A 54,207-nucleotide genomic window follows, 5' to 3' on the forward strand; every position below is an offset into this window, starting at 1 on the left:
CGCGGTCTCGACGCCGGCGTGGTGCTGCGTCCGCTCGGCGATGTGCTGTACTGGATGCCGCCGTATTGCATCGACGAAGACGAACTGCAACACCTCGCCCGCGGCACCGCCGCCGCCATCGAAGAGGCCACGCACTGATGCGCACTCTCCGCAGTTTCGTCGAGCATCCGCTCGCAGTCGGGCAACGTTTCGCATTGCCGGAAGCGGCGAGCGCGCATCTGGTGAAAGTGCTGCGCCTGCAGGCGGGCGCGGCCTGCGTGCTGTTCAACGGCGACGGCTTCGACTACGACGCGCAGTTGTTTTCAGTGGAGAAACGCGGCGCGCAGGTCGATGTCATCGCTCGCCATGCCGTCGTCAACGAATCGCCGCTGCAAATCACTCTCGTGCAGGGCATCGCGCGTGGCGAGAAGATGGACTGGATCCTGCAGAAAGCCACCGAACTCGGCGTCACGCGGATCGCGCCGGTGATCACCGACCGCACCGAGGTCAAGCTCGATGGCGAACGCAGCGAGAAACGCATGGCGCATTGGCGCGGCATCCTCGCCGCCGCCTGCGAACAATGCGGCCGCGCGACGTTGCCGGTGTTGCTGGAACCGCAGCCGCTAGCGAAATATGCCGCCGGCGACGGCAACGCGCATCGTCTCGTGCTCAATCCCGAAGGCGGACAAACGCTTTCCGAATTGGCGATGGCAGGCAACGAAGCGATCACGCTGGTGATCGGCCCGGAAGGCGGCCTGTCGGATCGTGATCTCGCCGTGCTGCGCGCCGCCGGTTTCACCGGCCTCAAACTCGGCCCACGCATCCTGCGCACGGAAACCGCCGGCGTCGCGACGATTGCGGCGCTGAATGCGCTTTATGGTGATTGGCGGTAACGGATTGACACGGGTCGCCAGCAAGCTGGCTCCTACGTTCATCGTTGTGTAGGAGCCAGCTTGCTGGCGACCCACAAAACCCGCGTCACGCCGCCTGATTCAATGCCTTGTCGATCAGCAGCTCGAGGCTGAGCAGATCCGGCACCACGGCGCCGTCGTCGTTGAGCGTGACGCGCGAGTGGATGCCCAGCGGCAGTTCCTTGATGTCGTGCGCTTCGGCGAGGCCGCTGCGCGAGACGGTAACCAGGCGCGGGAATCCCTGCGACAACACCGCGAAATACGGCAACTTGGGATTGCCGCCCAGTGCCTTGAGCACGGCAACTTTGGCGCCGAGCTGACCATCTTCTTTTGACCAGCCGGCGAAGCGCGAGAACGACAGCAGCGGCAGACGCCAGCCGCGCCAGCGGATGCGGCCGAGCAACCAGTCCGGTGCGTTTTCGACCGGCTCGGGATCGGAATAGGTGATGACCTCGGCCACCGAGGCGTTCGGCAGCAGCAGCCGGCCTTCGTTGACGGTGATCATGACGCCGCGGATATCTCGCTGTGTATCGCTCATCGGAAAATCCTCGGTTCGCTTACGGCCAACGCGCGGCGATTTTCTGCGCCAGGCCCAGGGCCGGAAAAGTGGGCGCGCCCTGGCGCACCATGATGTGCGCTGCCGCGGGATCGAAGCAGCTGTCGGGGTCCTGCGCCATCGCGATGCCACCAGCGGCCAGCAACTTCATCACGCCTGGTACCAGCCCGGCATCGGCGCCGCTGAGCATCACCACGGCGCTGTCGGCCGGCGTGAGTGCGGAGATGAGTTCGGCCAGCGAACCGGTGGCAAAGCGCAGAGCGGAATGTTCGCTGATCGCGGTGAGCCCGGCGGGCAACACCGAGATGCGGCCCGGCAAGGCGATCTGCCCTTCCTCGGCCAGCACCACCGGCAACTTGCTGATCTTGCCGAGCTGCTCGGCGAGGCGTTCGTGCTTGCCCACTTCCAGATGCTGGTAAAGCAGCACCGGCACCGGCATTTTTTCCGGGAGGCTGGCCAACAGTTGTCGCACGGCATCGGGTCCGCCGAGGCCGGCGATGATCACCACCGCGCCACGCACGAATTCCTGGTAGCCGGCTTCGTCATCGATGGGTGCGAGCGAAAGACTGGCGAGCGAACTGCTTTCCGCAGCGGCTTCCTTCGCGGCGACCGGCGGTGGCGGCGCATGCGCGGCCTCGTCTTCCATGTCGGTCAGCGAGAGCTTGCTGAAATCCATGCTCGACGCCATCGCGGCGGCGTTGGGCGGCGCGCGTTCGGCCGGACGGGCACCGGAACTGGGCGCTGGCGATTTCGCTGGCGGATCGTTGTCCTGCGCGAGCAGGAAATCGGGATCGCGCACTTCCTGGCGCGTATCGGTTTTCTCGAACGCCTCGAGCTGCGCGGCGAGCGCGGCGACATCATCGTCCATGCCGCCGACCGCGATCGTGGAATGGTCTTCCTCGAAGGTGGAAAAACGCACCGGCCCGGAAGACTCCAGATCGACGTCGGCGAGCAGCGGTGCTTCGTCGCCGTCATCGAACGCGGATTTCGCTGGCGGCGCGGCCTCGATGAATTCGTCGGTGGGCAGCGACGCAAGCGCATCGGCGGAGTCGGTATCGAATTCGAAAGTGAAATCTTCGTCCGACGTCGCCATCTCGAGCGGCGCCGCCTCTTCGGCGGCAGCAGGCGCGACTGCTTCAACCGAAGCCTGCGCATCCATGTTCGAGAGCGCGCTTTCGATGTCGCCGATATCGAGGTCGAGGGAAATTTCTTCGTCGTCGGGGAGCGCTTCGGTGTGCGTGTGGGTTTCATTTTCCGGCGCGACTTCCGCATCGGTCAACGAGGGATTGGTCGGCACCCAGTCGGCGAGATCGGGCGCGTCCTGCGCGTAGTCTTCAAGCTTCTCGTCGTCCATCAGCTGCGCCGGGGTCGGCGGCAGGCCAGGCAACGGACTCATGTCGAATTCCGGCACGAGGTCGGCGCCGCCCGGTGCGGGCGGCAACACGTCGCTGCCCATCAACTTGGCGGCGAGATGGCGGGCCCAGCGATTGAGATCCCAGCCGTCGAGTTCGCGGGTGGTTTCGGCATCGTCGTACATCACTTCCACGCCGGGCGTGGCAAGCAAGGCGTCGAAGCGATCCAGCGCCGGTTCGATCGCCGGCTCCAGACTCACCAGCACCATGCTCGGCGACAATGCGCTGACGGCGGCCGGATCGAGTTCAGCGGGGTCGCCTTCTGCCACCAGCGACGCGCCGAGTTCAGTAAGCGCCTTGCGCAGCTGGTCGCGGGCATTGCCCGGTCGCGCGAGCAGGGCGACGCGGACGGCCGACTCAACCATTCACCGGCTCCAGGCCGAGCATCTCGTAGACGTTCCGCATCAGCTCCGGCTCCTGGTAGGGCTTGCCGAGATAGCGGTTTACGCCGATGTCCATCGCCCGCTGACGATGTTTGTCGCCGGTACGCGAGGTGATCATGATGATCGGCACGTCTTTCAGGCGCGGATCCGAGCGCATGTTCTGCGCGACTTCGTAACCGTCCATGCGTGGCATCTCGATGTCGAGCAGCACGAGATCAGGCACGCGTTCGGCCATCTTCTCGACGGCGTCGACGCCGTCCTTCGCAGTCAACACTTCCATGTTGTGGCGTTCGAGCACGCGGCCGGTGACCTTGCGCATGGTGATCGAGTCGTCGACCACCATCACCACCGGCACGCGGTGCGCAGCGACCGGCGCGACGGCGACAACCGGTGTGGAGTCGCGGACGATTGCGGCCTGGCGACGCACCAGTGGCGCGACGTCGAGGATCACCACGACGCGGCCGTCGCCCATGATCGTGGCGCCGAAGATGCCGGGCACCGAGTTGACCTGCGGGCCGACCGGCTTCACGACGATTTCGCGGCTGCCCAGCACCTGGTCGATGCTGATGGCGGCGCGCAGATCGCCGGAGCGGGCCAGCAACAGCGGCATCTGCAGGCTTTCCTGCGCCTTCGCGGGCGCATGGCCGATCAGATGGCCGAGATCGTGGATCGCATAATCTTCGCCGGCGTAACGGAATACCGGTTTGTCGGTCGCGAGCTGGGCTTCGAGATCGGCGCGCGAGATGCGGCCCACGCCCTGCACCGAGGCGATCGGCACGGCGAAACTGGTTTCGCCGATCTTGACGAACACAGCCTGCGTCACCGCGAGGGTGAACGGCAGGCGGATGATGAATTCGCTGCCTTTGCCTTCGGTCGACTTGATCTGCAGCGTGCCGCCGAGCTGGCGGATTTCGCTGTAGACCACGTCCATGCCGACACCGCGGCCGGACAGGCGCGTCACCGTTTCCGCGGTGGAGAACCCGCCTTCGAGAATCAATGCGAACGTCGCGTCTTCGCTGAGCACGGCGTCGGCGGCGATCAGGCCTTTCTCGATCGCCTTGCGACGGATCGCGTCCTTGTTCAGGCCACGACCATCGTCGGTGACCTTGAGCACGACTTCGGAACCTTCACGCTGCACCGCGATGCGAACCACACCTTCCTCGGGCTTTTTGGCCTTGCGCCGTTCTTCCGGCAGCTCCAGGCCATGCGCCATGGAGTTGCGCAGCATGTGTTCCAGCGGCGCGGTCATGCGCTCGAGCACGTTGCGATCCATTTCACCGGAGGCACCGTCGACTTTCAGCTGCACCTGCTTGCCGGTATCGCTGGCAGCCTGGCGCAACACGCGACGCAGACGCGGCACCAGCGCATCGAAGGGCACCATGCGCGTGCGCATCAGGCCTTCCTGCAGATCCGAGCTCACGCGCGACTGCTGCAACAGCAGGGTTTCGTACTGGCGGGTCAGGTCGTCGAGCACACCCTGCAGGTTGACCAGATCGTTGGCGGACTCGGCCAGACCACGCGAGAGCTGCTGCTGGTTGGTGAAGCGATCGAGCTCGAGCGGATCGAAATGTTCTTCCTTCTCGTCCTGCTCGCGGGCGTAACGCGCGGAGATCTGCGCTTCGGTTTCGATATCGAGACGGCGCAGCTGTTCGCGCAGACGCGTGGTGGTCTGGTTGAGTTCGCCAAGGTTGGATCGGAACGCGCCCAACTGCTGTTCAAGGCGGGCGCGATAAATCGCCACTTCGCCGGCGTAGTTCACCAGGCGGTCGAGCAAGTCGGCGCGGATGCGCACCTGTTCCTGCGGCGCGCGCACGCTGGCGCCTTCCTCGTCCTCGCCCAAGCCCTGTACGGGCGCGGACAGCGGCTTGAGCGCCGAGACGGCGGAGAACGCGACAGGTGCGAATTCGGAAACCGCGGCGGCCTCCGGCACTTCGGCTTCCAGCGGCTGCGGTGCCGTGGATACCGGCGCCGCGACCACGCCGGCGGCGCGCGCCTGCACGTCGAGCTTGGTTTCGACCGCAGGGCTGGGCGCGGCGGCTTCAGTGAGCGTATCGAGCGACTGGCCGCGCGCGAGCGCTTCGACCTGTGCGATCAATCCGGCCGGCAGCGCGATCATCTTGCGATCACCGATGCGCATGACCATGCCATGCAGGCGGTCGAAACCGCGCTCGAGCACGACCACGCCGCGATCGTCGAGTTGCTGACGACCTTCGGCGACGGCCTCGAGCAGCGATTCCATCGCGTGACCGAGATCGCCGACGGCGTAGATGCCGGCCATGCGCGCGCCGCCCTTGAGCGTATGCAGATCGCGCTGCAGACCGACAACCAGTTCGCGGTCGCGGGTGTTCTCGCGCAATCCGGCGAGCATGCCGTCGGAGTGATCGAGGATGTCGTTGCTTTCCTCGAGGAAAATGTCGAGCAGTTCGACATCGAGGTCGGAGGTGTCGAGATCGTCTTCCGGATCCGCAGGATCGTGGGCGACCGGGACCTGCGGACGCGAAACCGTCGTAACTTCGGCGACGGGTGCCGGCGCCGGCGCAGCGACTTCGGGCTCGGGCTCGTCGGCGAAGAAGATTTCGGGTTCTTCATCGTGCCCGGCGTGTTCCGCGTGCTCGATATGTTCGACGTGGTCGGCGGCAGCTGCCTCGCGATCCGGTGTGGTGTCGAGCGCCGCGACTTCGTGTTCGTGCGCAAATTCGGCGTCGGAGGCGGGCGCGGGTTCTTCGTGCGTGGCGTGGGCCGACGCGTCATCGCCGTGCGCGGCGCTTCCTTCGGCAGCATGCGTGGCGGACTCGGGCGAGGTAAGCGCTTCGAGTTCTTCCAGACTCATGCCGTAGTAGGCGTCGGCTCCAGCGGCGGCAGGCGCGGCATGTACAGCCGCGTGATCGGCCGCTTCATGATCGACCAGATCGGTATGCGCGAAATCGACGTGTTCCGCCGCAGCGTCGTGATCGACCATTTCGATGTGTTCGAAATCGTGATGCTCGAGATCATGATCGCCATGCAATTCGGCAACCGGCAGAACCTCGGCCGCGTGATCGATGCTTTCGACCGGCACATCGACGCTGATTTCCGCCGCGGCGGGCGCGGTCGAGGCGAGCACCGGCGCTTCCGCGGAGTAGGCCGCGATCATCGCCGCAAGCGCATCGTCGGCAGGCGCACCCGTCGGAACGGCCAGCGCCGGCTCCGGTTCGGCGGCAGCTTCCGGTGTCGGCGCGTCAGCGTGGGCCGCCGGTGTTTCGTGTGCGAAGGCGAAGTCGCCATCCGCATGCGGCGCGGCTTCCGCTTCCGGCGCGGTTTCGTGCAACGCGAACGCCGACTCGCCAGCTTCGGCGGTCAGGAAATCGTCGAGCGACAGCAGCTCGGGTTCCGGTGCGTCGGCAGCGGCATGTACGTGCTGCTCGGCCTGCTCTTCCGCATGCTCTGCGGCAGGCATTTCCGCGTGTCCTTCGCCATGCGCGGCGAGCTCGGGCTCGGGCGTCGCTTCGACGAATTCGAACGCTTCCGCCGGATGCTCTTCCAGCGCCAACTCGTGCGCCGTCGCGGGTTCGCCATGAAGATCTTCGAGGTGCAGCGCGTCGACACCGGCATCTTCTGCATGCACCGGCTCGAGGTGCGCATCGTCCAGCGTCAGTTCCTCGAAATGCATCGGCGCGGCATGCGTCTCTTCGACATGCGTTTCTTCGACGTGCGGCGTTTCCGCGTGCGCTTCCTCGATCTGCATTTCTTCGAAATGCGTGGCCTCGGCGTGTTCGTGTTCAGCCTGCGCATGTTCGACCGGCACAGCATCGAGGTGAGCGGCTTCTGCGTGTACTTCCTCGACGTGAGTCGGTGCGGCGGCGGCGAAATCCGGAATACCCGAGACATCGGGCGCTTCCATGACCACGGCCGTCGGCATCGTCGTCGTGCCGTAATCGGCATCCGAATGGAAGCCGACGCTCGGCAGCATCGAATCGGGCAGCTGGTCGCGCAGGGCCTGCGCGCGCGCAGCGAGTTCCGGGAAGTCCGGCAAGGCGGCGCGTGGACGTTCGAGCGCGATGATGGTCTGGCGGATCGCCTGCGCGGTGTCGGTCACCAGCGCGACGCCATCGGCACCGGGGACGCGGTGCTGCGCGAGCGAGCGCTTGAGGAAGCCTTCCAGTGGCGCAGTGACGTCGGTGATCACCGACACCTCGGTCATCGCGAACGCACCATTCATCGTGTGCACGGAACGCAGCAACGGATCGGTAACCGGCTGCGGACCGCGTGCGGCGCATTCGGCGAGCCAGGCGTCGATCGTTTCCAGGTGGCCGTCGACTTCCGGCTTGAGGATTTCAAACAGCACCGGATCGATCGCGAACGCCGGCGTTTCCGTGGCGTCGGAGACCGTGTCTGCGCTCGCAATGGCAGCGCGGTCGAAGTGAGCGGGTTCGGCAACGGCTGCCGGATGCGGCTCAGAAACGGCTGCGACGGGCGCGTGTTCTGCGACGGGCGCGACATCGGCGAGGCCACCGACCGGAATGTCGGCGGACACCGCGGCCAGCGGCGAAGGACTGTAGAAGGCTTCCTCGCCGGCGGAAATGCGCTCGGCGACGGCTTCGATGCCGGCGAGATCGGCGTGCACGGTTTCGCCCTGCAGCGCGGCGCGCAGCAGCGGCAGATTGGTGAACGCCTGCTCGATCAGGGACACGACCGCAGGTGTGGCGGGACGCGAGTTGTCGAGCACCTTGTTGAGCATGCTCTCCACTTTCCAGCTGAACTCGCCCAGGGTTTTCGCACCGACCAGGCGACCACTGCCCTTGAGCGTGTGGAAAACGCGGCGAATCGGCCGCAGCAGTTCGGCGCTGTCGGGCTTGTTGCGCCAGGGCGGCAGCAGCTGATCGAGATTGCCGATTTCCTCTTCGAATTCTTCGAGGAAGACTTCGCGGATTTCGTCGTCGATTTCCTCGTTGCTGGCGCCATCGAAACCGGGAATGCGCGGCAGACCGCCGGTCGGGACCATGCCCGACACCGGTGCGGCAGCGATGGGCGCAGCCGCGAGCGCGGCGGCCACGGGCACAGCGGCGACGGCAGCAGCGATCGGCAGGACCGGCGCTTCGAACGCCGGTGTTTCGACGCTGGGCGCTTCGGTTATTTCCGACAGCGCAGCGACGACCGGAGCTTCGATCTCCGGCGCAGGCGTCGCAGGTGCGACGTCGACTGCGGCAGGTTCGAGCGCCTTCGGTGTGGTGGGCGCAGCGGCAGAGGGTGCAGCTTCGACCGGCGGCTTCGCCGCGACCAGGGCATCGGCAGCGTCCTGTTCCGGCAACGGCCAGTAACCCAGCGACTCCAGGCTTTGCCGGGCGACATCGAGGATCTGTTCGCGGTTCGGACGACGATCGCGCAGCGCTTCAAGGAAATACTCGAGGCTGGCCAGTGCATCGGCGAGACGATCCATCTGCTGGCCGTTGGGCACGCGATGGCGACGCAGCAGCTCGCTTTCGGTGAAGCGGCGCACGGCCGTCAGGTATTCGGAAGGCGCCTGCAGGTCGAGAATGCGCAGCGCGCCGGAAACTTCCTCGAGTAGACGCGGCACGTCGGTAAGTTGGGCGTGGTCCCAATGGGTTTCCACGAATGCGACGAAACACTGACGCGCCTGCGCGAAGTTGGTGATCGCTTCCTTCACCAGCACTTCGAGCAGCTTGCGCGACTCGGTGCCCGGCATCGGCATCGCCGAGGTCGGCGTGGCTGCGGATTCGGCCTCGCCCTGGCCGAGGCGCTCGACCTGGTCATCGAGGCTGGCTTCGACATAGAGCAGTGCGCCGGCGATGTCGAGCAGGGTCGCTTCGTCGTTCTTGCGCTGGCCGGTGGTGACGTCATGGATCGCGGTGCGCTGTTCCTGCACGACGCGACGCGGCACGCCGAGACCGAGCATGCCGAGCGTATCGGCGACACGATCGAGCGCCTCGACCTGGGCGATGAGTTCGGCCGGCGAGGAGCCGGGCGTGCGCAGATGCAGATCGAGCGCGTCTTTCACGCGCAACAGGTCTTCCTTGATCGCGCCGGCGACGGTTTCGAGCAGGGCGCGGTTGTGACCGGTCAGGCTGCCACGCGCGTGCGCGAGTTCGGCTTCGCTGGGCACGTTGTCGGTGAGGCCGAAGACCTCGCGGATTTCGCCGATGCGGCCGTCGTCACTGCCTTCATGGGCGACGAAATACAACAGATTCTTGGTGAGTTCGATGGGTGGATCGGTGCGGAACGCGGCATCGCCACCTTCGGCGAGACGCTTGATCTCGCGCTCGACCTTGGCCAGCGCCTGCTTGAGCGGTTTGCTGACCGGGAACGCATTCTTGGCCAGCGCGTCCAGCGTGCCGGCGGCAACCCAGAACAGACGGCGCGCGGGTTCGGCCGAGGTGATCGGCACGAGTTGTTCGCAGACGTCGGTGAGGTCACGGATGGTGTTGGCGCTGTTGTCGTCCTTGAGCCAGGCGAGCAGCGCGCCCTGGAACAGGCCGCGCAGGGCTTCGGCGCGACGACGCAGCTGATCGACCGGCAAGGGCTCGGCCGGACCCTGTGCCGATGCAGGCAAGGGCCGCGACAGATCCGGCGAGAACAGCACGCTTTCCGCAAGGCCTTTTTCGCCACGCGCGGCGCGCAACTGGTTGAGCACGGGCAACAGCACGATTGGAATATCGCGGTGGCCGCTCTGCAGGCGCTCGAGATAATCGGGCAGCTGCACGATGCCCTGCATCAACACGCCGTAGGCCTCGTCGCGATTGGCGACGGTGTCGCCGACCAGCGCCTTGGACAGTTGCTCCATTTCCTCGGCAACCATCGCCGCGCCGTACAGCTCGACCATGCGCAGCGTGCCCTGCACCTGATGCAGGAGACTGGCGCAGGAGCGCAGCTGGGCGGGATCCTGGCCGTCCTCGACGTAAGCCTGCAACGCATCGCGTGCCTGCTTGAGCGTCTCGTCGAGCTCGGGCTTGACCCAGGTCAGCGTGGTGAAATCGATATTTTCGTGCAGCCTCATGCCGAGGTCCTGTCAGTGAGCGGACGCCAGGAGCGGCGTCCACACCAAACCATTGCCAATGCCACCCATCGGGACACGATCCGCAAGGATCAGACCGCCGGCAGTTTGAAGTCGGCGACCGAACGACGCAGGTCGGCAGCGAGCTGCGCCAGGTTTCCGATCGACTCGGCCGTCTGGCTCGCACCCTGCGAGGTTTGCGTGGTGATTTCCTGAATCACGGACATCGTCGCGGTGATGTTGGTCGCTGCGGTGGACTGCTGGCGGGCCGCGGTGGAGATGTTCTGGATGAGGTCGGCCAAGTCGTTCGAGACCTTTTCGATCTCGCCCAGCGCCAGGCCGGCGTCTTCCGCCAACCTCGCACCGGCCACCACTTCCGCGGTGGTCTGTTCCATCGAACTCACCGCTTCGTTGGTATCGGACTGAATCGTCTGCACCAGCGCTTCGATTCGTTTGGTCGCGTTCGAAGCGCGTTCCGCGAGTCGCTGCACTTCGTCGGCCACGACCGCGAAGCCTCGGCCCGCCTCACCGGCGGACGCGGCCTGAATGGCGGCGTTAAGAGCAAGAATGTTCGTCTGTTCGGCAATGTCGTTGATCAGTTCGACGATCGAGCCGATTTCCTGCGAGGACTCACCAAGGCGCTTGATTCGCTTCGAGGTCTCCTGGATCTGGTCACGGATGTTGTCCATGCCCTGGATCGTCTGCCGCACCACATCGGCGCCTTTCGCGGCGATCTGCACGGAGCGCTGCGCCACGTCGGCCGATTCGGCGGAGTTCTTCGACACCTGATCGATGCTCGATGCGATCTCGTTGATCTGCGCCGACGCCGAAGTGATCTGCTGCGCCTGGTGTTCGGCGGCCTCTGCAAGGTGCATGGCGGTCGCCTGCGTTTCCTGGGCAGCGGCAGCCACCTGCACGGCGGTCTCGTTAATGGTCGATACGAGTGATCGCAGAGCTTCGACGGCGAAGTTGATGGAGTCGGCGATCGCGCCAGTGATGTCTTCGGTGACCGTTGCCTTTACCGTCAAGTCGCCTTCGGCGAGCGAGCCCATTTCATCGAGCAGTCGCAGAATGGCTTCCTGGTTACGCTGGTTGAGCTCTTGCGTGCTGGCCAGTGCGCGGCGCTGGTCGCGGCTGACGGTCCAGAGCAGACCGATGATCGCGCCGAGGGCGATCAGGCCGGAACCAATTGCCCAGAAGTTGTTCGGGAAGAAACGACCGAGGCTGGAGCCGAACGTACCAAACAGTGCCTGCGCATCTTCAAGCAGCACGTTGGAGTCGCCGGAGATCGAGGCCGAAGCCTGTTGCACTTCGAACAGGTCGGTGGACGCCTGCAGGATGCTGTCCATTTCCTTCTGCGAATCGCCGTAAAGCTTTTCGACGCCTTCGATGGCGGCGCGGCCAGCCGGGTTGGTCACGGCGGTGATGCCCATGTCCGGATTGCCCTGCTTGAGGCCCGAGAGCACGTTGGCAAACACCGCGCTATCGCGCGAGAGCGCGTCGGCGGCGGTCACGGCGCGGTCGCCGCCGGCCAGGATTTCCGTCACGCGGCGGGACATTCGGTCAACCAGGACCAGCTGGCGGTTGGCCAAGTTGATCTGCGTCGAGGAAGCGCCGCTGTCGGACATCGATGTCACGACTTCGTTGAGGCGGGCCGACAGCAGCGGGATGCGCGTGTTGAAGCTGTTGGCGGTGTCAGTGAGGTTGAGGATCTGCTGCTGGCTCTTGCCGATGCGATCCGCGTCCAGGGACATCTTGGTCCAGATGCCGGTCACTTTCTTGAGCGCCGAACTCACGCCGGGCTCGCGCACGCTGCCTTCGTAACCGGGGACGCCCTCGGCACCGCCCTTGCGCAAGGCAGTGACGATGGCGTCGATGCGCGCCTTGGTGGCGGTGAATTCGCCGAAGGATTCCGCGTTGCCTTCAATGGCTTCCTTGGAGTATTTCGCCAGCTGCTGCGAGAGCACCTGCAATTCCGCGGTCACGCCTCGAGCGTTGTTTTCCTGTCGGGACAGGTACGTGGAGTACGCGAAGTTCACTGCGAAAACGATCAGTGAAATGGCCAGGATCACCGACCAGGCTCGCAGGCCAAAGTTGCTGATCTTGTCGGAAATCGAGCTTGAATTCGTGCTCATGTCTGGACCTCACCCCAAGGAATTGCTTCGAAAACCACCGTCAAGCGGTGGCCTGCCGGAATTCAGGCGTGCGCGTCAGCATTGCCATGCTGAACACACCCCAAGATATGTCTGCCAGTCGATAGACCTGGCTGACGAAGTGGGCGTAACGCCCATCGTTTTCACCGGACATGTCGGCCCGATGGGAATCGTTGAAAGTACGCTGACCGAACAGCTCGTCGATGATCACCGCGACATTGCCGCCGGCCTGGCGCACCACCAGGCAACGCTGGCCTTCATGCACGACAGTGCGTTCGCCTTCGAGAAACTGCTTGAGATCGACCACCGGCAGCAGGCTGCCGCGGATATTGGCGACGCCCAGCATCCACGGCTGCGCACCCGGCACCGCGGTGACCTGCGGCAGCGCGAGGATTTCCATGACTTCGTCGAACGAGGACACCAGCCGGCGCTGCCCGAGCCGAAAACCGACGCCGCGCCAGTGTCCTGGCGCCTCGATCATCTCGGGACGGCCGGCGACGTGCGCGAGTGAACGATCCTCGTAATCGAGCAAGGTGTCGAAGGAACTGCTGCGCTGGCTGGGGGCGGGCTTGGCCATGGTCGCGCTCAGCCTCCGGGCACGTAGGTGCGGATGGCGGACAGCAGTTCGTCGCGGGTGAACGGTTTGGTGAGGTATTGCTCGGAGCCGACGATGCGGCCGCGGGCCTTGTCGAACAGGCCGTCCTTGGACGACAGCATGATCACCGGCGTGCCCTTGAACATCTGGTTGTTCTTGATCAGCGCGCAGGTCTGATAGCCATCCAGACGCGGCATCATGATGTCGACGAAAATGATTTGCGGCTGATGGTCGGCGATCTTCGCCAGCGCCTCGAAACCATCGGTGGCGGTGACCACGTCGCAACCTTCCTTTTTCAGCAAGGTTTCCGCCGTCCTGCGGATGGTCTTCGAATCATCGATGACCATCACGCGCAAGCCGTTGAGATTGCTTCCTTCCATCTGACTCCCCATGGCATGGCATCTCGGCACACCATCCGCTGGTGTTTGGCCACGTAGCTTATATCCCAGCGCGGGGGAAATGTGTCAAGCGCGCCACGGGGTGGACACAACGATCCGTGACACCCTGCACGGTCGCAGGTCGGCCCTGCTAGGCTAGCGCGCAGATCACCGCTTGAATGGATGTGCGCATGCCTTTGCACGTGGCTGTCGTCATGGACCCGATCGGGGCCATCAAGATCGTCAAGGACACCAGTTTCGCGATGCTGCTCGAAGCCCAGCGACGCGGACACCAGTTGCACTATGTCGTGCCGGGCGGCCTGGGCATCAGCGACGGCCGATCGATGGCGCGCATGGCCGCGCTGACCGTCGCCGACGATCCGGGCAAGTGGTACACCCTGGGCGAAGTGCAGACCCGACCGCTGGCCGGGATCGACGTGGTGCTGATGCGCACCGACCCACCCGTCGATGCCGATTATCTGCATGACACCCATATCCTGTCGCTGGCCCAGAGCGAGGGCGTGCTGGTGGTCAATGACCCCCAGGGACTGCGCGACCTCAACGAAAAGCTGGCTGCCCTGCTCTTCCCGCAATGCTGCCCGCCTACGCTAATTTCCCGCAACGCCGCTGAACTGCGCGCGTTCGTCGCCGAACAAGGACACTGCGTGCTCAAGCCGCTGGACGGCATGGGCGGCCGCTCGATCTTCCAGGCGCGCGCCGGCGACGCCAACCTCAATGTCATCCTCGAGACCCTGACCGAGAACGGCCAGCACCTGGCCCTGGCCCAGCGCTACCTGCCGGAGATCCGCGACGGCGACAAACGCATCCTGCTGGTCGACGGCGAGCCGATGCCGTATTGCCTGGCACGGATCCCGCAGGGTGACGAATTCCGCGGCAACCTCGCCGCCGGTGGTCGCGGCGAAGGCCGGCCATTGTCCGAGCGCGACCGCTGGATCGCCGCCCAGGTCGGGCCGGAACTCAAGCGCCGCGGCATGATGTTCGTCGGCCTGGACGTGATCGGCGACTACCTGACCGAGGTCAATGTCACCAGCCCGACCTGCGTGCGCGAGCTCGACCACGAGTTCGGCCTCAACATCGCCGCGACCCTGTTCGACGCCATCGAGGCGAGGCGCGCGCGGGCATGAGGCCCTGATGAGTTCGACCCCCGCCCCACCCGCCACCGGTCCCCGTCCAGGCCCCACGATCGGACCCAGCGAACGCCTGTCGGCGACGCTGGCACTGTCGCTGATCTGCTTCGGCGTGTTGATCCTGGGCATCGGCTTCAGCCGCGACGACGCCGCGCCCGTGGTGCCGACTCTGGATGTGATCCTCACCCAGACAAGCACGCCCGATGCTCCCAAGCACGCCGATTTCATTGCCCAGGCCAACAACCAGGGTGGTGGCGACAGCGATACCTCGCAGCGGCCACGTGACGACCAGGTCGGCCAGGTTCCGAAACCGCAGCCCGGTGTGGCACCGCAGCCGATGCCCGCACAGGCGCCGCCGCCGGCGCCGGATCCGCTGCAGCGCATGGTGACCACCGTAGGCGCCAGCGCCGTCCGCGTGCCGAACCCCGAGGAACAACCCAGCAGCGATCCCGCGCCACTGCCCACCGGCCGGCAGCTCATGCAGCAAAGCCTGGAAATGGCGCGGCTGGCGGCCGAGATCGAACGCCGGCAGGCGCTTTACGCCAAGCGGCCCAAGCGCAAATTCATTTCCGCGAGCACCCAGCAATACGAGTACGCGTCCTACATGCGCGCCTGGGTGGAAAAAGTCGAACGCGTCGGCAACCTCAACTATCCCGAACTCGCGCGCCGGCAAAATCTCAGCGGACGCCTGGTGATGACCGTGGTGATCCGCCGCGACGGCAACGTCGGCGGTATCACCATCGTCACGCCCAGCGGTGTGAAAGTGCTCGACCAGGCCGCCGCGAGGACCGTCAGGCTCGCCGAACCCTTCCCGCCACTACCGAAAACCGCGGAAAGCGTCGACGAGCTCTACATCACGCGCACCTGGGACTTCAAGAACGGCAGCGTCGACAGCGAGCAATAACCACGTCGCTGTTGTTGTGTAGGAGCGACGCAAGTCGCGATCTTTCCCATTTGCGGCGGACGCTGATTTGCTTTGCGCCGAACGCTGACGAAATCGCGATTTGCGTCGCTCCTACACAACGACGACTGCGTGCGCCATCAACTCGCCTTCAACCCGCAAGCACCGCGCGCAGCACTGCCATGCGCACGGCGACGCCGTTGCTGACCTGATCGAGGATCACCGAGGCAGGACCGTCGGCCACCGTGGGTGCGATCTCGACGCCGCGATTCATTGGCCCCGGGTGCATGACGATGGCATCGGGCTTCGCCAGCGCAACGCGCTCCGGCGTCAGCCCGTAGTCGCGGAAATACTGCTCCAGCGACGGCACCAGGCCTTCCTCCATGCGCTCGCGTTGCAGGCGCAGCATCATGATCGCGTCGACGCCTTCAAGCGCGGCGTCGAAATTGCGCGTGACCCGGCAACCGCGCAGCGTGTCATCTTCGGGTAGCAGCGAAGCCGGACCGCAGACGCGGATTTCGCCGGCACCGAGCGTACGCAGCGCGTGGATGTCCGAACGCGCGACGCGTGAATGCTTGACGTCACCGACGATCAACACGCGCAGCTTGGAAAAATCGCGACCCTTGCGCTGGCGCAAGGTCAGCATGTCGAGCAGACCCTGCGTCGGATGCGCGCTGCGACCGTCGCCGGCATTGATGAAACGCGTACGCGCGTGCGCGCCTGCCGCCAGCGTCGCGACCGTGCCGTTGTCGGCATGCCGCACCACGAAACAATCCACGCCCATCGCCTCGAGATTGCGCAGGGTGTCGAGTTCGGTCTCGCCTTTTTTCGCCGATGAGGCCATTACGTCGAAGCCGAGGATGTCGGCGCCAAGCCGCGCCGCCGCGAGCTGAAAACTGCTGCGCGTACGCGTCGAGGGTTCGAAGAACAAGGTGCACACCGTGCGCCCCGCCAGCATCTGGCGCAGCGCAGTGCCACCCAGCGCCTGTGGTCGCAGCGCCTCGGCATCATCGAGCAGATGCGAAAGCGTCTCCGCCGGCAAGCCGTCCAGCGTAAGCAGGTGTCGGAGACTGCCGTTGGGATGAAGCTGCGCTACAGGTTGGTCGCTCATGAAAAATCGCGCTCAGGGCAAGGGAAGGCGGGAGTCGGGTTCGCGCAGCCAGCGTTCGAGGATGACGGCGGCGGCGAGCGCATCGAGTTGCGCGGCCTGACGGCGTTTGCGTTCGCCGCTGGCGCGACCGGACGCGAAACGCTGCGCGGCCTCGACTGAACTTGTGCGCTCGTCGACCTGTTCGACCGGCAATTGGTAGCGCTGCACCAGCGCGCGCCCGAACGCGCGCGCGCGTTTGCGCATCGGCTGTTCGCCACCATCGAGTGTGGCCGGATCGCCGACCACCAGCATCTGCGGTCGCCACTCCTTGATCCAGCGATCGAGCGCCGGCCAATCGGGGCCGGACTCGAAGACTTCGAGTACGCCGACCTCGCTGGCCGTCATTGAAATCGTGTTGCCGACCGCGATGCCAATCCGGCGCGCGCCGACATCGAAACCGAACAGCGTGATCGCATCCATCAGGCGTGGCCCACGCCATCGGCGAGCCGCGACAGATCCACGCCGATCATCTGCGCTGCCGCGCGCCAACGCTCCGCCATCGGCGTGGAAAACAGGATTGCGCGGTCCGCAGGCACGGTCAGCCAGGCATTTTCGGCGAGCTCTTCTTCCAGCTGGCCCGCCTCCCAACCGGCGTAACCGAGGGTCACCAGACTGCGTCCCGGGCCTTCGCCGCGCGCCATCGCCGCGAGGATTTCCCGCGAGGTGGTGATGGCGAGCCCGTTGCCGAAGCGCAGGGTCGAACCCCAATCGCGGGCATCGTCATGCAGCACGAAGCCGCGCTCGCTCTGCACGGGGCCGCCGATCAACACCGCCTGCTCGCCGAGCGTCGGGCTGTCGGTGGCGATCTCCATCTGCCGGAGGATTTCCCCGAGCTTGAAGTCGGACAGGCGATTGATCATCAAGCCCATCGCGCCGCTTTCGTCGTGCTGGCAGAGCAGGGTCACGCCACGCGCGAAATTCGGATCGCCCAGCGAAGGCATCGCGATCAGCAGATGGTCGGCGAGGTAGCGCGAGTCGGGCATGCCGGCATTCTACCGCGCGCTGCCGGCCCCGGCCCCGGCGCGGTAACATCCGGCACCTCTTTCCGCCGCCCTTCCGGAGCCCGCCATGCGTCGTCGCCTGTTGTCCGTCCTGATCCCCTGCCTGCTCGCCTGCACCGGTACCGGTTGCGAACGCGCGCCGGAACAGAAGGCTGCGGCAACCGTCACTACGCCGACAGCAAAGCCTTCCTACGCGTCCCAACACCTGGGCGATTTCGTCAGCGTGCCGCTGACGGCGGATCTTTCCGCTTTCGATGCCGACGACAAGAAGATGATCGCGCTGCTGATCCAGGCCAGCGAGCTGACCAACGACCTCTACTGGCAGCAGAGCTGGGGCGACAAGGCGGCGCTGCTGGGCAAGATCACCGACCCGCAGACGCGCGAATTGGCGGAAATGAATTTCGGCCCCTGGGATCGCCTCAACGCCGACACGCCTTTCGTCGAAGGCATCGGCCCGCGGCCGGCTGGCGCGCAGTTTTATCCCGTCGACATGACCAAAGCGGAATTCGAGGCCGCCGATCTCAAGGACAAGACGAGCTGGTACACGCTGCTGCGTCGCGACGCTGCCGGCAAGCTGATCACCGTTCCCTTCCATGAGGCCTACAAGAGCGACCTGGAAAAAACGGCAGCGCTGCTGCGCGAAGCCGCGGCGCTGAGCAAGGACGCCGGCTTCAAGAACTATCTGACCATGCGCGCCGACGCCCTGCTCAGCGACAATTTCCAGCCCAGCGACCTGGCCTGGATGGACATGAAGACCAACCCGGTCGACATCGTCATCGGCCCGATCGAAACCTACGAAGACCAGGTGTTCGGTTACAAGGCCAGCTACGAAGGCCTGGTGTTGATCAAGGATCGCGCCTGGAGCGAGCGCCTGGCGCGCTTCGCGAAATTCCTGCCGGAGCTGCAGCGCGGCCTGCCGGTGCCAGCGAAATACAAGGCGGAAACGCCCGGCTCTGCCGCCGATCTCAATGCCTACGCCGTGGTGTATTACGGCGGCAACGCGAATGTCGGCGCCAAGACCATCGCGATCAACCTGCCCAACGACGAGCAGGTGCAGCTGAAGAAAGGCACGCGCCGACTGCAGCTGGAAAACGTCATCCACGCCAAATTCGACAACATCCTGCTGCCGATCGCCAAGACGCTGATCGCCGAGGACCAGATCAAGAACCTCAGCTTCGATGCTTTCTTCGAAGACACGATGTTCCATGAAGTCGCGCACGGACTCGGCATCAAGAACACGCTCGATGGCAAGGGCACGGTCAGCGATGCGCTGAAGGAATATGCGTCGAGCTTCGAGGAAGGCAAGGCCGACATCCTCGGCCTCTACTTGATCACCCAGCTCAGCGAAAAAGGCGAGCTCGACAAGACCAAGCTGATGGATGGTTACGTCACCTTCCTTGCCGGCATCCTGCGCTCGGTGCGCTTCGGCGCCAGCGACGCGCACGCCAAGGCCAACATGCTGCGCTTCAATTTCTTCCAGCAGCAGGGCGCTTTCAGCCGCGACCCCGCGACCGGCCGCTATCGCGTCGAATTCGACAAGATGCAGGCGGCGATGAACGCGCTCTCCGCCAAATTGCTGACCGTGCAAGGCGACGGCGACTACGCCACCGCCAAGCAGATGACCGACACGATGGGCGTGGTCGGCCCGGAACTCGCCGCCGACCTCAAGCGCCTGGACGCCGCGCATATCCCGGTGGACGTGCGCTTCGAGCAGGGGCTGGACGTGCTGGGGCTGACCGCGCCGGCTTCGAAAGCGACGCCCTGAATCGACTGGCGAAACATTGGTCGTACCGGTGATATCGCCAGCGCGCGGATCACCATCGCGAGGACAAAAAAAGGCCGGCATATGCCGGCCTTTTTTCTTGCTGCGGAAACGACGATCAGAACTGGTAGTTCAGGCCGACGCGCAGAGTGTTGTAGTCCATTTTCTGCGTAACCGACTCGGTGTTGCCGACGAACAAATTGGTGCGGTTGACCGTCGGGTAGGTCATGTCGTTGAGGTTCGCGCGCAGGTATTCCACCTTGCCCGACAGATGCGGGCTGAAGCGGTATTCCACGCCGCCACCCCAGGTCGTGCCATGCAGGGTCTTGTCGGCAACGCCGTACTTGGAATAGTTCGACAGCGGGATGTAGTAATCGGCCTGGCCGCGCGCATGCACGTAGGTGACGCCGGCGGTGATGTAGAACAAGGTGTCCTTGCAGGTGAAGCCGAAGCGCGGACGAATGCCGTAGGTCTTGCCGAGGTCGACGGAGTTACCCGCCTGGAGCTGGGCCGGTGCGGTGGTCATCTGGACCGGACCGACCTGGCGGAGAGCATTGACGTTGCTGGAGTTGTAGTCCAGCTCAACGCCGAAAACGAGGCGATTGAACTGATGGTTGTAGCCGCCCTGGAAACCGCCGGCGAAACCGTCGCCGTCCAGGTGATTCGCGGACCAGATGCTGGTCACTTCGGCGCGCTGCGCCGGGGTGAAACTCGGGGTCAGCCAATCACCGCCGAGGGTGACGTTGCTGCTGGAATTGATGGACGCGCGGCCGATGTTGGCGCCGAGGTAGAAGCCGGTCCAAGTCGGGGTATCCGCAGCGAACGCCGACGACGACAGCAAGGACAGGGCAAGGGTGGCGAGAAGCTTACGACGCATGATCTATTTCCTCAGAAGGTTGGATGCCCGACGTGCCCGCGCCTGAAACGAAGCGGAAGACGCGCCAGGAAATGCTGCAGGGTTTGTAGCCTTCCCGTGATTGGGCATGGGGTTCAACGATGTTTTTGACGACCTCAGGACAAATCCGAACGTTCGAGAGTGCAGAAATCCCGCCTGCGCAGCCTCGATCCAACAAAAAAACCGGGCTTTCGCCCGGCTTTTTTGTCGTTCACCAAGTGCTGACAATGGCATCAACGCACTTCCGAAATCTCCACGCCGTCCATGCCCTGCGACAGCGTACGGGCGTCGCCGCCTTGCGCGAGCTTGATCTTCAGGCGCACTTCGTTGGCCGAATCGGCGTAACGCAGCGCATCCTCGTAGCTGATCTCGCCGGCCTGGTAGAGCTCGAACAAGGCCTGGTCGAAGGTCTTCATGCCGAGGTTGGTCGACTCCTTCATCACTTCCTTGATCTTGTGGATCTCGCCATCGCGGATGTAGTCCTGCACCAGCGGCGTACCCAGCAGGATTTCCATCGCGACCCGGCGCGCCTTGCCGTCCGGCGTCGGGATCAGCTGCTGCGCGACGATGCCCTTGAGGTTCATCGAAAGATCCATCAGCAGCTGGCTGCGGCGGTCTTCCGGGAAGAAGTTGATCATGCGGTCCAGCGCCTGGTTGGCGTTGTTGGCATGCAAGGTGCAGAGCACAAGGTGACCGGTTTCCGCGAATGCGATCGCGTGATCCATGCCTTCGCGGGTACGCACCTCGCCGATCATGATCACGTCAGGCGCCTGGCGCAGGGTGTTCTTCAGTGCGGCTTCCCAGCTGTCGGTATCGATACCGACTTCGCGCTGGGTGATGATGCAGCCTTCATGCTTGTGCACGAATTCGATCGGGTCCTCGATGGTGATGATGTGGCCCGAGGAATTCATGTTGCGGTAGCCGATCATCGCCGCGAGCGAGGTCGACTTGCCGGTGCCGGTCGCGCCGACGAACAGGATGATGCCGCGCTTGGTCATCGCCAGCGTCTTGATGATCGCCGGCAGGCTGAGCTCTTCCACGGTCGGGATGCGCGTCTCGATGCGACGCAGCACCATGCCGACCTGATTGCGCTGGTAGAAACAGCTCACACGGAAACGACCCACGCCGGAGACGCCGATCGCGAAGTTGCACTCGTGGGTTTTTTCGAATTCTTCGCGCTGCGCCGGGCTCATCACGTTGAGCACAAGGTCGCGGCTCTGCTGCGGCGTCAGCGGGTTCTGGGTGATCGGAGACAGCTTGCCGTTGACCTTCATTGACGGCGGCACGCCGGCAGTGACAAACAGGTCGGACGCCTTCTTGTGCGCCATCAGCTTCAGGAACGAGGTGAAGTCGATGCTGCTCATCCGCGAAATCTCCAATAAACCGTAAGGCGGCAATGCCGCGATCCTGCGCCGTCCTGGCGCAGGAGGGCAAGCGTGAATCAATCGAACAGGCGTTTGTCCTTGGCGTATTCGCGTGCCTGCTGCTTGGTGATCAGGCCGCGCTTGACGATGTCCTGCAGGTTCTGGTCCAGGGTCTGCATGCCGTATTGCTGGCCGGTCTGGATCGACGAATACATCTGCGCGACCTTGTCTTCGCGGATCAGGTTGCGGATCGCCGGGATGCCGACCATGATTTCGTGCGCCGCCATGCGGCCGCCACCAACCTTCTTGAGCAGCGACTGCGACACCACCGCGCGCAACGACTCCGACAGCATCGAGCGCACCATCGGCTTTTCGCCGGCGGGGAACACGTCGATGATGCGGTCGATGGTCTTGGCCGCCGAGCTGGTATGCAAGGTGCCGAACACCAGATGGCCGGTTTCCGCCGCGGTCAGCGCCAGGCGGATGGTTTCCAGATCGCGCAACTCGCCGACCAGGATGTAGTCGGGGTCTTCGCGCAGGGCCGAGCGCAGCGCCTCGTTGAAACCGTGGGTATCGCGGTGGACCTCGCGCTGGTTGATCAGGCACTTCTGCGAGGTGTGCACGAATTCGATCGGATCCTCGACGGTGAGGATGTGGCCGAATTCGTTCTTGTTGACGTGGTCGACCATCGCCGCGAGCGTGGTGGACTTGCCCGAACCGGTCGGACCGGTCACCAGGATCAGGCCCTGCGGCTGCTCGATGAGCTCCTGGAAGATCTTCGGGCACTGCAGTTCCTCAAGGCTGAGGATCTGGCTGGGAATCGTACGGAACACGGCGCCGGCGCCGCGGTTCTGGTTGAAGGCATTGACGCGGAAACGCGCCAGGCCGGGGATCTCGAAACTGAAATCGACTTCGAGGAATTCTTCGTAGTCGCGTCGCTGCTTGTCCGACATGATGTCGTAGACCAGCGAATGCACCTGCTTGTGATCCAGTGCCGGGATGTTGATGCGACGGACGTCGCCATCCACGCGGATCATCGGCGGCAGGCCGGCCGAGAGGTGCAGGTCGGATGCCTTGTTCTTGACCGAAAACGCCAGCAGTTCCGCGATATCCATGTCTTCTCTCCCCCTGGTGCGCGCAACGGTAGGCGCGCGCGGCCTCTCGGGGCAGTATAGCGCTCCCGTCGAGGTCAACAATCCCGGCCATGAATCCCCTCAGCCAGGCCTTTACAGCCGTCTTGCAGTCCCTTGAGAACGCATCCGTTCAGGCTCGACGGCCACCGGCACGGCTGCTCGCGGTCTCGAAGACCCAGCCTGTCGAGGCGATCGCCGCCCTGGCGGCTCTGGGTCAGCGCGCTTTCGGCGAGAACTACGTCCAGGAAGCTGTCACAAAAGTCCGCGCACTCGCCGGTCTGGATCTGGAATGGCATCTGATCGGCCACCTGCAATCGAACAAATGCCGCGAAGCCGCCGAGTGCTTCGACTGGGTGCAATCGATCGACCGGGAAAAACTCGCGCAGTCGCTGAACCGATTCAGGCCCGGAGAACGTGCGGCCCTGAACGTGTTGATCCAGGTGAACGTCGATGGCGAGGCCAGCAAGTCCGGCTGCGCGCCCGAGCAAATACCTGAACTCGCCCGCGCCATCGCCGCGCTGCCGCGGCTGCGCCTGCGTGGCCTGATGGCCATTCCCGAGCCCGCACCCGATGCCGAGCATCGCCGCGATGCGTTTCGTCGCCTGCATGGCCTGTTCGAATCACTGCACAAGGATTTCCCGGACATCGACACGCTCTCGATGGGCATGAGCGAGGATTTTCCGCTGGCGATCGCCGAGGGCGCGACGATGGTGCGCGTCGGATCGAAATTGTTCGGGGCACGCAGCAAGGCCTGAGCCGACCGACGCGGATCGCCGGGCACAGCGACAAATCCCGCTGCTATCCTCTCTGCTGATTCTTGTCGACGAGCTGCCGATGACCGCTACCGAATCCCGCGCAACGACTCCGGCCATCGCCTTTATCGGTGGCGGCAACATGGCGCGCAGCCTGATCGGTGGCCTAGTCGCGCGCGGGCAATCCGTCGAGTCTATCCACGTCGCCGAACCCTACGAAGCGCTGCGCACGGCGCTGGCCGGCGATTTCGGCGTCTGTACGCATCTCGACAACGCCGAGGCTGCGGCGCAGGCAACGATCTGGGTATTCGCGGTCAAGCCGCAGGTAATGAAGACCGTCTGTGCCGATCTCGCGGCGCTGGCGCAGCAAACGCGGCCGCTGGTGATCTCGATCGCCGCGGGCATTACCGGCGCGCAGCTTTCGCGCTGGCTGGGCGGCGATGTCGCGGTGGTGCGCACGATGCCCAACACACCCGCATTGCTTGGTGCCGGCGCAACCGGCATGCATGCGAATGCACAAGTTTTGCCGGCGCAGCGCGCCCAGGCCGAAGCCCTGATGCAGGCCGCCGGCCTGACCGTGTGGATTGCGGAAGAAGCGCAGATGGATGCCGTCACCGCCGTCTCGGGCAGCGGACCGGCCTATGTTTTCCTGCTCGCCGAAGCGATGCAGGCGGCCGGTGAGGCGCAAGGCCTGCCTGCCGACGCTGCCCGCCGACTCGCGTTGCAAACGATCTTCGGCGCCGCGCGCATGCTCACCGAATCAGGCGAACCTGCCGATGTATTGCGCCAGCGCGTGACCTCGCCTGGCGGCACCACCCAGGCTGCGCTGGATGCGTTCGAAGCTGGCGGTTTCCGGCAACTGGTCGCTACCGCGATCGCCGCGGCCGCGCGCCGTGGCGGCGAGTTGTCGGCGGCGAACGACTGAGCGCAGATCGCACGCCGTCGTCTTCGTCCACGACATTTGCCGCCAGGCCCGCCGACCTTCGCCAAAGGTAGACAACACTTTTGGCACTGCGGGCGCCTGCCCCGTGTATGTTCCGATGCGCGCATTGGCAAAGGGGACGATTGAAATGAAAAAACGAACTTGGATAGCTGCTATCGCCGCGGTGGTCATCGTGGTCGGTATCGGCGGCTATGTGACGGTCAAGGGCAAGCAGAGCAAAGGTGAAGAGGTCGAAACGACCGTCGCCAAGCGCGCGTTGATCGTGCAGAAGGTCAACGGCACCGGCAAGATCCAGCCGAACACCGAAATCAACATCAGCGCCGACGTCAGCGCCAAGATCACCCGCCTGGACGTCAAGGAAGGCGATCACGTCGAGAAGGGCCAGTTGCTGGTCGAACTCGACCGGCAGAAATACCTGGCCGCGGTGCAGAGCCAGGAAGCCAACGTCCGCTCCGCAGAAGCCAACGCCAAGCTCGCCGGCAACAACCGCGACCAGGCCGAGCGCGTCTACAACCGTGCCCGTGAACTGATCGGCCGCAAGCTGGTCTCGCAGAACGAACTCGACACCGCGCACACCTCCTTCCAGGTCGAATCCTCGCGCTACCAGTCGGCCATGGACCAGGTGCAGCAGGCCATCGGCTTCCTCAAGCAGGCGCAGGACGACCTGTCCAAGACGACGATCTACGCGCCGATCTCCGGCACCGTCAGCGACCTCAAGAAGGAGCGCGGCGAAATCGCCATCGGCTCGCAGTTCCAGGAAGACCTGATCATGAAGGTCGCGCAGCTGGGCGCGATGGAAGCGCTGGTCAACGTCGACGAGAACGACATCAACGCGATCAAGATCGGCCAGCCGGCCGAGATCAGCGTCGACGCCGTGCTCGGCGAGAAAATCACCGGCAAGGTCTCGGAAATCGCCAGCAGCGCCACCGCCGCGACGGCCGGCTCGGCTGTGCAGAAGACCGAGTTCGAAGTGAAGATCGCGATCACCAGCGACACGTCCAAGCTGCGCCCGGGAATGACCGCCAGCGCCGACATCGTCACCGCGACCCAGCCCAAGGCGCTCAGCGTGCCGATCCAATCGGTCACCGTGCGCACGCTCGACCAGCTCAAAGGCAAGGATGGCAAGACGGACAAGTTCACCGCCGGCGCCGACGGTTTCGTCGAAGTCGCGTTCGTGATCGCCGACGGCAAGGCCGAAGCGCGCCAGGTCGTCACCGGCATCCAGAGCGACGACGCGATCGAGATCAAGAGCGGCCTGGCCGAAGGCGATACCGTTGTGTCGGGCAGCTACCGCGCGATCTCCCGCGATCTCGACGTTGGCGAAGAAGTGACGATCAAGAAGCCCGGCGAGAAAAAGGAAGGCGACAAGACCGAAGGCGACAAGTGACCATGTCCGCCCAACCCGCCTCCACCAGCAGCACCTTGCACATCGACCGGGTCGTCAAGACCTATACGATGGGCGACCAGGAAGTGCGCGCGCTCGCCGGCGTCTCGCTGGAGATCCTGCGCAACGAATACGTCGCGATCATGGGTCCGTCCGGTTCGGGCAAGTCGACGCTGATGAACATCATCGGCTGCCTCGACGTACCGACGTCGGGCAGCTACCGGCTCGAAGGCCAGGCGGTGGATTCCAAGAGCGAAGACGAGCTGGCCGAGATCCGCAACCTCAAGATCGGCTTCGTGTTCCAGACCTTCAACCTCGTGCCGCGCGTGAACGTGTTCAAGAACGTGGAGTTGCCGCTGATCTACGCCGGCAAGCCGAAGGCCGAACGCAAGCGCATCGCCGAAGAAGCGATCCGCTCGGTCGGCCTGACCGAACGCATGAACCACAAGCCCAGCGAACTTTCCGGCGGCCAACGCCAGCGCGTGGCGATCGCGCGCGCGCTGGTCAACAACCCGTCGATCATCCTGGCCGACGAACCGACCGGCAACCTCGACAGCGCGACCGGCAAGGAGATCATGGCCTTGCTCGGCGAACTGCATGCCAAGGGCAACACCATCATTCTGGTCACGCACGAAGACGAAATCGCCGCCCATGCCCACCGCGTCGTGCGCCTGCGCGACGGCGTGATCGAAAGCGACACGAGGCGGTGATGAGCCCTATCCCCGCCATGACTGTGGATTCGCGAGTTGCGGGAACCCTCCCGTACAGCTTCGCCATGACCATGAAGTCGCAAGCCGTGGAAGCCATGCCATGAAGCTTGGCATCGACATCGCCGAGTCGTTCAAGATCGCGATCAATGCGATTGTCGCCAACAAGAGCCGCGGCGCGCTCACCGCGCTCGGCATCATCATCGGCATCGTCGCGGTGATCACCACGATGACCGCGGCGAACGGCCTGCAGGCGACGTTCCGGCAGACCTTCGCCTCCGTCGGCTCGGATGTGATCTACGTGTCGAAGCGCCCGTGGGTGCAGATGGGCCCGGACTTCACCTTCCGCAACCGGCCCGAGATCACGATGCCGGTCTACACCGCGCTGACGCATCGCCTGCAGGGCCGCGCTGTGGTCAACCCGACCATCGGCGGCGACCAGAGCGTGAAATACCGCAGCAACGAAATGGATTCGATCAACGTCATCGGCACCACCGACAAGCAGGTTCTGGTGTCGACGATGGCGCCTTCGTCGGGCCGCTTCCTGATGCCGTTCGACGTGCAGTACAAGCGCCGCGTCGCGGTGATCGGCGCCGACGTCGCCGACGGCCTGTTCGGCAGCGTCAGCCCGCTGGGCAAGCAGTTCAAGATCGGCCGCTTCGACTTCCAGGTCATCGGCGTGATGGAAAAACAGGGCGGCAGCTTTTTCGGCGGCCCCAACTTCGACCGCCAGATCAACATCCCCATCACCACCTTCGGCAAGACGTTCGGCACCCAGGGCGGGCGCGCGAGCGTGAGCCTGGCGATCAAGGCGCCCAGCGCCGAATCGATGGCCGATTTCGAGTTCGAGACCATCGGCATCATGCGCAGCATCCGCGGGCTCAAGCCGATCGAGAAGGATGATTTCTCGATCAACAAGCTCGACACGCTGCTCGACGCCTACAACAACACGATGGGCGTGGTCGTCCTGGTCGGGCTGGCGATCACCAGCATCTCTCTATTCGTCGGTGGTGTCGGCGTGATGAACATCATGCTGGTGTCGGTGACCGAACGCACCAAGGAAATCGGCATCCGCAAGGCCATCGGCGCCAAGCGCCGCAGCATCCTGCTGCAATTCCTGTTCGAGTCCTCGATCATCTGCCTGTTCGGTGGACTCATCGGCGTCAGCATTTCCGCGATCCTGACCGCAATCATCAACGCCACGCTGATGCCGGCGACGCTGTCGCCCGGGATCATCCTGATCGCGATGGTGATCTCGGTGGCGGTCGGCGTGATCTCGGGCATGATCCCGGCCTACCGCGGCGCGCGGCTCGATCCGATCGAGGCGCTTCGCTATGAGTGATTCCGTGATCGCGCAAACGACGCAAGAGGGGCGATACCGTGCGTAATTCCGACGTGTTCGTGATGTCTCTGGGCGCGATCGGCAGCAACAAGCTGCGTTCGTTCCTGACACTGGTCGGCATCGTGCTGGGCGTGGCCTCGATCATTGGTGTGATGACCGCGATCTCGGTGATGCAGGCGACGATGGAAAAGGAAATGACCGTGCTCGGCACCCAGACCTTCCAGGTGCAGAAGTGGCCGAACGGCTTCACCAGCAACGATGAGCGCCGCGAAGCGCAGAAGTGGCCGCCGGTAACCCTGGCCGAAGCGCAGGCGATCCGCGACCAGGTGTCCTCGGTCGATCTGGTCGGCACCGAGATCTGGGACGGCGGCAAGACTGCGACCTACAAGAGCGTCACCACCGAACCGGTGATCTCGATCTGCGGCGGCTCGCCCGAATACCCGGAAAACAATACGCATTACGTCGAGGAAGGCCGCAACCTCTCGCGCATGGACATGCTGACCGCGCGCAAGGTCGTGGTGATCGGCCACGCCCTGGCCGAGCAGTTGTTCCCGTTCACCGATCCGATCGGCAAGGAAATCCTGCTCGACGGCCGCAAGTTCGAAGTGATCGGCGTGTTCATCAAGAAAGTCTCGGCGTTCGGCGGCCCCTACGAAACGATGGCGCTGATGCCCAGCGGCGCGTACACGCAGATCTACGGCATGGTCGATCGCGATGGCTTCACGCGCTCGGTCAATGTCACTGTGCATTCGAAGACGCCGGCGCTGCTCAACGACGCGATCGAGCAGGTCCGCCAGGTGATGCGCACCAGCCGCCACCTCAAGCACGACGAGAAAGACAATTTCTATTACTTCACCAGCCTCAGCCAGATCGACAATTTCAACAAGACCACGATGGGCGTGAAGATCGGCGCCTTCCTGATGGGCGCGGTCGCGCTGCTGGTCGCCGGTATCGGCATCATGAACATCATGCTGGTCTCGGTGACCGAGCGCACCAAGGAAATCGGCATCCGCAAATCGCTGGGCGCCAAACGCAAAAACATCCTGGCGCAATTCCTGCTTGAGGCGGTGGTGTTGTGCAACGTCGGCGGCGTGATCGGTATCGCCCTCGGTTTCCTGCTTGGCAATCTGTTCACTTTCTTCACCAGCTTCGAGGCGCGGGTGCCAATCGGCTGGGCGGTGTTCGGCGTGGTTTTCTGCAGCCTGATCGGCGTCGTTTTCGGCATGATCCCGGCGATCAAGGCCTCGCGCCTGAATCCGATCGACGCCCTGCATTACGAATAACGGCGTCGCCCGGGCAAGCATTTGGGATGACAGCCGCCGCGGACGGCGCGATGATGCGGCCAGGCCGGCTCGCATCCGGCCGATGGAGCCCGCCATGCGCCTGTCCCGGATCGTCCTCCTGCTAGCCCTGTCCCTCTCCTCGCTCGCTTTGCCGATGCTGGCCGCTGCGCAATCGGTGACTGCCGGCGACATCACCGTGCACTACAGTGCGATCCCCACCACCACGCTCACGCCGGACGTCGCCCGGCAATACGGCATTACCCGTTCGGCCAGTCGCGCCCTGATCAACATCGCGGTGCGCAAGGGCAAGCTCGGCAGTGATGTCGCGGTGCCGTCCAAGGTCAGCGCCACCGTCACCAACCTCAATGGCCAGCGCCAAAGCCTGGTGCTGCGCGAGGTCAAGGAAGGCGACGCGGTGTATTACCTTGGCGAAACTCGCATCGATGGCCACGAAACGCTGAGCTTTGAAATCGAAGTGACGCCAACGGGACGCAGCGAACCGATCCGCGCGAGCTTCCGCCAGGAGTTTTTCTGAGTCTCCTGCTGATACGCCATGGCCAGGCCAGCGCCGGCACGTCCGACTATGATCGTCTGTCCGCGCGCGGCCACACGCAGTCGCAGCGGCTGGGCGAATGGTTGGCCGACACCGGACACCGTTTCGATGCCGTCGTGGTCGGCGGCATGCGCCGGCACCGCGAAACCTTCGAAGCCATCGCCGACGTCTATTCGCGCCGCGGCGTGGATTTGCCCGAGTCGACGATCGATAACGGCCTCGCCGAATTCGATCATCACGCAGTGTTCGATGGCTTTGTCAACAAGCATCCCGACCATCCCGCGGTGATCGGCAGCAAAAGCGGCGGCCTGCAGTCGCTGGGCGCGATGATTCATGCTGCGCTCGGTGCCTGGGCGGCAGGCGGAATCGATGATCTGCCGGAATCGTGGCAGATGTTCGGCGAACGCGTGAATGCCGCCGGCGCTCGCTTGGCGGCGCTGGCACCGCAGGGCGACGTGCTGGTGCTCAGTTCCGGCGGCGTGATCTCGCGTCTCGCGCAGACCGCGCTCGGCGCCGGCGATCGCACTGCCATCGACTTGAATCTCTCACTGCGCAACAGCGGCCTCTGCGAATTCCACACCCGTCCCTATGGCCTCGCGCTGGGCAGCTGGAACGCCTTGCCGCATCTGCATGATGCTCGCGACCTGTGGACCTATTACTAGCAATGCCTTTGTGGGAACGGACATGTCCGCTCCCTCGATCCGAAATGTCCGCACAGGAAATACGATGACCGCCCTGTTCCCGATGTCGACCCGCGTCAAGGAAATCGACGACCGCCTCGCCGCCTTCATCGATACCCACGTGCTGCCCGCCGAACGCGAATTCGCGCAATGGGATCACGACGCCGGCAAGCGCTGGACGATTCCGCCGCTGCTCGAAACCTTGAAGGCCAAGGCGAAATCCGCAGGGCTCTGGAATCTTTTCCTGCCCGACCCGCAACACGGCAGCGGCCTCAACAACCTCGAATATGCGCGCCTCGCCGAGCGCATGGGTCGCTCGCTGATCGCCTCGGAAATCTTCAACTGCTCCGCGCCCGACACCGGCAACATGGAAGTGCTGCACATGTTCGGCAATGCCGAACAGAAAGCGCAGTGGCTCACGCCCTTGCTCGCTGGCGACATCCGCTCCGCGTTCGCGATGACCGAGCCCGACGTCGCGTCTTCCGATGCCACCAATATCGGCCTGCCGATTCTGCGCGACGGCGATCACTTCGTACTCAACGGCCGCAAGTGGTGGACAACCGGTGCCGGCGATCCACGCTGCAAGATTCTTATCGTGATGGGCGTGACCAGCCCGGACGCGCCCGCACATCGTCGCCAGTCGATGCTGCTGGTGCCGATGGCGACGCCAGGCGTGCGCGTCGTGCGCCCGCTGCAGGTGTTCGGTTACGACGATGCGCCGCATGGCCACGTCGAGATGGCGTTCGAAAACGTGCGCGTGCCGGTCGGCAATCTGTTGCATGAGGAAGGCAGCGGTTTCGCGATTGCGCAGGCGCGCCTCGGGCCGGGCCGCATTCACCACTGCATGCGTTCTATCGGCCTGGCGCAGCGCGCGCTGGACATGATGGTCGCGCGCGCGCGCAGCCGCATCGCCTTCGGCAAGCCGATCGGCGAACACGGCATGGCGCAGGAAGCGATCGCGCTCTCGCGTTGCGAGATCGAACAGGCGCGCCTGCTCACCTTGCAGGCGGCGGCGACGCTCGACGCGGTCGGCAACAAGGGCGCGAAAGACCTGATCGGAATGATCAAGATCGTCGCGCCGCGCATGGCCTGCGCGGTGATCGACCGCGCGATGCAGGTGCATGGCGCCGGCGGCCTGTCGCAGGATCATTTTCTCGCCCAGGCCTATGCCGGCGCACGCGCGCTGCGCCTGGCGGACGGTCCCGACGAGGTGCATATTTCCTCGCTGGCGCGCTCAATGCTGAAAGGGTGATGCTCCGCGCCGACCTCCCGCGGAGTTGTCGCACCCTTGCCTCGCATCGGTCGCATTGGATAGGCCGCATCGGAACACTCGAAAGGATTTCAGCATGACCGCCGACAACCTGCTCGCCCTTCCTGATGCCGCGTTGCGCGCCTATCTCGAGGACCAGGTGCCCGGCTTTCGTGGCCCGCTGACCTCGACGAAATTCAAGGGCGGGCAATCCAACCCGACCTACCTGATCGAAGCGGCGAGCGGAAAATATGTATTGCGGCGCAAACCGCCCGGCGAACTGCTCGCGTCCGCGCACGCAGTCGATCGCGAATTCCGCGTGCTGACTGCCTTGCACGGCAGCGCGGTGCCGGTCGCGGAGCCGCTGCACCTGTGCCGGCACGAAGCGGTGATCGGCTCGATGTTCTATCTGATGGAATACGTCGACGGCCGCATCTTCTGGGACCCCTCACTGCCGCAGGCGGATGTCGAGGATCGCGGCGCGTATTTCGAAGCGATCATCGCCACGCTCGCGGCCTTGCATACCGTCGACGTTCACGCCGTCGGCCTCGACGACTACGGCAAGCACGGTCAGTATTTCGAGCGCCAGATCGCGCGCTGGAGCGAGCAATACCGCGCCAGCGAAACCCGCGTCATTGCGGAAATGGAAACGCTGATGGAACAGCTGCCGGCGCGCTGCCCCGCCGACGACGGCATGCTGTCGCTGGTACACGGCGACTACCGCATCGACAACCTGATGTTCCATCCGTTGCAGGCGCGCGTGATCGCGGTGGTGGATTGGGAACTATCCACGCTCGGCCATCCGCTCGCCGATCTCGGTTATTTCTGCATGGCGCTGCGCCTGCCGCGCAATCCGGCGCTGCCGGGCCTGGGCGGGCTGGATCGCAAGGCGCTGGGCATTCCCGAAGAAAGCGAAATTCTTCGCCGCTATTCGGAAATCACCGGCCGCGCCCTGCCCGCCGATTGGCCATTCGTGCTCGCTTTCAGTTTCTTCCGTCTTGCCGCCATCGCCCAGGGCGTAGCCAAACGCGCGCAGCAAGGCAACGCTTCCAGTGACCAGGCCGTGCAGGCCGGACAGATGACGGCGTTGCTGGCGCAGATGGGCTTGAAAATACTCGGCTGAATTTTTCGGCTTCTTCCTGGCGGATTCACGTGACGAATCCATCCGGAAATTTTCCACCGCGCCGGATCGACGGACTCGACCGCTCAAGCGCCGGCGCGGATGCCCTCAGCCATGCGGCGGCAGCGCATCGCTGCGGGTCAAGGCTTCGACGCGCAGGCGCTCGCGTTCGTCGAAGTTCGTGCTCAACAGCGCCGCCAACGCACGCGCACGTGCCGCGGAATCAAGTCGCGAATCCTGCAGCAGGCGCTGCCGTTGCGCGGCGTACGCGGCGAGGCGCCCGTCCCAGGCGGCGTGATCGGCATCCAGCTGGGCCAGCCGCCGCGCGGCCTCGGAACCGTACAGGCGCGAGCGCTCGGCGAAACGCTGCGCCGCGCTCGCGTGGTTTTCATCGAAGGACTCGGTCTGCGCCACCGCTACCGCCATCGCATCGGTGGGCGCACGCGCGCTGCGTTCCGCCGGATCGAGTTGCGCCGCCAGGGCATCGAGCCTTGCCTGCCGCTGCTCTGTGCTCAGCGACGTATCGGCGAGCACGGCCTGGCGATCGATGGTGTTTTCCAGATAGCGTTCTTCGCGCCCGTACCAGGCTTCGGTGACCGCCGCACCCAGCCGCGCCAGCCGCAACGCATGCAGGCGACGGAGGTCGGCGCGGGCATCGCTGCTGGGCGCGAGGTGCGAGAGTTCATCGAGCAGCGCGACGTAGCGATCGAAGTATTCCAGCGCCGCGGCGCAAACCGGCCGCGCGTATTTTGTCGCGAGATACGTGGCGAGATCGCTGCGGATCGTCGCCAGCGAACGCTCGCCGAGGCGCGTGAGGAAATAATCGAACAGCCGCCGCAGTTCGCGATCGACCTGCAGTTGTCCATTGGCCGCGACCGTCACCGCACCATCCACGTCGGTGCCGCGCAGTGAATCATTCGCCGCCGCCGTCGTCGTCACGCGCGCATCCACCGCAGCGCGCGTGACGCCAGTCGCATCCTCGACGACAGGTGTCACGCGTTGATCGATTGCCACCGGCAGGGTCGCGACCAGCGCCGCCGGCCGCGCAAACCACCAGATCGCGATCGCCGCCATTGCGCAGGCGGCGATCGCCAGGCGACCACGCATCGCTTACAGACCCGCGTTCTTGAGCCGGTTCGCCTGCGTGCGCAGCACGCTGGCTGGGCTCGCCGAAAACAGTTGGCGCAACCCGAAGGTCTGGTTGACCTCGTCGAGGTGATTCCAGGGATAGTCGTCGCGCAGCACCGTGCCCAGATGGCTGGAGCAGCGCCCGACCAGTCCGTCGTTGGCCTCGAAACCGAAGAACAGACTGCCGGCGCCGAGCAGCGCATCGGAAGCGTCGAAGATATTGGTCAGCACCGACGTGCCGCCCAGCGAGTAGTAGCGCACGCCTTGGGCCGTCGCTGCGCCCTGGCCACAACTCGTCGCCGGCATGCCCTGCGGATAGCGCGCATTGAATTGCGCGGCGCCGACACTATTGAGCGAGGTCAACGCCGCGAGCGCGTCCTGCGGATGCGCATCGCCCGACGAGACGGCGATGAAGGTCGATAGCGCGTTTACAAAACCGGCGACCAATGCGCGCCCCGCCGAGCCTGCGGGGAATGTCGTCGCTAATCCATCAGCGACCTTGCTGCCGGTATGCGGTGCGCCGACGCTGGTCACCGACGCAACGAGATCGGGCCGCACGGCCGCGACGTAACGGATGGTCGGGCCGCCATGGCTGTGGCCGATCAGATTGAAGCTCTGCTTGCCGGTGATCGCCCGCAGGTGATCGAGATAGACGATCAGCTGCTCGCCGCGCACTTCGCTGGAATTGCTGGCCGAAACCGTGGCGACGTAAACCTGCGCGCCACCGGAACTCAACTCGGCCGGAATCCCGTACCAATAGTCGTAGACACCGAACAGGGAATCGAAACCGAGCAGGCCGTGCACCAGCACGATCGGTTGCCTGGTCTGCGTGTAGCCCGATTGCGCGGCCACCGGCAAGGCGAACAACAGGCAAAGCAAAACGCCGCACAGGCGGCCGATCAGGAATCGCGACATATCTCCCTCCCAGGATAATGGTCGTACCCATCCAGCCCTGGATACCGGGCCGTATGGACGTTCTATACGACCGCGTATGGAGGGACAAGCTGCGTCGCAACATCCCGCAGGGGCGGGCATAACTGCCGAAAATCTTGCGATACCAATTGCAGCGCTCGCGATTGCCTCAAGGATCAGTCGTGGTCAGGCCCGCTCCTACGCGACCAACTGCGTATATGCGCGGCGATCTCGCGCACCCCATCAGTCAATGCCGCCGGCCCCGGCTGCAGGATGATCGGCGACTTGATCTCGTGCAGTTCACCATCACGCACCGCCGGGATATCCGCCCAACCCTGACGGGCGCGGACTTTTCCGGGCTGGAATTTCTTCCCGCACCAGGAGCCGAAGATGATGTCCGGCGCGCGCGCGATCACTTCGCTGCCGTCGGCCATGATGCGGTCCTTCGCCAGCGATTTCTCCGCGCGCTCGGGCAGGATGTCGTCGCCGCCGGCGACGCGGATCAGTTCGGCCACCCATTGGATGCCGCTGATCAATGGCTCGTCCCATTCCTCGAAATATACTTTCGGGCGTCGCGGCAACGCCGCCGCTTCTTTCGCGATCGCATCGAGGCCGCGCTGCAGTTCATTGGCGTAGGCGATCGCCTTGTCGGCCACGCCGACCAGCGCGCCAAGCCGACGGATGTAGTCGAGGATGCCAGCGACGCTGCGGTGATTGCTGATCCAGACCTCGACACCCTGCTTGATCAACGCCGCGGCGATCTCCGACTGGATATCGGAAAACCCGACGACGAAATCCGGCTCGAGCTTGAGAATTTCGCCGATCTTCGCGCTGGTGAACGCACTGACCTTGGGTTTTTCCTTGCGCGCGATCGCCGGGCGCACGGTGAAACCGGAAATGCCGACGATGCGCGCTTGCTCACCAAGCGCGTACAGGGTTTCGGTCGGCTCTTCGGTGAGGCAGACGATGCGGCGCGGACCGATCATCACGGATACAGCATCCGCTTCGTCCATACGCCATCGACGCGCTCATAGCGCTGGCGTTCGTGCAGGCGGTATTTCGCGCCGTACCAGAATTCGATCAATTCCGGCACCACGCGGAAGCCCGACCAGTGCGGCGGCCGCGGTACCGGCACGCCGGCGTAGCGCTCCTCGAACTCGTCGAAGCGCTGCTCGAAAGTTTCACGCGAATCGAGTGTCTGCGATTGCAGCGAAGCCCAGGCGCCGATCTGACTCGGGCGCGGACGACTGGCGAAATACGCATCGGCCTCGGCGGCGCTGACCGGCTCGACCGTGCCTTCGATCTTCACCTGCACATGCTCGCCATCGCGCAACGCCTTCCACAGGAACAACAACGCTGCCTGCGGATTGATCGCCAGCTGCCGACCCTTGCGGCTATCGAAATTGGTATAGAAAACGAAACCGCGCGCATCGAAGGCCTTGAGCAACACCGTGCGCGCCGACGGCCGGCCGTTGCGCGCGACCGTCGCGACAGTCATCGCGGTCGGCTCCGGATCACCGGCGGCCGTAGCTTCGGCCAACAGTTCGGTGAAAGTTTTCAGTGCCTCGGCCTGCAGATCGCTCATCGTTGCTCCATCCGGTTGCGGCGGGCGTCTGCCGCGTCCCGGCATTGTCGCCCGATGCGGCCACCACTGCACCTGGCTTCGTCGGCGCAATGGCGAAAAAAAACGGCGGGCCAAGCCCGCCGCTCATTCATGTATCGAAACCGCGATCAGGAGACGACGAAGGTGACGCGCAGGTTCACCCGCCACTCCGACACCGTACCGTCGTCATTGGTGACCACTTTGATCTCGTTGACCCAGGCGCCCTTGATGTTCTTGACGGTTTCGGCACATTTCTTGAGGCCCGACTGCACCGCATCTTCCATGCTCTTCTTGGACGACGAATTGACCTCGATGATTTTTGCGATCGACATGATTCTCTCCTGTGGCAGGTTGGGATCCCGACTGGAATCCAGGTTGCGGAGCGACTATATCGGGGCGTTTGTTAACAATTTGGCATAGCCAGCGCGATAATCCGGATAGGCCGGTGCCCAGCCACTGGCGCGCAATCGTGCGTTGGCGATGCGGCGACCGGTTTGTCCATCACCAGCCGACAATGTCGACACCGGCGACAAACCTTCCTGCTCGCGAACCCAGTGCTGCAGATCGGCTTCCAACGCCGGCGCATCGTCGCTGCCCAGATACAAACGCTGCGGCGCGACGAGATCGAGCAGATGCGACAGCGCCGCGACAGCATCCTCGACGTGGATGCGATTGCTCCAGTGCTGGCGGTCGGCCTCGCCTGCACGCGCTCTTCGCAGCAGTGCTTCGCGATCCGGCCCGTAGATGCCGGACAGTCGCAGCGCCACGCCGCCCGGATGCAACGACAGGATTTGCTCGGCATCGAGCAGGGCGCGGCCGTTGAATGCCCTCGGCAGTGCCGTCGTCGTCTCGTCGACCCACTCGCCGGCATCTTCTGCATAGACGGATGTCGACGACACGAAGATCAGCCGCGGCGTATCGACGACATCGAGCAATCGCCGCAGGCCATCGACATACAGGCGTCGATACGCGGCCTCGTCGCGTTGTTCGGGCGCGGCGCAGAACACCAGCGCATCCGGCTGCCGTGGCAGTCGCGACAGGCCTTCGCCGCTGGCCAGGTCGGCGCGCAGATTGCGGATACCCGGCGCGGTTGCGGCGACATCGCGACGACGCAATGCGATCACGTCTTCGCCACGCGCGGCACGCAATGCCGCGAGGCGGCCGCCGACATCGCCGGCGCCGGCAATCACCAGGCAGGCAGAACTCAAGGCCATTCCGCGCTCCGTTGATCGGGGTCGGAATGCTAGCATCCCGCCCCATGAACCCTGCGCCCAACCTCGTCCTCGTCGGCCCCATGGGCGCCGGCAAAACCTCGATCGGTCGGCGCCTAGCCGCCAAACTTGGACTGAGCTTCGTCGATGCCGACCACCGCCTCGAGGAAGTCACCGGCGCCGCCGTGCCGCTTATTTTCGAGCACGAGGGCGAAGATGGCTTCCGCATGCGCGAGGCACAGCTGATCGCCGAACTGATGCAGGGCTCGGCGCAGCTGATCGCCACCGGCGGCGGCGCGGTGCTGTCGCCGGACAATCGCCAGCTGTTGTGCGCGCGCGGCTTCGTCGTCTACCTGATGGTCGGCATCGAGCAGCAGCTCGAGCGCCTTGCACGCGATCGCACGCGGCCGCTGCTCGCCGATGGCAACAAGCGCGCGAAACTCGAAGCCCTGGCGCAGGCACGTGCACCTCTTTACGAGGAAATCGCCGATCTCGCCTTCGATTCCGACGGCCTCGTCGTCGCTACCGCGGTGCAACGCCTGGCCACGCAACTGGAAACGCGCTGGCAGCGCGCGGAGGCGGCGTGATGAAAACGCTTCTCGTCGAACTCGGCGCGCGCCGCTATCCCATCCATATCGGCGCTGGCCTGCTCGGCGATGCCGGGTTGCTTGCGGCGCAGGTTCCGGGCCGGCATGCGCTGATCGTCAGCGACGGCAACGTCGCGCCGCATTACCTTGCCCGTGTCGAAGCGGCGCTGCTGGAAAAAAACATTCGCAGCCTGGTGCTGCCGCCCGGCGAACAGGAAAAAAACCTCGCGCGCTTCGCCGATGTGATCGCCGAACTCGCCGCGCTCGGCGCGAGCCGCGATGTCACCGTGCTCGCGCTCGGCGGCGGCGTGGTCGGCGACCTCGCCGGTTTCGCAGCGGCATGCTGGATGCGCGGCGTGCGCTTCGTGCAATTGCCGACGACCTTGCTGGCGATGGTCGATTCCTCGGTCGGCGGCAAGACCGCCGTGGATCTGCCGGCGGGGAAGAATCTTGTCGGCGCGTTCCATCAGCCAGCGGCAGTGATCGCCGACACCGATACGCTCGCGACCTTGCCGCTGCGCGAATTGCGCGCCGGCCTGGCGGAAGTGGTGAAGTACGGCGCGATCGCCGATGCCGATTTCTTCAAGTGGCTTGAAGATCACGCCGATGCACTGCTCGCGCGCGACGCCAACGTGATTGCCGAAGCGATCGCAGTGAGCTGCCGACAGAAAGCCGGCGTCGTCGTGCGCGACGAAACCGAACAGGGCGAACGCATGCTGCTCAACTTCGGCCACACCTTCGGCCACGCGATCGAAACCGAACAAGGCTACGGTGGCCTGCTGCATGGCGAGGCAATCGCTGTCGGCATGGTGCTGGCCGCGCGCCTGTCGGCGCATCTCGGTCGCGCACCCGTCGCCGACAGCGAACGTCTGCAGGCATTGCTTCTGCGCTTCGGTCTGCCCGTGACGATTCCGCCGGGTCTGTCCGCCGACGCCTTGTTCGCGCGCATGCGCCTGGACAAGAAGTCCCTGTCCGGCGCGCTGCGCCTGATCCTCTGGCGTGGCCTGGGCCAGGCCGAAGTCGTGCGCGACGTCCCGGAAGCCGACATCCTCGCGGTGCTTTCGTAGGCTTTTGTAGGAGCGGCGCGAGCCGCGATTTCTCCAATCGGCGATGTCCTATGGAGAAATCGCGGCTCACTCCGCTCCTACAGAACACCACCCCCGGCAAAGCCCAGCCGCTACAATGCCCACCCTATGCGCTTACTCCTCCAGCAAAAACCCGATGCCGGCGAGCATCCGAAATACGTGCAGCTGATCCTGCAGCAGGATCTGCTCGGCGGCTGGTCGCTGGTGCGCGAGACCGGACAGATCGGCGGCAAGGTGCAGCTCAAGCGCGAACAGTTTCTCGAGCAGGATGCCGCCCTCGCCGCCTTCGAAAAAGCACGCGACGCGCAAGTGCGGCGCGGTTTCGTGGTGATGTTCGCGCAGGGCGTGGATGCTCCGCGCTGATGCCACGGCAACAAGGATGACGCCATGACGCTGAAGAACGATCGATTCCTGCGCGCGCTACGTCGCGAAGCCGTGGATGCCACGCCGGTGTGGCTGATGCGGCAGGCCGGGCGCTACCTGCCCGAGTACCGTGCCACCCGCGCGCGCGCCGGCAGTTTCATGGGCCTGGCGACGAATCCCGACCTCGCCTGCGAAGTGACGCTGCAGCCGCTGGAGCGTTTCGACCTCGACGCTGCGATCCTGTTCTCCGACATTCTCACCATTCCCGATGCGATGGGCCTGGGCCTGTCGTTCGCCGAAGGCGAAGGCCCGCGCTTCGCGCGACCGGTGCGCAATGCCGCCGACATCGCCAAGCTCGCAGTGCCGGACATGGACGGCGAATTGCGCTATGTGATGGATGCCCTGCGCACGATTCGCGGCGCACTGAATGATCGCGTGCCGTTGATCGGTTTTTCCGGCAGCCCGTGGACGCTGGCCTGCTACATGGTCGAAGGCGGCGGTAGCGAGAATTTTTCCCGGATCAAGTCGCTGGCCTTCAACGAGCCGGCGTTGATGCACCAGTTGCTCGAAGTCGTCACCGATTCGGTGATCGCGTATCTGAGCGCGCAGCGTGCCGCCGGCGCGCAGGCGCTGATGGTGTTCGACACCTGGGGCGGCGTGCTCGCGCCGCATCACTACCGGGAATTTTCCCTGCGCTACCTGCAGCGCATCGCCAGCGAATTCCGGCGCGGTGATGGCGCCGAACGCACGCCACTGATCCTGTTCGGCAAGGGCAACGCGCCCTATCTCGAGGAACTCGCCGCGACCGGCGCCGAAGGCCTGGGCGTCGACTGGCTGGTCTCGCTCGACGAGGCGCGGCGACGCACCGATGGAAAAGTCGCACTGCAGGGCAATCTCGATCCGGTGACGCTGTACGCCTCGCCCGATGCGATCCGCGCCGAAGTCAAACGCACGCTCGCAAGCTACGGCCCGCACCCCGGCCATGTGTTCAATCTCGGTCACGGCCTGTCGCCGGACATGGACCCCGCGCACGTGAAAGTGCTGGTCGATGCCGTGCACGAATTCAGCCGAAAACCCGCCTGAGCCCGGACGCCCTGATGAAACGCGCCCTGATCCTGCTGACGTTGACGGGCCTGATCGCGGCACTGGCGTACTGGTCGTTCCAACACGGCTGGCTGCGTTTCAATTATCCATCGGCAGCGCAGTTTCCGATCCGCGGCATCGATGTCTCGCACCACCAGGGCGATATCAATTGGCGCCAGGTCGCCGGTGAAGGCTTTGCGTTCGCCTACATCAAGGCGACCGAGGGCGGTGATTTCCGCGACGAACGTTTCGACGAAAACTGGCGCAACGCCCGCGCCAGCGGTTTGCAGGTCGGCGCCTATCACTACTATTCGCTGTGTCGCGATGGGCTGTCGCAGGCGGATCTGTTTTTTTCGACCGTCCCCGTCGATGCCGCGGCATTGCCACCGGCGATCGATCTGGAGTTCGGCGGCAACTGCCGCCCCGAAGGCAGCCTCGCGGAGCAGGCGAAGGAAATCGACGCTTTCCTCGAGGCCGTGCAGATGCATTACGACCGGACGCCGGTGCTGTACGTGACCCACGATTTCTATCAGGCCTTCGTCACCGATCCGCAGCTCGCGCTGGACCAGCGCCGGCTCTGGGTGCGCGATGTCTACGGCAAGCCGAGCTGGCAGACCAGCGGCGCCTGGGAGTTGTGGCAGTACGGCAATCGCGGCCATGTCGCCGGCATTCAGGGCTTCGTCGATCTCAATGCCTTCAATGGCCAGGTGCGGCAATGGCAGGCCTTCGTCAAACGCAATCGCCTGCAGGCGCCGATCGCGACGACACCCGACACCGAGCCGCCGCTCGCGCCCTCAGCGAGCAGCGCCACGACGCAGTGACCGTAGGTTCGCGATGCAGGGCATCGTGAACCCAGACCGCCATCATCACACCAGACGCAAGTTCACCGGCGCTGGCAACTGCGCCTCGGCCTGACTGGCCGCACGCTCTTCTGCGCGTCGCCAATGCGGCATCGCCTGCATCATCACCGCCGTCAGCATCGCGCTGTTCACCGGCTTGCGCACGAAGCCGTGCATGCCCGCCGCGAACGCCTGCGTCTCGGCCTGCGGATCGGCGCGCGCGGTGATCGCGACCAGTGCGCAGGCATGACCCTGCGACTGGATGATTCGACTCAACTCGAAGCCGTCGAGGCCGGGCAGATCGAGATCGATGAAGGCAAGATCGATGTCACCGTTGCGCAACTCCGACAGCGCCGACAACGCCTGCGTCGCCAACGCGACCTGATGCCCGAGCGAACGCAACAGATCGACGACGACCTCGGCGATCATCACATCGTCCTCGACCACCAACAGACGCAGCGAGGTACCGGCGACCATCGGCAACGGCAGGGATGGCAGGCCGACTTCCGAATGCGCGGCATTCGCCAGCGGCAGCATCACCCGGAAGATCGCGCCTGCGCCGGGATCGCTCTGCACTTCGATGCGACCCTGCATCGCCGCAGCGAGCTCCTGACTGATCGCCAGGCCTAGACCACTACCGCCATAACGCTGCGCAGTGAGCGCGCCTTCGGCCTGTTCGAAACGCTGGAACAGCCGCGCCTGCTGCTGCGCATTGAGGCCGGGGCCGGTATCGGTGACCTCCAGAATCAGGCCGCCACCGGGCAAGGGCGCGCTGCGGATCGCGACCTCGCCATGGGCAGTGAACTTGATCGCATTGGTGCCGAGGTTGAGCAGGATCTGGCGGACGCGACCGGCGTCGCCGCGCAGGAAACGCGGCGTGCCCGGACTGCGCTGCAATGCGAACAGCAAGTGCTTGGCATGCGCCGACGGCCGCAACAGGGCCGCGACTTCTTCCAGCAGCACATGCAGGTCGAAAGGCTCGTCCTGCAAGGTGAGTTTGCCGGCTTCGACGCAGGCGAGATCGAGCGCATCGTTGACCAGGCGCAACAGATGCTGGCCGGCGCGCTGGATCGATTCGACCTGGCGGCGCTGGCGTTCGTCGAGATCCCCGCCAAGCAGCAATTCCGACATGCCGAGCACACCCGTCATCGGCGTGCGGATCTCGTGACCGAGGTTGGCGAGAAAACGCGACTTCGCCTCGGAGCCCTGTTCGGCGAGTTGCCGGCTCTGCTCGCGCAACATCGCGGTGTGGCGCGCACGCAGACGCCGGCGATAGATCAGCGCGATACACATCAGCACGGAAATGATGGAAACAACCCAGACGAAAATCGCCGCGCCGCTGCGCCACCACGGCGGACGTACGATCAGCCTAAAGCCGCGCGGCGCCGACCATGCGCCATCGGCATTCGCCGCCACCACTTCCAGCCGGTACTCGCCGGCGTCGAGCCGGGAAAATATCCGCTCGCCGCGTTCGTCGACATTGACCCAGTCCGGATCGTAGCCGTGCAGCCAGAAGCGGTAGCGATGCGCTTGCGGGTCGACGAAAGACAGCAGCCGCGCATTGATGCGCAGGTCACGGTCCTGCGGTTCCAGCGTGAGCTCGGCGAGATTCACCGGCAGGTCGAGCACTTCTTCGCCGCGACGCAGGCTGATCGCATCGATCACCAGCGCCGGCGCTTTGTTGTTGGTGCGGATAGCCGCGGGATCGAACACCACGAGACCGGCGCGGGAACTGACCAGGACCGTACCGTGCGCACTGACCAGCGGCGCGATCGGACCAAACTCCGAGCTCGGCAGGCCATCATGACTACCGAAATGGCGCAAGCGATCGTGCGCGGGGTCGTAACGAAACAGGCCACGCAGGGTCGGCAGCCAGAGCGCGCCCTCGTGATCGATCGCGAGACCACCCGAGGCGATCGCGGGCAGACCGTGTTCGGCGGCGATGACCCGGAACAGATGCAAGCGCCGGCCATTCCAGTGATAACCCTCGATCGCCGCCATGCGATGGATCCACAGCGTATTGGCCGACGCGAACGCGAACCCATAGACGGTTCCTTCGGACGCGCCTTCGACGTGCAGCAGGCGCTTTTCGACGCGGTCCCAACGCTGCAGTCCAGCCGGACCCGAGACCCAGAGCATGTGATCCGGGCCCGCTGCAAGCTGGGTCAGATCCGGCGACTCCAGTCCTTGGCCGTCGTTGAGTCGCAGGCTGTAAACGACCCGGCCGTCGCCATCGCGCGCCTGCAGACCACCGCCGTAGGAAGCGACCCAGAGCAACCCATCGTCGGTTTCCAGCAAGCGATTGACCGGTCCTGGCAACAGGTCCTGTTTGCCGTCGCCGATGTACCAATGCGTCACGGCGCCGGTGTCCGGCCGATAACGACTCAGGCCCTGCCCATGGCCGATCCAGATACTGCCGTCGCGACGTTCCGCCACCGATTTCAATGCGGTGCTCGGCAACGACTTCTGCCCTAGCAGCACATGCGTGATCGGACCATCGTCAGGATCGAGGCGATCGAGTACTCCCTGCGTCCCGACCAGCCAGACGCGGCCATCGGAAGCATTTGCTGCGCCCGTCACGTCGACATTGCCCAAGGCGTTTTTCCGCGCTCCGCTCGTCACCACGCTGAAATTGCGCCAACCAGCAGACAGCCGAAACAAGCCATCGTTGGAGCTAGCGAACCACAGGCCGCCTTCGGCATCGGCCAATGCCTGGAAAATCGTCACGTGCCCGACCATCGTTTCCGTGAAGCGCTCGATCACGCCCGCGTGTTCGCGCATCAATCCTGTCTCGGTAGCGATCCACAAATCGCCGCGCTCGTCGCGCAGCACCGAAGTCACTCCGGCATCCAGCAGATGCGCGCTCCATGCCGGCCGTTCGAGGCTACCGTCGACGCGGATGCGATCCATTCCGTGATCGCCGCCGACCCACAGACTGCCATCGGCCTCGGGCGAAAGACTGAGGATCGTGCGGCTGCTCAAGCTGTCCGGCGGCAACGTATCGAAACCGTGGTCCGTCCAGCGCGCGAGGCCGCGCGTGGTGCCGATCCAGAGCGTTCCGGCGCGGTCCACCGCCAGGGTGATGATATTGGCGTCGGGCAGGCTGTGCGGATTGCCGCGCGCCGGCAGGAAGCGCGTCATCCGTTCCCGCGGCGTACCCGCGGCATCGATCCGGTAGAGCCCTCCGGCATACGTTCCGAACCACAGCGCACCATCGCGCGTGCTATCGATCGCCCAGACATCGTCGCTTCGCATCAGCGGATGATTGCCGCGATTGATGTGTCGAAAGCCGCGCCGCGCGGTATCGAGCATGCTCAGCCCGGCGCCCTCGACGCCAACCCAAATGCGATTACCGGCATCGACATGGAGGGTCTGCACGTAATTGCCGGGCAGCGAGCTTTCGTCGTTGGCCACGTGCCGGTAGACGCGATAACTGACGCCGTCGTAGCGCACAAGGCCGTCGTGCGTGGCGATCCACAGGTAACCATCGTGATCGATCGCGAGCGCGTTGGTGCCGGTCGATGGCAGGCCATCGGCGGTGCCGACATGCTTGAACAAAGGTTCGGCGGGAATTGCGGCAAAAAGACTGGTACTGAAAAGCAGGCAAAGCAAGGCGAAAAAAGGCCGCATGGAACTCCCCAATGTCCATGAAATGCCTGGCGGAATAAAAATGCCGAAGTACCGCAATTGGGAATCCTGCCTGCCGCGGGCACCCCTGCCCACGGCATGACCTCGCGTCCGGAGTGTTGCCGGCGCCGGCTTTGTGAACGCCGTTGCTGGCCATCCTCGCAACGATGCGTTGCCTTCACAAGCGCCCGGGCTTCATTGTCGGCATCTAGACTTGCCCTCCGCCACCACCGGACTCCGACATGCGCCCATTCCCGCGTCCGCTACTGCCGATGTCATTGCTGCTAACGGCCCTTGCCGGCATTGGCGCTGCGCAGGCAGCAACCACTGATTACGCGATCGACCCGGTGCATACGCGGGTCGCATTCCAGATCAGCCATGCCGGCTTCTCGAATCCGATCGGCAGCTTCTCCGGCAGCCACGGCAGCCTGCGTTTCGACGAACTCGATTGGTCCACTGCGCAAATCGACGTGGTCATCCCGCTCGCCACGCTCGATCTCGGCGATGCCGACTGGCAGAAAAAAGTCCTCGACCCAACGTTCTTCAACGCGAAGAAATTTCCCGAGGCGCATTTCGTTTCCCGCCGCGTGGAAAAAACCGGCAACGCCACCGCGAACATCACTGGCGAGCTCACCTTGCATGGCGTCACCCGGCCGGTGGTGCTGGCGGTGACGATGAATGCGCTCAAGCGCCATCCGTTGACGCTGCGCAAGACCGCCGGCTTCTCGGCCACCGCGACGATCAGCCGCAAGGATTTCGCCATGGACGCCTGGCGCGGTGTCGTTGGCGACAGCGTCCGGCTTATCATCGAAGTCGAAGCGACCCGAAGCGGCCACGATACCGACGCGCAGGAGCATGCCGATGCCGATCAGAAATAAACCTGACCAATGGGGCGTGATCAGCATCGGCCTGCACTGGCTGACCTTGCTGCTGATCCTTGGCCTCGCCAGCGTCGGCCTGCTGATGGTCGAGTTGCCGCTGGGCACGTTCAAGGTGCAGGTGTATGCGTTGCACAAGAGCTTTGGCCTGACCGTGCTCGCGTTGACGCTGCTGCGGCTTGGCTGGCGCCTGGTCGCTTCGGCGCCGGCGCCGGTGGCGGGCACGCCGCGCTGGCAGGATGCGATCGCCAAGATCACCCATGGCGGGCTGTATGCGCTGCTGGTCGCGGTGCCGCTGTCGGGCTGGCTGTTCAACTCGGCCGCGGGTTTTCCGCTGCACTGGTTCGGCCTGTTCAAGGTGCCGTCGCTGCATGCTTACGATTCGGACATCAAGGCATTCGCGCATTCGGCGCACGTGTCGTTGTTCTACGCGATGGCGGCCCTGCTGGTGCTGCATGCCGCCGCGGCATTGTTCCATCACTACCGCCTGCATGACCGCACGCTGGTGCGCATGCTGCCGCTGATGAAGAACCGAACCGAGGAAACCTGACCATGCGCCGCATTGTTCCCGTGCTACTCCTGCTGGCGACGCCGTTCGCCAGCTTCGCCGCCGACTGGACGATGCAGCCCGGCTCCACGCTCGGCTTCACCGCCAGCTACCAGGGCGAAGCCTTCGACGGCCGCTTCGGCAAGTTCATGCCGCAGATCCGCTTCGATCCGACGAAACTCGCCGACAGCCGTTTCGACGTGCGTATCGCACTGGCCAGTACCGATACGAAAAACAGCGAGCGCGACGAAATGCTGCGCGGCGCGGAATTCTTCGACAGCAAAAAATTGCCGGAGGCGCGTTTCGTCGCGACGAAGTTTCGCGCGCTCGGCGGCAACAAGTTCGCCGCCGACGGCGCGCTCAGCCTGCACGGCATCAGCAAGCCGGTGACGCTGGCGTTCACCTGGACCGCCGGCGCCAAGCCCGTGCTCGATGGCCAGGCGCTGCTCAAACGTCTCGACTTCAGGGTCGGCACCGGCGATTGGCAGGACACCGATTTGCTGCCGAACAACGTCACTGTGAAAACGCATCTCGTGCTGGCAGCGGCTGCGGTCACGAAGCCGGTCGCGCCAGTAGCGAAGCCGGTGGCCGTAAAAAAATAACCGCAGGAGCGCCGTGCCGCAGTAGGAGCGACGCAAGTCGCGATAGCTCTCGCTGCGGGGCCAGCTATCGCGACTTGCGTCGCTCCTACAGCGCTTCTACCAGCGCTTCTACAAAAATCAGGCCAAAAACGCCCGCACTGTCTCGGCCGTAAACGGCCAGTCGAGTTCCGCGCCGCTGTCTTCCCGGCGCAGCACCGGAATGCGCACGCCATAGATCGCTTCGAGCGCGGCGTCGCCGTCGATCCAGACCGGATCGAAATCGGGCACGCCGGCGGCGACCAGCACCTCGTAGGCGAGATCGCAGAGATGGCAGTGGTCGCGCTGGAACAGGGTCAGACGCATCGGGCTCACATTCGGCGGCGTACTGCGGCCAACTTGGCACGCGGGCATAGAATAGCTTTCCCTCACGGAAGTCCTCCACATGGCAGTCAGCGTTTTCGACCTGTTCAAGATAGGCATCGGCCCTTCGTCGTCGCATACCGTCGGTCCAATGCGCGCGGCGGCACGCTTCGTCGGCAAGTGGTTGGAAGAAAACGGCGTGCTGGAAGAGTGCGTGCGCGTGCGCGCCGAAGTGTTCGGTTCGCTGGCATTGACCGGTCGCGGCCATGGCACCGACAAGGCCGTGCTCATGGGTCTGGAAGGACAGATGCCGAACACCATCGACCCCGACGTCATTCCGGCCGCGCTCGAGCGCATCCGCGAAAGCAAGACGCTGCGCCTGTTCGGCAAGCACGAGATCCGCTTCGACGAGAAGCAGGATCTGATCATGAACAAGCGCCAGAAGCTGCCCTTCCACACCAACGGCATGCGTTTCATCGCCTACGCTGCCGACGGCCGCGAACTCGCCGCGCGCGATTACTACTCGGTCGGCGGCGGTTTCGTGGTGAACCAGGATGAAGCCGCGGAAGATCGAATCGTCGCCGACACCACCGAATTGCCGCATCCCTTCCATTCCGGCGATCAACTGCTCAAGCAGGCCGAAAGCAGCGGCCTGACCATCGCGGCATTGATGTTCGCCAACGAGCACGCCTGGCGCAGCAGCACGGAAATCCGTGCCGGCCTGCGCGAGATCTGGCAGGCGATGAAGGATTGCACTGCGCGCGGCATCCGCGAAAAGGGCACCTTGCCCGGCGGCTTGCACGTGATTCGGCGAGCGCCGGCACTGTATGCCGAGCTGTCGAGCAAGCCCGAAGCCGGCATGCGCGATCCGCTCACCGTGCTCGACTGGGTCAATCTCTACGCGCTCGCGGTCAACGAAGAGAACGCTGCCGGCGGACGCGTGGTCACCGCACCAACCAATGGCGCCGCCGGCATCATTCCCTCGGTGCTGCATTACTACGATCGCTTCATCCCCGGCGCAACCGAGCAAGGCGTGTTCGATTTCCTGCTCACCGCCGCCGCGATCGGCATCCTCTACAAGGAAAACGCCTCGATCTCCGGCGCCGAAGTCGGCTGCCAGGGTGAAGTCGGCGTGGCCTGTTCGATGGCGGCGGCGGGCCTGACCGCGGCGCTGGGCGGCACGCCGGGGCAGATCGAGAATGCCGCGGAAATCGGCATGGAACACAACCTCGGCCTGACCTGCGATCCGATCGGCGGCCTGGTGCAGATTCCCTGCATCGAGCGCAACGCGATGGGCGCGGTCAAGGCGATCAATGCCTCGCGCATGGCGATGCGCGGCGACGGCAAGCACAAGGTGTCGCTGGACAAGGTGATCAAGACCATGCGCGACACCGGCCGCGACATGCAGGACAAGTACAAGGAAACCTCGCGCGGCGGCTTGGCGGTGAACGTCATCGAGTGCTGATTCCCGCGGCCGTGCGCGCCCGCGCGTGGCCGTGCGTTGCCGCACAGATCGGAGCAGCCGCCGTCGGTAGCATTGCTTTCGTGGCGAGGACTGGCGTTACACTCGGGCCAAGCGATCCGGGGACGCGCGATGCTGCGATTCATCCTGTTGACAGGTCTGTACCTGCTCGGCGCGTGGTATGCGGTGGCCTTCATCCATGGCCCGGAACAAGTCACCCTGTTCTGGCCATCCTCGGGCATCGCCTACGCCGCGGTGCTGCGCTACGGCTGGCGCTCAGCCCTTTTCATCCCGGTGGCGATGCTCATCGCCCATCTCACTTTCGTGCCGGCACCGGCCGCGTTCATTCCGTTTTCGGTGATGAGCAATCTCTGCGGCGTACTCGCCGGCGCACTGACCGTCAGCCTCACCGACACGCCAATGCGCATCACCATGGCCAGCGGTTTCGGCATGCTACGCGGTGCGCTGGTGATGGTGACGGTCTCCGGGCTGGTGGGCTGCACCGGTCTGATCTGGTCGGGAATGATGGGGCTCGATGACTGGTGGCCAGCGCTGGCGAAATGGAGCATGGGCGACCTGCTCGGCGTCGTCAGCATCGCGCCCAGCATGCTGATCCTCACTGCCGGGCCCGCCACCAATCCGGATACGCCGCGATCGCGCGACTATTCCAGTGCGCGCGAGAAAACCGCCTGGCTGATCGCGCTGGTGCTGTCGTTCGCCACGGTCTACTGGAGCGGCAACCGCGGCAGCCTGTACGCGCTGGCGATGGTCGCGCTGCCGCTGAGCCTGTTGCTGTGGAGCGCGATCCGCTTCCAGCCGATCTGGACGATCCTATCCACATCCCTCGTGGTGCTCTACCTGACCTCCCTGACCGGCCTCGGCCTGGCCGGCTTCACACCGCCGACGCAACCGCTGGACTCGGCGATGCTGCTCGGTTTCATGTGCCTGATTTCGCTGATCCCGCTCGTACTGGTCGCGGCGATGTTCCAGCAGCGCATGGCGACGCGGAAAGTCCTGCGCCGCGCGATGACCGATGCGTCGACCGGTCTGCCCAATCGCGCCGCCTTCGAGGACGCGGCGATGCAGGCGCTGTCGCGACCTGGTGGCAGCCGTGCGCTCGCCTATCTCGATCTCGATCACTTCACCCTGATCAACGACACCGCCAGCCACGCCGCCGGCGATGCCCTCATCCACGGCGTCGCGTCGCTGCTGAAAGCACGCGTGAGCGACGGCGACCGCGTGTTCCGCATCGGCGGCGACGAATTCGCGCTGTTGCTGGAAGGCGATCCGACGCGCATCGAGCCGCGCATGCAGGACCTGCTGCGGGCGATCGAGAACTACCGTGTCGGCTGGCGCGACCACGTGCTCAACATCACCGGCAGCATCGGCCTGGTGGCGTTCGAACACGGCCAACTGGAATTCGCGCGCCTGCTTTCGCTCGCCGATGCCGCCTGTTTCACCGCCAAGGAACTCGGCGGCAATCGTGTCTGCCTGGCCAGCCAGGAGCCCGGCGAAACCCAGGAGCGCACCGAATCGATGCGCTGGGCCGTGCGCATCCGCGAAGCGCTGGACGGCGGCTTGTTCGAACTCGACTGCCAGGCGATCGTGCCCCTGCATGGCCAGGCCGTCACCGGCCGCTGCTTCGAAGTGCTCTTGCGCATGCGCGATCCGGTCAGCGGTCAGCGACTCGCGCCCGGTCATTTCATCCCGGCCGCCGAACGCTTCCAGCTCGGCGTGGCGCTGGACCGGCACGTCGTCGAACTCGCCCTGGGCTGGTTGGAGGCGCGGCCCGACGCGACCGCGCAGGTCGATTCCTGCGCAATCAATCTCACCGCCGCCTCGCTGGTGGACGAAGGATTCCGGCAGTTCCTGTTCGAACGCGTGCGCGATAGCCGCATCCCGGCACACAAGCTGTGTTTCGAGGTCACCGAGACCAGCGCCGTGCGTGATCTGGCGCGCGCGCAGGTGCTGATCGGGCAGATGCGCAGTCTCGGCTGCGCATTTTCCCTCGATGATTTCGGCACCGGTTTTTGTTCGTTCAACTACCTGCACCGCCTCGATGTCGACTATTTCAAGATCGACGGCAGCTTCGTCCGCGACCTTGAAAGCTCGCCGCTGTCGACGGCGGTAGTGCGCGCGATCACCGATATCGCGCATGTGCTGAACAAGCAGACGGTAGCCGAACACACCGAAGATGAATCGATCTGTTCAGTCTTGCGCGAGCTCGGCGTGGACTTCGCCCAGGGCTTCGGCATTCACAAACCCCAGCCAATTGAACAATACTTCGCGCAGCCCCCCGACTTGCGCCTGCCTTGATGATCGCCCGCCTCCTGCTGTATCCCCTGCTCGCCCTGATGACTGCCGCCCTCGCCCTTGCCGGCGATCCCGCTTATCGCCGCATCGATGCCGCGATCAACGGCCCGCATATCGACAATCCGCACAATCCCGTCGGCGCCGGCGCCGCGCATGTTTCGCGCGCGCGCGTGCCGACCAGCAACGATTCCCTCGCCGATCTGGAACGCGTGCGCAATGGCGACGCCACCGATGTCTATGTCAGCAACCGCCTGGGCGGGCCGCTGGAGCTGGAGCTGTCGTTCACCGACGCGATCAACGTGCAGTCGCTGCCCGCGCTGCCGCTGCGCCAGGTGATCGCCGCCAACACGCGCGTGCTGATCAGCCGCATCGAGACGATGACGCCGGGGCAGCCATCGAGTTACGGCGTCAACCTACTCACCATGCCCGGCGATCCGCACGCGATCGCCGGCAACGTCACCTACTCGCTGCCAGTGGACGAGAACAGCAGCTGGGACCTGGGCCAGGTCTTCCACGGCGGTTTTTCCCACACCGACGAACAGAACCGCTTTGCCGTCGACCTGATCGTGCCGGTCGGCACGCCGGTGCTGGCCGCGCGTGGCGGCGTGGTGATGCAGGTGCAATCGGGCTTCAGCGGCGCCGGGCTCAACCGCGCCGAATTCGCCGAGCGCGCCAACCTGATCCGCATCCTGCACGACGATGGCAGCATGGCGATCTACGCGCACCTGCAGGAAAACGGCGTACTGGTGAAGGTCGGGCAGCGCGTGAACCTCGGCGAGGTGATCGCCTACAGCGGCAACACCGGTTATTCCAGCGGCCCGCACCTGCATTTTTGCGTGCAGGTCAATCGTGGCCTACGCCTGGTCTCGGTGCCCTTCCGCATGGTCGGCCCGAACGGCTTTTTGCCGCTGCCGGGGCAATGACGTTTTTGTAGGAGCGGCGCAAGCCGCGATTTCCCCAATCGGCGACGCACATTGGAGAAATCGCGGCTTGCGCCGCTCCTACAGGTGCCAAAGGGCCGCGCCGCAGCCGGCTGGTATACTCGCCGCCCTTCTTCCGACCCCCGCTGCGGCCTGCCGCGGCGTCCGCCCCATGTCCGAACACCTGCGCGAAACCCACCGCCGCCGCACCTTCGCCATCGTCTCGCATCCCGACGCCGGCAAGACCACGCTGACCGAGAAGCTGTTGTTGTTCGGCGGCGCGATCCAGATGGCCGGCAGCGTGAAGTCGCGCAAGGCCGCGCGCCATGCGACCTCGGACTGGATGGCGCTGGAAAAGGAACGCGGCATTTCGGTGACGTCCTCGGTGATGCAGTTCCCGTACGAGGGCTGCATCGTCAACCTGCTCGACACGCCCGGCCACGCGGATTTCTCGGAAGACACGTATCGCGTGCTGACGGCAGTGGATTCCGCACTCATGGTGATCGACTGCGCGAAAGGCGTGGAAGAACGCACGATCAAGCTGATGGAAGTCTGCCGGCTGCGCGACACGCCTATCATGACCTTCATCAACAAGCTCGACCGCGAAGGCCGCTCGCCTATCGATCTGCTCGACGAGGTCGAATCCGTTCTCGGCATCCAGTGCGCGCCGATCCTGTGGCCGATCGGCATGGGCTCGCGCCTCAAGGGCGTGGTGCATCTGGTCAGCGGCGAAGTACACCTGTTCGAATCGGGGCGCAACTTCACCCGCCAGGATTCAACGATCTTCGCCTCGCTCGACGACCCGCAGCTGGCCGCGCGCATCGGCGCCGACATGCTGAAGGAATTGCGCGAAGAGCTCGAACTCGTCGAAGGCGCCTCGCATCCGTTCGACAAGGATAAATATCTCGCCGGCCGGCAGACGCCGGTGTTCTTCGGCTCGGCGGTTAACAATTTCGGCGTGCAGTTGCTGCTCGATTTCTTCGTCGAGCACGCGCCGGCACCAAAACCGCGCCCGACCACCTCGCGCGAAATCGCGCCGGAAGAAGAAGTCTTCTCCGGCTTCGTGTTCAAGATCCAGGCGAACATGGACCCGATGCACCGCGACCGCGTCGCTTTCCTGCGCGTGTGCTCGGGTCGCTTCGACGCCGGCATGAAAGCTTTCCATGTGCGCAGCGGCAAGGAGCAGAAGCTCGCGAATGCACTGACCTTCATGGCCAGCGACCGCGAGATCGTCGAGACCGCGTATCCGGGCGATGTGATCGGCCTGCACAACCACGGCACGATCTCGATCGGCGACAGCTTCACCGAAGGCGAGCCCCTGTCATTCACCGGCATTCCGAATTTCGCACCGGAGTTGTTCCGGCGCGCGCGACTGCGCGATCCGCTCAAGCTCAAGCAGCTGCAGAAAGGCCTGGCGCAATTGAGCGAGGAAGGCGCCACGCAGTTCTTCCGTCCGCTCATGTCGAACGACCTGATCCTGGGCGCCGTCGGCACCCTCCAGTTCGATGTCGTCGCCTATCGCCTGAAGGACGAATACGGCGTGGACGCCGCCTTCGAGCCGATCCAGATCAGCACGGCGCGCTGGATCCATTGCGCCGACAATCGAAAACTCGAGGAATTCCGCGACAAGAACGCCATGAACCTCGCGCTGGATGCCGCCGGCGAGCTGGTCTATCTGGCGCCCACGCGCGTCAACCTGCAGCTGGCGCAGGAGCGCGCGCCGGCCGTCCGCTTCGCCGCCACCCGGGAACATGCGCACGTTGCCGAAATGACTTGATTCCACGGGCAACCGGATGCGCTGCTGAACGAAGCGCAACGGCTTCACCGTCAATTGACCAACCAATGCCCATGGTGCCCGCGACTGTCGAGTTGCGGCCGACATGGGCTGTCGCAGGGTCCGGGGTGATCCTGGCCCGCCGGCGCGCCGGTACACGCGACTCTCGACCAACATGGGATGACGGATGAATCGCAGTGCCGACAACGCGTC

General features: G+C 64.6%; 45 protein-coding genes and 2 pseudogenes. 26 read left to right on the top strand and 21 right to left on the bottom strand.

Annotated features, from left to right (window positions below; all coding sequences use genetic code 11):
- Positions 1 to 137: 137 nt before the first annotated feature.
- Positions 138 to 872, top strand: a complete 735-nt coding sequence (locus VKM35_RS07230) for a 16S rRNA (uracil(1498)-N(3))-methyltransferase (protein WP_324319872.1) — start codon at positions 138 to 140, stop codon at positions 870 to 872.
- Positions 873 to 957: 85 nt separating this feature from the next.
- Here the strand turns inward: VKM35_RS07230 and VKM35_RS07235 are convergent, their stop codons facing one another.
- The 7 genes and pseudogenes from VKM35_RS07235 to pilG form a co-directional block, all read right to left on the bottom strand.
- Positions 958 to 1,428, bottom strand: a complete 471-nt coding sequence (locus VKM35_RS07235; protein ID WP_324319874.1) for a chemotaxis protein CheW — start codon at positions 1,426 to 1,428, stop codon at positions 958 to 960.
- A 19-nt stretch (positions 1,429 to 1,447) separates the two neighbouring features.
- Positions 1,448 to 3,223, bottom strand: coding sequence for a chemotaxis protein CheB (locus tag VKM35_RS07240; protein WP_324319876.1), 1,776 nt, complete (start codon positions 3,221 to 3,223; stop codon positions 1,448 to 1,450).
- A pseudogene (locus VKM35_RS13850) lies at positions 3,216 to 5,849 on the bottom strand (response regulator); the annotation flags it as partial. The gene VKM35_RS07240 and the pseudogene VKM35_RS13850, both read right to left, overlap by 8 nt.
- 2,040 nt (positions 5,850 to 7,889) lie before the next feature.
- A pseudogene (locus tag VKM35_RS13855) lies at positions 7,890 to 10,232 on the bottom strand (Hpt domain-containing protein); the annotation flags it as partial.
- Between the two features lie 89 nt (positions 10,233 to 10,321).
- A complete protein-coding gene (locus VKM35_RS07250) occupies positions 10,322 to 12,364 on the bottom strand; it encodes a methyl-accepting chemotaxis protein (RefSeq protein ID WP_324319880.1) in 2,043 nt (680 codons plus the stop codon).
- 40 nt (positions 12,365 to 12,404) lie between these two features.
- Positions 12,405 to 12,959: a chemotaxis protein CheW gene (locus VKM35_RS07255; protein ID WP_324319882.1), complete on the bottom strand. Its 555-nt coding sequence runs from the start codon at positions 12,957 to 12,959 to the stop codon at positions 12,405 to 12,407.
- 8 nt (positions 12,960 to 12,967) lie between these two features.
- Positions 12,968 to 13,357, bottom strand: coding sequence for a twitching motility response regulator PilG (pilG, locus tag VKM35_RS07260; RefSeq protein WP_324319883.1), 390 nt, complete (start codon positions 13,355 to 13,357; stop codon positions 12,968 to 12,970).
- Between the two features lie 188 nt (positions 13,358 to 13,545).
- On the opposite strand from pilG, the gene gshB reads away from it, so the two are divergent.
- Positions 13,546 to 14,499 (top strand): glutathione synthase, encoded by a 954-nt coding sequence (gene gshB / locus VKM35_RS07265; protein WP_324319885.1) that lies wholly within the window; start codon positions 13,546 to 13,548, stop codon positions 14,497 to 14,499.
- Between the two features lie 7 nt (positions 14,500 to 14,506).
- Positions 14,507 to 15,406 carry an energy transducer TonB gene (locus tag VKM35_RS07270; protein ID WP_324319887.1) on the top strand — a complete coding sequence of 300 codons (900 nt, stop codon included), beginning with the start codon at positions 14,507 to 14,509 and terminating at the stop codon, positions 15,404 to 15,406.
- Positions 15,407 to 15,554: 148 nt separating this feature from the next.
- Here the strand turns inward: VKM35_RS07270 and VKM35_RS07275 are convergent, their stop codons facing one another.
- Genes VKM35_RS07275 through VKM35_RS07285 form a run of 3 tightly spaced genes read right to left on the bottom strand, consistent with a single transcriptional unit; the run spans position 15,555 to position 17,536 of the window.
- Positions 15,555 to 16,514: an aspartate carbamoyltransferase catalytic subunit gene (locus tag VKM35_RS07275; RefSeq protein ID WP_324319889.1), complete on the bottom strand. Its 960-nt coding sequence runs from the start codon at positions 16,512 to 16,514 to the stop codon at positions 15,555 to 15,557.
- Between the two features lie 12 nt (positions 16,515 to 16,526).
- On the bottom strand, positions 16,527 to 16,973 hold the full coding sequence (ruvX, locus tag VKM35_RS07280) for a Holliday junction resolvase RuvX (RefSeq protein ID WP_324319891.1): 447 nt from the start codon (positions 16,971 to 16,973) through the stop codon (positions 16,527 to 16,529).
- A complete protein-coding gene (locus tag VKM35_RS07285) occupies positions 16,973 to 17,536 on the bottom strand; it encodes a YqgE/AlgH family protein (protein ID WP_324319893.1) in 564 nt (187 codons plus the stop codon). Before VKM35_RS07285 ends, ruvX begins: the two co-directional genes overlap by 1 nt.
- An 85-nt stretch (positions 17,537 to 17,621) precedes the next feature.
- Between VKM35_RS07285 and VKM35_RS07290 the strand changes: the two genes are divergently transcribed.
- Entirely contained in the window at positions 17,622 to 19,319 is a 1,698-nt protein-coding gene (locus VKM35_RS07290) for a dipeptidyl-peptidase 3 family protein (RefSeq protein ID WP_324319895.1), read from the top strand.
- A 115-nt stretch (positions 19,320 to 19,434) separates the two neighbouring features.
- Here VKM35_RS07290 and VKM35_RS07295 read toward each other — a convergent pair whose 3' ends face one another.
- The 3 genes from VKM35_RS07295 to VKM35_RS07305 form a co-directional block, all read right to left on the bottom strand.
- Complete coding sequence (locus VKM35_RS07295; protein WP_324319897.1) at positions 19,435 to 20,193, bottom strand: outer membrane protein; 759 nt, start codon at positions 20,191 to 20,193, stop codon at positions 19,435 to 19,437.
- Between the two features lie 251 nt (positions 20,194 to 20,444).
- Complete coding sequence (locus VKM35_RS07300; protein ID WP_324319899.1) at positions 20,445 to 21,575, bottom strand: PilT/PilU family type 4a pilus ATPase; 1,131 nt, start codon at positions 21,573 to 21,575, stop codon at positions 20,445 to 20,447.
- Between the two features lie 77 nt (positions 21,576 to 21,652).
- Complete coding sequence (locus VKM35_RS07305; protein ID WP_324319901.1) at positions 21,653 to 22,690, bottom strand: type IV pilus twitching motility protein PilT; 1,038 nt, start codon at positions 22,688 to 22,690, stop codon at positions 21,653 to 21,655.
- 89 nt (positions 22,691 to 22,779) lie between these two features.
- On the opposite strand from VKM35_RS07305, the gene VKM35_RS07310 reads away from it, so the two are divergent.
- The 10 genes from VKM35_RS07310 (at position 22,780) to VKM35_RS07355 (ending at position 32,724) form a co-directional block, all read left to right on the top strand.
- Positions 22,780 to 23,463 (top strand): YggS family pyridoxal phosphate-dependent enzyme, encoded by a 684-nt coding sequence (locus VKM35_RS07310; RefSeq protein ID WP_324319903.1) that lies wholly within the window; start codon positions 22,780 to 22,782, stop codon positions 23,461 to 23,463.
- 79 nt (positions 23,464 to 23,542) lie between these two features.
- Entirely contained in the window at positions 23,543 to 24,385 is an 843-nt protein-coding gene (gene proC, locus VKM35_RS07315) for a pyrroline-5-carboxylate reductase (protein WP_324319904.1), read from the top strand.
- 145 nt (positions 24,386 to 24,530) lie between these two features.
- Complete coding sequence (locus VKM35_RS07320) at positions 24,531 to 25,790, top strand: efflux RND transporter periplasmic adaptor subunit (protein ID WP_324319906.1); 1,260 nt, start codon at positions 24,531 to 24,533, stop codon at positions 25,788 to 25,790.
- 2 nt (positions 25,791 to 25,792) lie between these two features.
- The gene (locus VKM35_RS07325; protein WP_324319908.1) at positions 25,793 to 26,497 is read left to right on the top strand and encodes an ABC transporter ATP-binding protein; all 705 of its coding nucleotides are present in this window, start codon (positions 25,793 to 25,795) and stop codon (positions 26,495 to 26,497) included.
- A gap of 100 nt (positions 26,498 to 26,597) precedes the next feature.
- Complete coding sequence (locus VKM35_RS07330; RefSeq protein ID WP_324319910.1) at positions 26,598 to 27,836, top strand: ABC transporter permease; 1,239 nt, start codon at positions 26,598 to 26,600, stop codon at positions 27,834 to 27,836.
- Between the two features lie 38 nt (positions 27,837 to 27,874).
- A complete protein-coding gene (locus tag VKM35_RS07335) occupies positions 27,875 to 29,119 on the top strand; it encodes an ABC transporter permease (RefSeq protein ID WP_324319912.1) in 1,245 nt (414 codons plus the stop codon).
- A 94-nt stretch (positions 29,120 to 29,213) separates the two neighbouring features.
- On the top strand, positions 29,214 to 29,654 hold the full coding sequence (locus VKM35_RS07340; RefSeq protein WP_324319914.1) for a DUF4426 domain-containing protein: 441 nt from the start codon (positions 29,214 to 29,216) through the stop codon (positions 29,652 to 29,654).
- A gap of 11 nt (positions 29,655 to 29,665) precedes the next feature.
- The gene (locus VKM35_RS07345; RefSeq protein ID WP_324319961.1) at positions 29,666 to 30,334 is read left to right on the top strand and encodes a histidine phosphatase family protein; all 669 of its coding nucleotides are present in this window, start codon (positions 29,666 to 29,668) and stop codon (positions 30,332 to 30,334) included.
- A 64-nt stretch (positions 30,335 to 30,398) separates the two neighbouring features.
- Entirely contained in the window at positions 30,399 to 31,604 is a 1,206-nt protein-coding gene (locus VKM35_RS07350; RefSeq protein WP_324319916.1) for an acyl-CoA dehydrogenase family protein, read from the top strand.
- A 94-nt stretch (positions 31,605 to 31,698) separates the two neighbouring features.
- A complete protein-coding gene (locus VKM35_RS07355) occupies positions 31,699 to 32,724 on the top strand; it encodes a phosphotransferase family protein (RefSeq protein WP_324319918.1) in 1,026 nt (341 codons plus the stop codon).
- A 105-nt stretch (positions 32,725 to 32,829) separates the two neighbouring features.
- On the opposite strand, the gene VKM35_RS07360 is transcribed toward VKM35_RS07355, so the two are convergent.
- The 6 genes from VKM35_RS07360 to VKM35_RS07385 all read right to left on the bottom strand — a co-directional run bounded on the left by VKM35_RS07360 (position 32,830) and on the right by VKM35_RS07385 (position 37,578).
- A complete protein-coding gene (locus tag VKM35_RS07360; protein WP_324319920.1) occupies positions 32,830 to 33,828 on the bottom strand; it encodes a lipase secretion chaperone in 999 nt (332 codons plus the stop codon).
- Positions 33,829 to 33,831: 3 nt separating this feature from the next.
- Positions 33,832 to 34,764 carry a triacylglycerol lipase gene (locus VKM35_RS07365; protein WP_324319922.1) on the bottom strand — a complete coding sequence of 311 codons (933 nt, stop codon included), beginning with the start codon at positions 34,762 to 34,764 and terminating at the stop codon, positions 33,832 to 33,834.
- A gap of 173 nt (positions 34,765 to 34,937) precedes the next feature.
- Positions 34,938 to 35,747, bottom strand: coding sequence for a cobalamin-binding protein (locus VKM35_RS07370; protein WP_324319924.1), 810 nt, complete (start codon positions 35,745 to 35,747; stop codon positions 34,938 to 34,940).
- Positions 35,747 to 36,346, bottom strand: coding sequence for a pyridoxamine 5'-phosphate oxidase (gene pdxH / locus VKM35_RS07375; RefSeq protein ID WP_324319926.1), 600 nt, complete (start codon positions 36,344 to 36,346; stop codon positions 35,747 to 35,749). Before pdxH ends, VKM35_RS07370 begins: the two co-directional genes overlap by 1 nt.
- A 146-nt stretch (positions 36,347 to 36,492) precedes the next feature.
- Positions 36,493 to 36,696 (bottom strand): dodecin family protein, encoded by a 204-nt coding sequence (locus tag VKM35_RS07380; RefSeq protein ID WP_324319928.1) that lies wholly within the window; start codon positions 36,694 to 36,696, stop codon positions 36,493 to 36,495.
- Positions 36,697 to 36,750: 54 nt separating this feature from the next.
- Positions 36,751 to 37,578 carry an NAD-dependent epimerase/dehydratase family protein gene (locus VKM35_RS07385; protein ID WP_324319931.1) on the bottom strand — a complete coding sequence of 276 codons (828 nt, stop codon included), beginning with the start codon at positions 37,576 to 37,578 and terminating at the stop codon, positions 36,751 to 36,753.
- Between the two features lie 44 nt (positions 37,579 to 37,622).
- On the opposite strand from VKM35_RS07385, the gene VKM35_RS07390 reads away from it, so the two are divergent.
- From VKM35_RS07390 to VKM35_RS07410, 5 genes are all read left to right on the top strand, one after another.
- Positions 37,623 to 38,162 carry a shikimate kinase gene (locus VKM35_RS07390; protein ID WP_324319932.1) on the top strand — a complete coding sequence of 180 codons (540 nt, stop codon included), beginning with the start codon at positions 37,623 to 37,625 and terminating at the stop codon, positions 38,160 to 38,162.
- Positions 38,162 to 39,229, top strand: coding sequence for a 3-dehydroquinate synthase (gene aroB / locus VKM35_RS07395; protein WP_324319934.1), 1,068 nt, complete (start codon positions 38,162 to 38,164; stop codon positions 39,227 to 39,229). Before VKM35_RS07390 ends, aroB begins: the two co-directional genes overlap by 1 nt.
- A 126-nt stretch (positions 39,230 to 39,355) precedes the next feature.
- Positions 39,356 to 39,610: a WGR domain-containing protein gene (locus VKM35_RS07400; protein WP_324319936.1), complete on the top strand. Its 255-nt coding sequence runs from the start codon at positions 39,356 to 39,358 to the stop codon at positions 39,608 to 39,610.
- 24 nt (positions 39,611 to 39,634) lie between these two features.
- A complete protein-coding gene (gene hemE / locus VKM35_RS07405; protein WP_324319938.1) occupies positions 39,635 to 40,693 on the top strand; it encodes a uroporphyrinogen decarboxylase in 1,059 nt (352 codons plus the stop codon).
- 14 nt (positions 40,694 to 40,707) lie between these two features.
- Positions 40,708 to 41,514: a GH25 family lysozyme gene (locus tag VKM35_RS07410; RefSeq protein WP_324319940.1), complete on the top strand. Its 807-nt coding sequence runs from the start codon at positions 40,708 to 40,710 to the stop codon at positions 41,512 to 41,514.
- A 45-nt stretch (positions 41,515 to 41,559) separates the two neighbouring features.
- Here the strand turns inward: VKM35_RS07410 and VKM35_RS07415 are convergent, their stop codons facing one another.
- The gene (locus tag VKM35_RS07415) at positions 41,560 to 45,162 is read right to left on the bottom strand and encodes a two-component regulator propeller domain-containing protein (protein ID WP_324319942.1); all 3,603 of its coding nucleotides are present in this window, start codon (positions 45,160 to 45,162) and stop codon (positions 41,560 to 41,562) included.
- Positions 45,163 to 45,401: 239 nt separating this feature from the next.
- Between VKM35_RS07415 and VKM35_RS07420 the strand changes: the two genes are divergently transcribed.
- The 3 genes from VKM35_RS07420 to VKM35_RS07430 are packed head-to-tail and all read left to right on the top strand — an operon-like array spanning position 45,402 to position 47,186.
- The gene (locus tag VKM35_RS07420) at positions 45,402 to 46,037 is read left to right on the top strand and encodes a YceI family protein (RefSeq protein WP_324319945.1); all 636 of its coding nucleotides are present in this window, start codon (positions 45,402 to 45,404) and stop codon (positions 46,035 to 46,037) included.
- Complete coding sequence (locus tag VKM35_RS07425; protein ID WP_324319947.1) at positions 46,021 to 46,587, top strand: cytochrome b; 567 nt, start codon at positions 46,021 to 46,023, stop codon at positions 46,585 to 46,587. Before VKM35_RS07420 ends, VKM35_RS07425 begins: the two co-directional genes overlap by 17 nt.
- Positions 46,588 to 46,589: 2 nt before the next feature.
- Positions 46,590 to 47,186: a YceI family protein gene (locus tag VKM35_RS07430; protein ID WP_324319949.1), complete on the top strand. Its 597-nt coding sequence runs from the start codon at positions 46,590 to 46,592 to the stop codon at positions 47,184 to 47,186.
- A gap of 117 nt (positions 47,187 to 47,303) precedes the next feature.
- On the opposite strand, the gene VKM35_RS07435 is transcribed toward VKM35_RS07430, so the two are convergent.
- Positions 47,304 to 47,528 (bottom strand): glutaredoxin family protein, encoded by a 225-nt coding sequence (locus VKM35_RS07435; RefSeq protein ID WP_324319951.1) that lies wholly within the window; start codon positions 47,526 to 47,528, stop codon positions 47,304 to 47,306.
- A gap of 79 nt (positions 47,529 to 47,607) precedes the next feature.
- Between VKM35_RS07435 and VKM35_RS07440 the strand changes: the two genes are divergently transcribed.
- From VKM35_RS07440 to VKM35_RS07455, 4 genes are all read left to right on the top strand, one after another.
- Complete coding sequence (locus tag VKM35_RS07440) at positions 47,608 to 48,990, top strand: L-serine ammonia-lyase (RefSeq protein ID WP_324319953.1); 1,383 nt, start codon at positions 47,608 to 47,610, stop codon at positions 48,988 to 48,990.
- A 129-nt stretch (positions 48,991 to 49,119) separates the two neighbouring features.
- Entirely contained in the window at positions 49,120 to 51,303 is a 2,184-nt protein-coding gene (locus tag VKM35_RS07445) for a putative bifunctional diguanylate cyclase/phosphodiesterase (protein WP_324319955.1), read from the top strand.
- On the top strand, positions 51,303 to 52,223 hold the full coding sequence (locus VKM35_RS07450) for a M23 family metallopeptidase (RefSeq protein WP_324319957.1): 921 nt from the start codon (positions 51,303 to 51,305) through the stop codon (positions 52,221 to 52,223). The genes VKM35_RS07445 and VKM35_RS07450 overlap by 1 nt, the downstream gene beginning before the upstream one ends.
- A 169-nt stretch (positions 52,224 to 52,392) precedes the next feature.
- The gene (locus VKM35_RS07455) at positions 52,393 to 53,997 is read left to right on the top strand and encodes a peptide chain release factor 3 (RefSeq protein ID WP_324319959.1); all 1,605 of its coding nucleotides are present in this window, start codon (positions 52,393 to 52,395) and stop codon (positions 53,995 to 53,997) included.
- Positions 53,998 to 54,207 lie beyond the last annotated feature (210 nt).

Origin of the sequence: Arenimonas sp. (genome assembly GCF_035312645.1) — a bacterium.
In the GTDB taxonomy this organism is placed as follows: Bacteria; Pseudomonadota; Gammaproteobacteria; order Xanthomonadales; family Xanthomonadaceae; genus Arenimonas.

Coding starts and splice junctions, on each gene's coding strand:
- VKM35_RS07230 (WP_324319872.1), top strand. CDS start 138: ATGCGCACTCTCCGCAGTTTCGTCGAGCATCCGCTCGCAGTCGGGCAA.
- VKM35_RS07235 (WP_324319874.1), bottom strand. CDS start 1,428: ATGAGCGATACACAGCGAGATATCCGCGGCGTCATGATCACCGTCAAC.
- VKM35_RS07240 (WP_324319876.1), bottom strand. CDS start 3,223: ATGGTTGAGTCGGCCGTCCGCGTCGCCCTGCTCGCGCGACCGGGCAAT.
- VKM35_RS07250 (WP_324319880.1), bottom strand. CDS start 12,364: ATGAGCACGAATTCAAGCTCGATTTCCGACAAGATCAGCAACTTTGGC.
- VKM35_RS07255 (WP_324319882.1), bottom strand. CDS start 12,959: ATGGCCAAGCCCGCCCCCAGCCAGCGCAGCAGTTCCTTCGACACCTTG.
- pilG (WP_324319883.1), bottom strand. CDS start 13,357: ATGGAAGGAAGCAATCTCAACGGCTTGCGCGTGATGGTCATCGATGAT.
- gshB (WP_324319885.1), top strand. CDS start 13,546: ATGCCTTTGCACGTGGCTGTCGTCATGGACCCGATCGGGGCCATCAAG.
- VKM35_RS07270 (WP_324319887.1), top strand. CDS start 14,507: ATGAGTTCGACCCCCGCCCCACCCGCCACCGGTCCCCGTCCAGGCCCC.
- VKM35_RS07275 (WP_324319889.1), bottom strand. CDS start 16,514: ATGAGCGACCAACCTGTAGCGCAGCTTCATCCCAACGGCAGTCTCCGA.
- ruvX (WP_324319891.1), bottom strand. CDS start 16,973: ATGGATGCGATCACGCTGTTCGGTTTCGATGTCGGCGCGCGCCGGATT.
- VKM35_RS07285 (WP_324319893.1), bottom strand. CDS start 17,536: ATGCCCGACTCGCGCTACCTCGCCGACCATCTGCTGATCGCGATGCCT.
- VKM35_RS07290 (WP_324319895.1), top strand. CDS start 17,622: ATGCGTCGTCGCCTGTTGTCCGTCCTGATCCCCTGCCTGCTCGCCTGC.
- VKM35_RS07295 (WP_324319897.1), bottom strand. CDS start 20,193: ATGCGTCGTAAGCTTCTCGCCACCCTTGCCCTGTCCTTGCTGTCGTCG.
- VKM35_RS07300 (WP_324319899.1), bottom strand. CDS start 21,575: ATGAGCAGCATCGACTTCACCTCGTTCCTGAAGCTGATGGCGCACAAG.
- VKM35_RS07305 (WP_324319901.1), bottom strand. CDS start 22,690: ATGGATATCGCGGAACTGCTGGCGTTTTCGGTCAAGAACAAGGCATCC.
- VKM35_RS07310 (WP_324319903.1), top strand. CDS start 22,780: ATGAATCCCCTCAGCCAGGCCTTTACAGCCGTCTTGCAGTCCCTTGAG.
- proC (WP_324319904.1), top strand. CDS start 23,543: ATGACCGCTACCGAATCCCGCGCAACGACTCCGGCCATCGCCTTTATC.
- VKM35_RS07320 (WP_324319906.1), top strand. CDS start 24,531: ATGAAAAAACGAACTTGGATAGCTGCTATCGCCGCGGTGGTCATCGTG.
- VKM35_RS07325 (WP_324319908.1), top strand. CDS start 25,793: ATGTCCGCCCAACCCGCCTCCACCAGCAGCACCTTGCACATCGACCGG.
- VKM35_RS07330 (WP_324319910.1), top strand. CDS start 26,598: ATGAAGCTTGGCATCGACATCGCCGAGTCGTTCAAGATCGCGATCAAT.
- VKM35_RS07340 (WP_324319914.1), top strand. CDS start 29,214: ATGCGCCTGTCCCGGATCGTCCTCCTGCTAGCCCTGTCCCTCTCCTCG.
- VKM35_RS07350 (WP_324319916.1), top strand. CDS start 30,399: ATGACCGCCCTGTTCCCGATGTCGACCCGCGTCAAGGAAATCGACGAC.
- VKM35_RS07355 (WP_324319918.1), top strand. CDS start 31,699: ATGACCGCCGACAACCTGCTCGCCCTTCCTGATGCCGCGTTGCGCGCC.
- VKM35_RS07360 (WP_324319920.1), bottom strand. CDS start 33,828: ATGCGTGGTCGCCTGGCGATCGCCGCCTGCGCAATGGCGGCGATCGCG.
- VKM35_RS07365 (WP_324319922.1), bottom strand. CDS start 34,764: ATGTCGCGATTCCTGATCGGCCGCCTGTGCGGCGTTTTGCTTTGCCTG.
- VKM35_RS07370 (WP_324319924.1), bottom strand. CDS start 35,747: ATGATCGGTCCGCGCCGCATCGTCTGCCTCACCGAAGAGCCGACCGAA.
- pdxH (WP_324319926.1), bottom strand. CDS start 36,346: ATGAGCGATCTGCAGGCCGAGGCACTGAAAACTTTCACCGAACTGTTG.
- VKM35_RS07380 (WP_324319928.1), bottom strand. CDS start 36,696: ATGTCGATCGCAAAAATCATCGAGGTCAATTCGTCGTCCAAGAAGAGC.
- VKM35_RS07385 (WP_324319931.1), bottom strand. CDS start 37,578: ATGGCCTTGAGTTCTGCCTGCCTGGTGATTGCCGGCGCCGGCGATGTC.
- VKM35_RS07390 (WP_324319932.1), top strand. CDS start 37,623: ATGAACCCTGCGCCCAACCTCGTCCTCGTCGGCCCCATGGGCGCCGGC.
- aroB (WP_324319934.1), top strand. CDS start 38,162: ATGAAAACGCTTCTCGTCGAACTCGGCGCGCGCCGCTATCCCATCCAT.
- VKM35_RS07400 (WP_324319936.1), top strand. CDS start 39,356: ATGCGCTTACTCCTCCAGCAAAAACCCGATGCCGGCGAGCATCCGAAA.
- hemE (WP_324319938.1), top strand. CDS start 39,635: ATGACGCTGAAGAACGATCGATTCCTGCGCGCGCTACGTCGCGAAGCC.
- VKM35_RS07410 (WP_324319940.1), top strand. CDS start 40,708: ATGAAACGCGCCCTGATCCTGCTGACGTTGACGGGCCTGATCGCGGCA.
- VKM35_RS07415 (WP_324319942.1), bottom strand. CDS start 45,162: ATGCGGCCTTTTTTCGCCTTGCTTTGCCTGCTTTTCAGTACCAGTCTT.
- VKM35_RS07420 (WP_324319945.1), top strand. CDS start 45,402: ATGCGCCCATTCCCGCGTCCGCTACTGCCGATGTCATTGCTGCTAACG.
- VKM35_RS07425 (WP_324319947.1), top strand. CDS start 46,021: ATGCCGATCAGAAATAAACCTGACCAATGGGGCGTGATCAGCATCGGC.
- VKM35_RS07430 (WP_324319949.1), top strand. CDS start 46,590: ATGCGCCGCATTGTTCCCGTGCTACTCCTGCTGGCGACGCCGTTCGCC.
- VKM35_RS07435 (WP_324319951.1), bottom strand. CDS start 47,528: ATGCGTCTGACCCTGTTCCAGCGCGACCACTGCCATCTCTGCGATCTC.
- VKM35_RS07440 (WP_324319953.1), top strand. CDS start 47,608: ATGGCAGTCAGCGTTTTCGACCTGTTCAAGATAGGCATCGGCCCTTCG.
- VKM35_RS07445 (WP_324319955.1), top strand. CDS start 49,120: ATGCTGCGATTCATCCTGTTGACAGGTCTGTACCTGCTCGGCGCGTGG.
- VKM35_RS07450 (WP_324319957.1), top strand. CDS start 51,303: ATGATCGCCCGCCTCCTGCTGTATCCCCTGCTCGCCCTGATGACTGCC.
- VKM35_RS07455 (WP_324319959.1), top strand. CDS start 52,393: ATGTCCGAACACCTGCGCGAAACCCACCGCCGCCGCACCTTCGCCATC.